Origin of the sequence: Pseudomonas sp. CFII64 (assembly GCF_000416235.1) — a bacterium.
Lineage (GTDB): Bacteria > Pseudomonadota > Gammaproteobacteria > Pseudomonadales > Pseudomonadaceae > Aquipseudomonas.
The window spans coordinates 1-56,141 of the sequence record NZ_ATLO01000017.1; the positions used below are offsets into that span (position 1 = coordinate 1).

At 59.3% G+C, this 56,141-nt stretch carries 54 protein-coding genes, 4 tRNA genes and 1 riboswitch (1 of these 59 running past the window's edge); of the genes, 16 read left to right on the forward strand and 42 right to left on the reverse strand.

Going from position 1 to position 56,141, the window contains the following annotated elements:
* Positions 1–272: 272 nt before the first annotated feature.
* Positions 273–349: transfer RNA gene (locus CFII64_RS09225), tRNA-Arg, on the reverse strand.
* A gap of 226 nt (positions 350–575) precedes the next feature.
* On the opposite strand from CFII64_RS09225, the gene CFII64_RS09230 reads away from it, so the two are divergent.
* From CFII64_RS09230 to CFII64_RS09240, 3 genes are all read left to right on the forward strand, one after another.
* The gene (locus CFII64_RS09230; protein WP_256208051.1) at positions 576–902 is read left to right on the forward strand and encodes a hypothetical protein; all 327 of its coding nucleotides are present in this window, start codon (positions 576–578) and stop codon (positions 900–902) included.
* 24 nt (positions 903–926) lie between these two features.
* Positions 927–1,112, forward strand: a complete 186-nt coding sequence (locus tag CFII64_RS09235) for a PA3371 family protein (RefSeq protein ID WP_020290518.1) — start codon at positions 927–929, stop codon at positions 1,110–1,112.
* A gap of 451 nt (positions 1,113–1,563) precedes the next feature.
* Positions 1,564–1,893, forward strand: a complete 330-nt coding sequence (locus CFII64_RS09240) for an Arc family DNA-binding protein (RefSeq protein WP_020290519.1) — start codon at positions 1,564–1,566, stop codon at positions 1,891–1,893.
* Positions 1,894–2,004: 111 nt separating this feature from the next.
* Here the strand turns inward: CFII64_RS09240 and mgtE are convergent, their stop codons facing one another.
* Positions 2,005–3,447: a magnesium transporter gene (gene mgtE / locus CFII64_RS09245; RefSeq protein WP_020290520.1), complete on the reverse strand. Its 1,443-nt coding sequence runs from the start codon at positions 3,445–3,447 to the stop codon at positions 2,005–2,007.
* 322 nt (positions 3,448–3,769) lie between these two features.
* Here mgtE and bamE point away from each other — a divergent pair, with 322 nt between their 5' ends.
* The gene (gene bamE, locus CFII64_RS09250; RefSeq protein ID WP_020290521.1) at positions 3,770–4,273 is read left to right on the forward strand and encodes an outer membrane protein assembly factor BamE; all 504 of its coding nucleotides are present in this window, start codon (positions 3,770–3,772) and stop codon (positions 4,271–4,273) included.
* A gap of 41 nt (positions 4,274–4,314) precedes the next feature.
* On the opposite strand, the gene CFII64_RS09255 is transcribed toward bamE, so the two are convergent.
* The 7 genes from CFII64_RS09255 to ltaE all read right to left on the reverse strand — a co-directional run bounded on the left by CFII64_RS09255 (position 4,315) and on the right by ltaE (position 10,257).
* Positions 4,315–4,391 (reverse strand) — tRNA-Arg (locus tag CFII64_RS09255).
* A gap of 72 nt (positions 4,392–4,463) precedes the next feature.
* Positions 4,464–4,540: transfer RNA gene (locus tag CFII64_RS09260), tRNA-Arg, on the reverse strand.
* A gap of 106 nt (positions 4,541–4,646) precedes the next feature.
* Positions 4,647–4,737 (reverse strand) — tRNA-Ser (locus CFII64_RS09265).
* A 62-nt stretch (positions 4,738–4,799) separates the two neighbouring features.
* Positions 4,800–4,988 (reverse strand): carbon storage regulator CsrA, encoded by a 189-nt coding sequence (csrA, locus tag CFII64_RS09270; protein ID WP_020290522.1) that lies wholly within the window; start codon positions 4,986–4,988, stop codon positions 4,800–4,802.
* Between the two features lie 169 nt (positions 4,989–5,157).
* Complete coding sequence (locus tag CFII64_RS09275) at positions 5,158–6,390, reverse strand: aspartate kinase (RefSeq protein ID WP_020290523.1); 1,233 nt, start codon at positions 6,388–6,390, stop codon at positions 5,158–5,160.
* Between the two features lie 93 nt (positions 6,391–6,483).
* Positions 6,484–9,108, reverse strand: coding sequence for an alanine--tRNA ligase (gene alaS / locus CFII64_RS09280; RefSeq protein WP_020290524.1), 2,625 nt, complete (start codon positions 9,106–9,108; stop codon positions 6,484–6,486).
* Positions 9,109–9,252: 144 nt separating this feature from the next.
* Positions 9,253–10,257, reverse strand: coding sequence for a low-specificity L-threonine aldolase (ltaE, locus tag CFII64_RS09285; RefSeq protein WP_020290525.1), 1,005 nt, complete (start codon positions 10,255–10,257; stop codon positions 9,253–9,255).
* Between the two features lie 194 nt (positions 10,258–10,451).
* A riboswitch (FMN riboswitch) is annotated at positions 10,452–10,607 on the forward strand.
* A gap of 128 nt (positions 10,608–10,735) precedes the next feature.
* Between ltaE and CFII64_RS09290 the strand changes: the two genes are divergently transcribed.
* Positions 10,736–11,248 carry a 6,7-dimethyl-8-ribityllumazine synthase gene (locus tag CFII64_RS09290; RefSeq protein WP_020290526.1) on the forward strand — a complete coding sequence of 171 codons (513 nt, stop codon included), beginning with the start codon at positions 10,736–10,738 and terminating at the stop codon, positions 11,246–11,248.
* A 130-nt stretch (positions 11,249–11,378) separates the two neighbouring features.
* Here the strand turns inward: CFII64_RS09290 and astE are convergent, their stop codons facing one another.
* From astE to acs, 14 genes are all read right to left on the reverse strand, one after another.
* On the reverse strand, positions 11,379–12,389 hold the full coding sequence (gene astE / locus CFII64_RS09295) for a succinylglutamate desuccinylase (protein ID WP_020290527.1): 1,011 nt from the start codon (positions 12,387–12,389) through the stop codon (positions 11,379–11,381).
* A 12-nt stretch (positions 12,390–12,401) separates the two neighbouring features.
* Positions 12,402–12,692: a hypothetical protein gene (locus CFII64_RS09300; protein WP_020290528.1), complete on the reverse strand. Its 291-nt coding sequence runs from the start codon at positions 12,690–12,692 to the stop codon at positions 12,402–12,404.
* Between the two features lie 65 nt (positions 12,693–12,757).
* Positions 12,758–14,104, reverse strand: a complete 1,347-nt coding sequence (astB, locus tag CFII64_RS09305; RefSeq protein ID WP_020290529.1) for an N-succinylarginine dihydrolase — start codon at positions 14,102–14,104, stop codon at positions 12,758–12,760.
* Between the two features lie 46 nt (positions 14,105–14,150).
* A complete protein-coding gene (astD, locus tag CFII64_RS09310; protein WP_177325408.1) occupies positions 14,151–15,620 on the reverse strand; it encodes a succinylglutamate-semialdehyde dehydrogenase in 1,470 nt (489 codons plus the stop codon).
* Positions 15,617–16,642: an arginine N-succinyltransferase gene (gene astA, locus CFII64_RS09315; protein ID WP_020290531.1), complete on the reverse strand. Its 1,026-nt coding sequence runs from the start codon at positions 16,640–16,642 to the stop codon at positions 15,617–15,619. The genes astD and astA overlap by 4 nt, the downstream gene beginning before the upstream one ends.
* Positions 16,643–16,719: 77 nt before the next feature.
* Positions 16,720–17,751 carry an arginine/ornithine succinyltransferase subunit alpha gene (gene aruF, locus CFII64_RS09320; RefSeq protein ID WP_020290532.1) on the reverse strand — a complete coding sequence of 344 codons (1,032 nt, stop codon included), beginning with the start codon at positions 17,749–17,751 and terminating at the stop codon, positions 16,720–16,722.
* Positions 17,752–17,897: 146 nt separating this feature from the next.
* Positions 17,898–19,118: an aspartate aminotransferase family protein gene (locus CFII64_RS09325; protein WP_020290533.1), complete on the reverse strand. Its 1,221-nt coding sequence runs from the start codon at positions 19,116–19,118 to the stop codon at positions 17,898–17,900.
* Positions 19,119–19,465: 347 nt separating this feature from the next.
* Complete coding sequence (gene argR / locus CFII64_RS09330) at positions 19,466–20,446, reverse strand: transcriptional regulator ArgR (protein ID WP_020290534.1); 981 nt, start codon at positions 20,444–20,446, stop codon at positions 19,466–19,468.
* Between the two features lie 157 nt (positions 20,447–20,603).
* The gene (locus tag CFII64_RS09335; RefSeq protein WP_020290535.1) at positions 20,604–21,368 is read right to left on the reverse strand and encodes an ABC transporter ATP-binding protein; all 765 of its coding nucleotides are present in this window, start codon (positions 21,366–21,368) and stop codon (positions 20,604–20,606) included.
* 22 nt (positions 21,369–21,390) lie between these two features.
* Positions 21,391–22,503, reverse strand: coding sequence for a succinylglutamate desuccinylase/aspartoacylase family protein (locus tag CFII64_RS09340; RefSeq protein WP_020290536.1), 1,113 nt, complete (start codon positions 22,501–22,503; stop codon positions 21,391–21,393).
* 1 nt (position 22,504) lies between these two features.
* Positions 22,505–23,203: an ABC transporter permease gene (locus CFII64_RS09345; protein WP_020290537.1), complete on the reverse strand. Its 699-nt coding sequence runs from the start codon at positions 23,201–23,203 to the stop codon at positions 22,505–22,507.
* Positions 23,200–23,889: an ABC transporter permease gene (locus tag CFII64_RS09350; protein WP_020290538.1), complete on the reverse strand. Its 690-nt coding sequence runs from the start codon at positions 23,887–23,889 to the stop codon at positions 23,200–23,202. The genes CFII64_RS09345 and CFII64_RS09350 overlap by 4 nt, the downstream gene beginning before the upstream one ends.
* Before the next feature lie 84 nt (positions 23,890–23,973).
* Entirely contained in the window at positions 23,974–24,750 is a 777-nt protein-coding gene (locus CFII64_RS09355; protein ID WP_020290539.1) for an ABC transporter substrate-binding protein, read from the reverse strand.
* A 1,072-nt stretch (positions 24,751–25,822) separates the two neighbouring features.
* Positions 25,823–27,778, reverse strand: a complete 1,956-nt coding sequence (acs, locus tag CFII64_RS09360; RefSeq protein ID WP_020290540.1) for an acetate--CoA ligase — start codon at positions 27,776–27,778, stop codon at positions 25,823–25,825.
* A 410-nt stretch (positions 27,779–28,188) separates the two neighbouring features.
* Here acs and CFII64_RS09365 point away from each other — a divergent pair, with 410 nt between their 5' ends.
* Entirely contained in the window at positions 28,189–28,455 is a 267-nt protein-coding gene (locus CFII64_RS09365; protein ID WP_020290541.1) for a DUF2790 domain-containing protein, read from the forward strand.
* A gap of 175 nt (positions 28,456–28,630) precedes the next feature.
* Here CFII64_RS09365 and CFII64_RS09370 read toward each other — a convergent pair whose 3' ends face one another.
* Positions 28,631–30,190 carry a sigma-54-dependent phenylalanine hydroxylase transcriptional regulator PhhR gene (locus CFII64_RS09370; RefSeq protein ID WP_020290542.1) on the reverse strand — a complete coding sequence of 520 codons (1,560 nt, stop codon included), beginning with the start codon at positions 30,188–30,190 and terminating at the stop codon, positions 28,631–28,633.
* Between the two features lie 177 nt (positions 30,191–30,367).
* Between CFII64_RS09370 and phhA the strand changes: the two genes are divergently transcribed.
* From phhA to CFII64_RS09395, 6 genes are all read left to right on the forward strand, one after another.
* The gene (gene phhA, locus CFII64_RS09375) at positions 30,368–31,282 is read left to right on the forward strand and encodes a phenylalanine 4-monooxygenase (RefSeq protein ID WP_371106431.1); all 915 of its coding nucleotides are present in this window, start codon (positions 30,368–30,370) and stop codon (positions 31,280–31,282) included.
* 13 nt (positions 31,283–31,295) lie between these two features.
* On the forward strand, positions 31,296–31,652 hold the full coding sequence (locus tag CFII64_RS09380) for a 4a-hydroxytetrahydrobiopterin dehydratase (RefSeq protein WP_020290544.1): 357 nt from the start codon (positions 31,296–31,298) through the stop codon (positions 31,650–31,652).
* Positions 31,652–32,848 carry an amino acid aminotransferase gene (locus tag CFII64_RS09385; RefSeq protein WP_020290545.1) on the forward strand — a complete coding sequence of 399 codons (1,197 nt, stop codon included), beginning with the start codon at positions 31,652–31,654 and terminating at the stop codon, positions 32,846–32,848. Before CFII64_RS09380 ends, CFII64_RS09385 begins: the two co-directional genes overlap by 1 nt.
* 275 nt (positions 32,849–33,123) lie before the next feature.
* Positions 33,124–33,267: a hypothetical protein gene (locus tag CFII64_RS30035; protein WP_020290546.1), complete on the forward strand. Its 144-nt coding sequence runs from the start codon at positions 33,124–33,126 to the stop codon at positions 33,265–33,267.
* A gap of 84 nt (positions 33,268–33,351) precedes the next feature.
* The gene (locus CFII64_RS09390; protein ID WP_020290547.1) at positions 33,352–33,531 is read left to right on the forward strand and encodes a hypothetical protein; all 180 of its coding nucleotides are present in this window, start codon (positions 33,352–33,354) and stop codon (positions 33,529–33,531) included.
* Positions 33,532–33,768: 237 nt separating this feature from the next.
* The gene (locus tag CFII64_RS09395) at positions 33,769–34,971 is read left to right on the forward strand and encodes an MFS transporter (protein ID WP_044901268.1); all 1,203 of its coding nucleotides are present in this window, start codon (positions 33,769–33,771) and stop codon (positions 34,969–34,971) included.
* Here the strand turns inward: CFII64_RS09395 and arfB are convergent, their stop codons facing one another.
* From arfB to CFII64_RS09420, 5 genes are all read right to left on the reverse strand, one after another.
* Positions 34,972–35,385: an alternative ribosome rescue aminoacyl-tRNA hydrolase ArfB gene (arfB, locus tag CFII64_RS09400; RefSeq protein ID WP_020290549.1), complete on the reverse strand. Its 414-nt coding sequence runs from the start codon at positions 35,383–35,385 to the stop codon at positions 34,972–34,974.
* Positions 35,386–35,481: 96 nt separating this feature from the next.
* The gene (locus CFII64_RS09405) at positions 35,482–36,891 is read right to left on the reverse strand and encodes an amino acid permease (protein WP_020290550.1); all 1,410 of its coding nucleotides are present in this window, start codon (positions 36,889–36,891) and stop codon (positions 35,482–35,484) included.
* 327 nt (positions 36,892–37,218) lie between these two features.
* Positions 37,219–38,010 carry an ABC transporter permease gene (locus tag CFII64_RS09410; protein ID WP_020290551.1) on the reverse strand — a complete coding sequence of 264 codons (792 nt, stop codon included), beginning with the start codon at positions 38,008–38,010 and terminating at the stop codon, positions 37,219–37,221.
* A complete protein-coding gene (locus tag CFII64_RS09415) occupies positions 38,007–38,939 on the reverse strand; it encodes an ABC transporter ATP-binding protein (protein WP_020290552.1) in 933 nt (310 codons plus the stop codon). Before CFII64_RS09415 ends, CFII64_RS09410 begins: the two co-directional genes overlap by 4 nt.
* A gap of 133 nt (positions 38,940–39,072) precedes the next feature.
* Entirely contained in the window at positions 39,073–39,696 is a 624-nt protein-coding gene (locus tag CFII64_RS09420; RefSeq protein WP_020290553.1) for a glutathione S-transferase family protein, read from the reverse strand.
* A gap of 273 nt (positions 39,697–39,969) precedes the next feature.
* On the opposite strand from CFII64_RS09420, the gene CFII64_RS09425 reads away from it, so the two are divergent.
* The 3 genes from CFII64_RS09425 (at position 39,970) to CFII64_RS09435 (ending at position 46,461) form a co-directional block, all read left to right on the forward strand.
* Complete coding sequence (locus CFII64_RS09425; protein WP_020290554.1) at positions 39,970–42,417, forward strand: acyl-CoA dehydrogenase; 2,448 nt, start codon at positions 39,970–39,972, stop codon at positions 42,415–42,417.
* An 85-nt stretch (positions 42,418–42,502) separates the two neighbouring features.
* A complete protein-coding gene (locus CFII64_RS09430; protein ID WP_020290555.1) occupies positions 42,503–42,913 on the forward strand; it encodes a PA2817 family protein in 411 nt (136 codons plus the stop codon).
* Positions 42,914–43,653: 740 nt separating this feature from the next.
* On the forward strand, positions 43,654–46,461 hold the full coding sequence (locus CFII64_RS09435; protein WP_044901275.1) for a winged helix-turn-helix domain-containing protein: 2,808 nt from the start codon (positions 43,654–43,656) through the stop codon (positions 46,459–46,461).
* 360 nt (positions 46,462–46,821) lie between these two features.
* Here the strand turns inward: CFII64_RS09435 and CFII64_RS09440 are convergent, their stop codons facing one another.
* From CFII64_RS09440 to CFII64_RS09500, 13 genes are read right to left on the reverse strand one after another with little or no spacing between them, the layout of a single operon-like run.
* The gene (locus CFII64_RS09440) at positions 46,822–47,868 is read right to left on the reverse strand and encodes an EscU/YscU/HrcU family type III secretion system export apparatus switch protein (protein ID WP_020290557.1); all 1,047 of its coding nucleotides are present in this window, start codon (positions 47,866–47,868) and stop codon (positions 46,822–46,824) included.
* 9 nt (positions 47,869–47,877) lie between these two features.
* Positions 47,878–48,690, reverse strand: a complete 813-nt coding sequence (gene sctT / locus CFII64_RS09445; RefSeq protein ID WP_020290558.1) for a type III secretion system export apparatus subunit SctT — start codon at positions 48,688–48,690, stop codon at positions 47,878–47,880.
* 6 nt (positions 48,691–48,696) lie between these two features.
* Positions 48,697–48,966, reverse strand: coding sequence for a type III secretion system export apparatus subunit SctS (gene sctS, locus CFII64_RS09450; protein ID WP_020290559.1), 270 nt, complete (start codon positions 48,964–48,966; stop codon positions 48,697–48,699).
* A 4-nt stretch (positions 48,967–48,970) separates the two neighbouring features.
* Entirely contained in the window at positions 48,971–49,624 is a 654-nt protein-coding gene (gene sctR / locus CFII64_RS09455) for a type III secretion system export apparatus subunit SctR (RefSeq protein WP_020290560.1), read from the reverse strand.
* Entirely contained in the window at positions 49,621–50,634 is a 1,014-nt protein-coding gene (locus CFII64_RS09460) for a FliM/FliN family flagellar motor switch protein (protein ID WP_020290561.1), read from the reverse strand. Before CFII64_RS09460 ends, sctR begins: the two co-directional genes overlap by 4 nt.
* Positions 50,631–51,104 (reverse strand): hypothetical protein, encoded by a 474-nt coding sequence (locus tag CFII64_RS09465; protein WP_020290562.1) that lies wholly within the window; start codon positions 51,102–51,104, stop codon positions 50,631–50,633. Before CFII64_RS09465 ends, CFII64_RS09460 begins: the two co-directional genes overlap by 4 nt.
* A gap of 16 nt (positions 51,105–51,120) precedes the next feature.
* On the reverse strand, positions 51,121–52,449 hold the full coding sequence (locus tag CFII64_RS09470) for a FliI/YscN family ATPase (RefSeq protein WP_020290563.1): 1,329 nt from the start codon (positions 52,447–52,449) through the stop codon (positions 51,121–51,123).
* On the reverse strand, positions 52,446–53,039 hold the full coding sequence (locus CFII64_RS09475) for a FliH/SctL family protein (protein ID WP_020290564.1): 594 nt from the start codon (positions 53,037–53,039) through the stop codon (positions 52,446–52,448). Before CFII64_RS09475 ends, CFII64_RS09470 begins: the two co-directional genes overlap by 4 nt.
* Positions 53,039–53,680: a hypothetical protein gene (locus CFII64_RS09480; RefSeq protein ID WP_020290565.1), complete on the reverse strand. Its 642-nt coding sequence runs from the start codon at positions 53,678–53,680 to the stop codon at positions 53,039–53,041. The genes CFII64_RS09475 and CFII64_RS09480 overlap by 1 nt, the downstream gene beginning before the upstream one ends.
* Complete coding sequence (gene sctJ, locus CFII64_RS09485; protein WP_020290566.1) at positions 53,677–54,459, reverse strand: type III secretion system inner membrane ring lipoprotein SctJ; 783 nt, start codon at positions 54,457–54,459, stop codon at positions 53,677–53,679. The genes CFII64_RS09480 and sctJ overlap by 4 nt, the downstream gene beginning before the upstream one ends.
* Positions 54,460–54,463: 4 nt before the next feature.
* Positions 54,464–54,928, reverse strand: coding sequence for a hypothetical protein (locus tag CFII64_RS09490; protein ID WP_044901269.1), 465 nt, complete (start codon positions 54,926–54,928; stop codon positions 54,464–54,466).
* 12 nt (positions 54,929–54,940) lie between these two features.
* On the reverse strand, positions 54,941–55,156 hold the full coding sequence (locus CFII64_RS09495) for a hypothetical protein (RefSeq protein ID WP_020290568.1): 216 nt from the start codon (positions 55,154–55,156) through the stop codon (positions 54,941–54,943).
* 32 nt (positions 55,157–55,188) lie between these two features.
* On the reverse strand, positions 55,189–55,782 hold the full coding sequence (locus CFII64_RS09500) for a hypothetical protein (protein WP_020290569.1): 594 nt from the start codon (positions 55,780–55,782) through the stop codon (positions 55,189–55,191).
* A 142-nt stretch (positions 55,783–55,924) separates the two neighbouring features.
* On the opposite strand from CFII64_RS09500, the gene CFII64_RS09505 reads away from it, so the two are divergent.
* Positions 55,925–56,141, forward strand: the 5' end (the start) of a protein-coding gene (locus tag CFII64_RS09505) for a tetratricopeptide repeat protein (RefSeq protein WP_020290570.1). The gene runs 572 nt beyond the window's last position; only the first 217 of its 789 coding nucleotides appear in the window; its start codon is at positions 55,925–55,927; its stop codon lies off the right edge, out of view.

Below are 56,141 nucleotides of genomic sequence, written 5' to 3' on the forward strand. Positions count from 1 at the left end.
GTTGCTCGTTAGCGGGAGGCGAATTCTACAGGATTAATCTGTACCGTCAACCACCCATGCCAGATTATTTCCGCAGCTTCAAAACACGCGGATGGAGCTATCTATAGGCAGTTAAAAGCCGAGCCCAAGAGGATCCAGAGAGACCGTCAATATAGAGCCCCATCCCGGCTCCAAAACACAAAGGCCCCGACTCATGGAGTGCGGGGCCTTTGCTGGACTGAATGCGGTGAGAGCGCCCTCTGATGACGTCGAACCTGATAAAGCTATCTATATGGTGTCCCAGGGCAGGTTCGAACTGCCAACCTTCCCCTTAGGAGGGGGATGCTCTATCCAATTGAGCTACTGAGACACAATCGCCGGTCTAGTTGCAGTGCCAGCGGAACGGCGAGCATGTTAACGGCACAGCCTGAATTTGTCATGTCGTGATTGCCTGCAGACCCTGTAGGAGATACCCCGCATCCATGACCGCGAAATAACCATCATGCATTTTGCACTACCGCAAAAGGCCATCATTGCAAAACGCAATCTAGCTCGATCTAAAAAACTTTATAAGCCACTGATTTTAAAGGATTTTCATGACAAAATTTATTGGCATGCGGAATGCACTATCTAGGATAGTGGAGAACAGCCCCTTAAGAAAGTTCCGTTGGAGGTACACGAAAATGAACATCGCGCTATCAGTGTTGAACGCTGCAGCCCTGGTCGCATTGGTGACTTTTCATTTCCAGGACGACGGCTCGCAGAGCCAGTCAGTGGCCATTCAACCCCAGCCGCATCATCTGCTGCGCCAAGCACCTCAATTGGCAATCATGGCTGAGCCGCGGCACGAATCAGCGATGGTCGCCAACGAAAGCGACACGTCAGCTCAAACGACTCAAAGCAGCCCACGCTGGATTTTCTAAGAACTGCACCCAATGAGATTTACCATGTCAAAACCCGCCGCGCTGTTCATCACCCTAACGCTCATGCTGATCAGCATCGACCTATTGCTCCCGGCCAACAACGACGTCCTCAGCTATGCCGCAAGAATCGCGGGCGGAGTTTCGTTCTGCGCATTTATAGTCGCCTTAATGATGGGCCGACGCTTCAAATTTGATCCAGTGCTGCGCTAGACACTTCTGGGTCCTATATCAGGCGCTGCACCTACCCCGAACCCCTCCAGCCTCCCCCCTCCCCAGCGACACTTATCTCTGACCTACCTGCACTTGCGGAAGATTTCTGTCGTCCGTCGGCCCGCATTAGTATTTACTGCAATTGCCTCTAAGCTGAAGACAGATAGCCATCATGGCAATTGGCAGCCACGGACGACGGATGCCAGACAGATGGGCGGCAGTTTCAGTTTTTGCAGAGCCGCTCGCAATTCTGACAATCGGTGCTGGCAAATCGCCTTTATGTAGGTCAACATTTGTCACAGAATTGACGCCAAGGATCCGGCGGATTGAGGCATGATTGCGACCTCTTAAGACAATCCGGATTGAACATTTTGCCAAATTGACTGTCAGAGAATGACATCTTGCGGCGACTTGCTAGAACCGCTCTCCCCTGAACTAACCGGTTAAATATATGAGCCCTATGAAACAGGCTACTTATTCCAGCCGTACGGCTGACAAGTTCGTTGTACGCCTACCAGACGGCATGCGGAATCGTGTGCAAGAGGTAGCCAAAAATCACCATCGCAGCATGAACTCCGAGATCATTGCTCGTCTCGAACAAAGCTTGATTCAGGAAGGTGCGCTGGGCGATGAGCCAAGCCTGCGCCTTGATAGCCCTGAGCTGTCCCTGCATGAACGCGAATTGCTGCAGCGCTTTCGGCAACTTTCACACCGCCAACAGAATGCCCTTGTTTCCTTGATTGCCCATGACACTGAACTTGCTGCAGATAACGAAGCCTGACAGCAAGATCAACAAAAACCATCCGGCTCAGCGCTAGCTTTATTGTTGTAGTCTTTCTCTTTATTGCCTGTAAGACGTATTTTCAAGACAAAAAAAACCGCCGCGTGCAGATCAAAGCAGGAAGATTGTTGCCAGCCCCAGGAAAATAAAGAAACCGCCGCTATCGGTCATGGCTGTAATCATCACACTGGCCCCCATTGCCGGGTCGCGCCCCAGACGAGCCAGAGTCATGGGGATCGTGACACCCATCAGCGCAGCCAGAAGAAGGTTCAGGGTCATCGCAGCCGTCATGACCACGCCCAATGACCAGCTGCCATATAGCATGTAAGCGACGATACCGATTACACCCCCCCAGACTACGCCGTTGATCAAACCTACGACCAACTCCTTGCGCAGTAGACGCGACGTATTACCGGTACTGACCTGGTCCAGCGCCATCGCCCGCACAATCATGGTGATCGTCTGATTGCCGGAGTTTCCGCCAATCCCCGCAACAATAGGCATCAATGCAGCCAGCGCCACCAGCTTTTCAATCGAACCCTCGAACAAGCCGATTACCCGGGACGCAATGAAAGCAGTTACCAGATTGACTGCCAGCCAGGCCCAGCGGTTACGCAACGACTTCCAGACGGAGGCGAAGATATCTTCCTCCTCGCGCAGACCCGCCATGTTCAGGACTTCGGTTTCGCTTTCTTCACGAATGAGGTCAACCATTTCGTCGATGGTCAAACGGCCGATCAGCTTGCCGTTCTTGTCCACCACCGGCGATGAAATCAAGTCGTATCGCTCAAAGGCCTGCGCAGCCTCGTAGGCATCGCCGTCCGGGTGAAAACTCACCGGATCGTTAGCCATGACCTCGGATACCTGCTTTTCAGGGTCATTGACCAACAGACGCTTGATAGGCAGCACGCCCTTGAGCACACCGTCGTAATCAACCACGAACAGCTTGTCCGTGTGGCCCGGCAGCTCTTTGAGGCGACGCAGATAACGCAACACGACTTCGAGACTGACATCCTCTCGGATGGTCACCATCTCGAAGTCCATCAGGGCGCCGACTTGCTCTTCATCATAGGACAAGGCCGAACGCACGCGCTCACGCTGCTGGCTATCCAGGGCCTCCATAAGCTCATGGACAACATCGCGAGGCAGTTCGGGAGCAAGGTCGGCGAGTTCGTCGGCATCCATTTCCTTGGCCGCAGCCAACAACTCGTGATCGTCCATATCGGCGATCAGCGTTTCCCTGACGGAATCGGAAACTTCGAGGAGGATGTCGCCGTCTCGCTCAGCCTTGACCAGTTGCCAGACCGTCAGACGATCTTCAAGTGGCAGGGCTTCAAGAATATAGGCGACGTCGGCGGAGTGAAGGTCATCGAGCTTGCGTTGCAACTCGACGAGGTTCTGCCGGTGAACGAGATTTTCTACGCGGTCTTGATTCTGACCTTCCTGGCGGTGAGTCAGATCTTCAACGATACGCTGGCGCTGCAAGAGCTCGATGACTTGAGCCAGACGATCCTGCAGACTTTCCTGCGTCTTTTTTACTTCAATTTGGGTCATAGGCGAACTCCACTCCCAGCAGCGGAGCACGCCAGGAGATCAATCAGTTAATGCATGATTGTTGAAAAAAACTGTTGAATAGCTACTGGGTAAGTCCATGGAGGGATTCCACAAGCCCCGGCGGGGCTGACGCGCGCAATCATACACCGCCTGAGCGCGCTGCACGCTACAAAATTCAGCCTGGAACAAGTGCTTGCAACACAAACTTAAACAATGCGCGAGTCAATACAACCGCGACGCAACATCCGGCCAAGAAAACACGCTCGTCACCCGAGCTGCGTTTGGCTAGCCTTGGGGCCAGACTCGTCACGGAGGACGCCGTATGACCATCCAAACCCGCCAGATGCTATGCAGCGCCCTGCTCTGCCTACCGCTATCCCTGCACGCGACCATCGTGCAGCGCTGCGAAGATCCTGCCGGCAACGTCACCTACACATCGCTAGGCTGCCCAAGCGATCACGACATGCAATTACAAAACGCCTTCAACGCTTCGCCGGGAAGCAAGAGCAATACAGCACTACTCCCGCCGCGCGACCCACTATCCCGCCGACAGACCGCCACAGCCCGCCAGGAAAAACAACTGACGGTCGTAGGACAGCGCGACGACGACTGCGACAATCGCTTGAGCGCTGAACAGCGGCGCCGGGCAATTATCAATCAGCAGACTCCAGCGGGAATGACCAGGCGTGACGTCGAAAGCTTGCTGGGCAGGCCAGACAAGGTTGTGAGCCGAAATGGAGAGACTCGCTACGTCTACAACGAAAAGAAGGGCCGCAGCAGCCAGGTCACATTTGATGAGATGGGCTGCGTAAAAGGCAAACGCTAGACGGCAAAAAGCCCGCATCGAGATGCGGGCTTTTTGGTGTTTGGTGCACTCGACAGGATTCGAACCTGTGACCGCTCGGTTCGTAGCCGAGTACTCTATCCAGCTGAGCTACGAGTGCATTGGCGTTTGATAAACCAGACCACCGCTGGCTTGAAGCAAGTTATCTGCATTACTGCAAACAACCTTTAAATGGTGCACTCGACAGGATTCGAACCTGTGACCGCTCGGTTCGTAGCCGAGTACTCTATCCAGCTGAGCTACGAGTGCATTTGTTGCCGCGCATTATAGGCCGTTGAATCTTCTGGTCAAGCACTTTATCTAGTAAATTCAAACACTTACAGATGAAGCCAGAAACAACGTACTACGCAAATAATGGCGGAGAACGGGGGATTCGAACCCCCGACACCCTTTTGAGGTGTACTCCCTTAGCAGGGGAGCGCCTTCGGCCACTCGGCCAGCTCTCCGCAACACGGGGCGTATAATAACCACCCTTTTCCCCGTTTGCAAACCAAAAATTCAATAAAAATTAATGGCTTGGTTCCTGGTCCTTCTCTTTCTTGATACGCAGGTAAATCTCTTCACGGTGAACAGCGACTTCCTTGGGCGCGTTGACACCAATTCGCACCTGATTACCTTTGACGCCGAGCACGGTCACGGTAATTTCGCCATCACCAATGATCAGGCTCTCTGCGCATCGACGAGTCAGAATCAGCATACCTTTCTCCTCACGCATTACATTCAGGGACAACAGTCGTCAGAACCGGCAGGCCGCATCGGCGTTCAAGCTGGTGCAGTCTGAGTATTGACCAGCGCAAAGAAAAGAACAGGCTTTGCGCCATCAATAAAACAAAAGGCGCGGTCAAACCGCGCCTTTTGACCATGCTTCACTCACCCTGTCGGGGCGCATCCAGCTCAAACGCAGTGTGGAGGGCACGTACTGCCAACTCCAGATACTTCTCTTCGATCACGACGGAAACCTTGATTTCCGACGTCGAGATCATCTGGATGTTGATGCTCTCTTTCGCCAACGCTTCGAACATGCGACTGGCGACTCCGGCGTGCGAACGCATACCGACGCCGACAATCGACACCTTGGCAATCTTGGTGTCGCCCGAAACCTCACGCGCGCCAATTTCGCTGGCGGTGGTTTCAAGCACCTGCAGGGCCGCCTGGTAGTCATTGCGGTGAACGGTGAAGGTGAAATCGGTGGTGTTATCGTGCGCCACGTTCTGCACGATCATATCGACTTCGATATTCGCGCCACTGATCGGCCCGAGAATCTTGAAGGCCACGCCTGGCGTGTCTGGCACACCACGGATGGTCAGCTTGGCTTCATCGCGATTGAAAGCGATGCCGGAAATGATCGGCTGTTCCATGGATTCCTCTTCATCAATGGTAATGAGGGTGCCCGGCCCCTCCTTGAAGCTGTGCAATACGCGCAGCGGAACGTTGTACTTGCCGGCAAACTCGACAGCGCGGATTTGCAGCACCTTGGAACCGAGGCTGGCCATTTCCAGCATCTCTTCGAAGGTGATCTTGTCCAGGCGTTGAGCTTGCGACACCACTCGCGGGTCAGTGGTATAGACGCCATCGACGTCGGTATAGATCTGGCACTCATCAGCCTTGAGCGCTGCGGCCAGCGCCACGCCAGTGGTGTCCGAGCCGCCACGACCCAGGGTCGTGATATTGCCGTTCTCATCGACGCCCTGGAAACCGGCGACGACCACCACACGACCGGCCTTCAGGTCAGCGCGAATTTTCTGATCGTCTATCTGCAGGATACGCGCCTTGTTGTGCGCGCTGTCCGTCAGGATACGAACCTGATTACCGGTATAGGAAACCGCTGGCACGCCACGCTTGATCAAGGCCATGGCCAGCAACGCGATGGTGACCTGTTCGCCTGTGGAAACGATCACATCCAGTTCACGAGGAACCGGCTGATCACTGATCTGCCTGGCCAGTTCAATAAGACGATTGGTCTCACCGCTCATGGCCGACAGCACCACGACCAGGTCATCGCCTGCTTCGCGGAATTTTTTGACTTTGTCAGCGACCTGCTCGATGCGCTCAACGGAGCCTACCGAGGTGCCTCCAAATTTTTGTACGATTAAAGCCATCTCAAAGCCGCCTCAGCCCATTAAGGGCGCCCATTAAACGTTCAAACCCAAGCGCCAAGGCCTGCTGCCGAGCAACAGGCCTGGAAGGTCGACTTAAATACCCTGCTCGACAAAAGGAACCGTCAGCGCCAGCGCTGCATCCAGCGCGCTCGCATCGACGCCGCCGCCTTGAGCCATATCAGGACGACCGCCACCTTTACCACCCACGGCAGCGGCCGCTTGCTTCATCAAATCACCGGCTTTGAGTTGGCCAGTCAGGTCCTTGGTCACGCCTGCAACCAGTACGACCTTGTCTTCATGAACACCGCCGAGCAGGATCACTGCGCGGCCGAGCTTGTTCTTCAACTGATCGACAAGCGCCAGCAGCGCCTTGCCATCCTGACCGTCCAGGCGCACGGCCAGTACTTTCACGCCTTTGACGTCCAGTGCGGCAGACGACAGATCGTCACCCGCAGCGCTGGCTGCCTTGGCCTGCAATTGTTCCAGCTGTTTTTCCAGCAGACGATTGCGCTCCAGCACAGCCGCAAGCTTGTCCAGCAGGTTGTCGCGATTGCCCTTGATCAGGGTCGCGGCTTCCTTGAGTTGATCTTCGGCCGAATTAAGGTAGGCCAGGGCCGCAGCGCCGGTTACTGCCTCGATACGCCGTATGCCGGCAGCAACACCGCCTTCGCTGACGATCTTGAACACAGCAATGTCGCCGGTGCGTTCGGCGTGAATGCCACCGCACAGCTCGACGGAGAAATCACCGCCCATGCTCAGAACCCGCACGCTATCGCCGTATTTCTCGCCGAACAGCGCCATGGCGCCTTTCTGTTTGGCGGTTTCGATATCGGTTTCAATCGTCTCCACAGCGGTGTTCTTGCGCACCTGCTCGTTGACGATTTCCTCCAGGGCTTTGAGTTGCTCCGGCTTGATCGCTTCAAAGTGACTGAAGTCGAAGCGCAGACGCTGACTGTTGACCAGGGAACCCTTCTGGGTCACATGCTCGCCGAGCACCTGACGCAATGCAGCGTGCAGCAAGTGCGTCGCCGAGTGGTTCAGCGACGTGGCATGGCGAACGTCGGCCTCCACTTCAGCATTCACCGCTACGCCGACCTTCAGGCTGCCAGCCGCCACCACGCCGTGATGCAGGAACGCGCCACCGGTCTTGGTGGTGTCACGCACGTCGAAACGCACGTCGCCCGCCTGAATGAAACCGCAATCGCCGATCTGACCACCGGATTCGGCATAAAAAGGCGTGGTATCAAGGATCACAACGCCCTCTTCACCTTCGCCCAACTGATCAACCGCCTTGCCGTCCTTATAAAGGGCAACAACGTTGGCATCACTGCGGGTGGCTTTGTAGCCGATGAAGTTAGTCGCGACGTCAACCTTGACCAGACTGTTGTAGTCCATGCCGAACGAACTGGCCGAACGGGCGCGCACGCGCTGGGCATCCATCTCGCGCTCGAAACCTTCCTCATCGAGGGTCAGGTTGCGTTCGCGAGCGATGTCGCCGGTCAGGTCCATCGGAAAACCGTAGGTGTCGTAGAGCTTGAACACCACGTCACCGGGAACCACGGTGCCTTTGAGCTCAGTCAGATCCTGTTCGAGGATTTTCAGGCCCTGTTCGAGGGTCTTGGCGAATTGCTCCTCTTCCGCTTTGAGCACGCGTTCAATGTGCGCCTGCTGCTGGGTCAGTTCCGGGAAGGCAGTACCCATCTCGGCAACCAGCGCGGCAACGATCTGATAGAAGAAGCTGCCCTTGGCGCCCAGCTTGTTGCCGTGACGGCAGGCGCGACGAATGATGCGGCGCAACACGTAGCCGCGACCTTCGCTGGACGGCAGCACGCCATCGGCGATCAGGAAACTGCAGGAACGAATGTGGTCAGCCACGACTTTCAGCGAAGCCTGGTTGTCATTGGTGCAGCCGATGGCCTTGGCCGCAGCGGTCAGCAGGCTCTGGAACAGGTCGATCTCGTAGTTCGAGTTCACGTGCTGCAAAACGGCGCTGACTCGTTCCAGGCCCATGCCGGTATCCACCGACGGCGCTGGCAACGGGTGCAACACGCCATCGGCGGTGCGGTTGAACTGCATGAACACGTTGTTCCAGATTTCGATGTAACGGTCGCCGTCTTCTTCCGGCGAGCCTGGCGGGCCACCCCAGATGTCGGCGCCGTGGTCAAAGAAAATCTCGGTGCATGGGCCGCACGGGCCGGTATCACCCATGGTCCAGAAGTTGTCCGAGGCGTATGGCGCGCCCTTGTTGTCGCCGATACGGACCATGCGCTCGGCAGGCACGCCGATTTCCTTGGTCCAGATATCGTAGGCTTCATCATCGGTGGCATAGACCGTGACCCAGAGTTTTTCCTTGGGCAGGTTCAGCCATTTGTCCGAGGTCAGGAACGTCCAGGCGTAGGTGATGGCGTCACGCTTGAAATAATCGCCAAAACTGAAGTTGCCGAGCATTTCGAAAAAAGTGTGGTGACGCGCGGTATAACCGACGTTGTCCAGGTCGTTGTGCTTACCACCGGCGCGCACGCACTTCTGGCTGCTTACGGCACGGGTATAGGCCCGTTTTTCCTGGCCCAGGAAGCAATCCTTGAACTGGTTCATACCCGCGTTGGTGAACAGCAGGGTTGGGTCATTGCCCGGGATCAAAGAGCTGGAGGCAACACGTGTGTGGCCCTGCTCTTCGAAGAAGCCCAGGAAGGCTTCACGGATTTCTGCGCTTTTCATAGGTTCTTCCACGGAGACTGCGGCCAGAGGCAAGTGCAAAACGTCAATTGACGTAGCGACGGCAAAGGGCCGCATTATATAGGCGTTGCGTCGTCGGTACAGCGTGTTTGTTCGATAGAAACAAGCTACTGGACTATCGGCACCTCAAGTACGAGAAAACTCGGCGAACGTGGCGATGACTTGTTCGATCTGGCTACGGGAAACATTCAGGTGCGTGACCATGCGCAGGCGCGGTGCGGCGCTCAGCCGGATGCCACGCTCGGCGCAGAACGTCTTCAGCGACTCGGACCGATTATCAATCTGCACATAGACCATATTGGTCTGCACCGGCTCCACCTGATACCCCAGATCAGCCAGCCCCCGGGCCAGCAACCCGGCATTGGCATGATCGTCCGCCAGACGCTCGACCTGATTATCCAGCGCATACATCCCTGCCGCTGCGAGCATTCCCGCCTGACGCATGCCGCCACCGACCATCTTGCGCAGGCGCCGCGCCTTGCCGATCAATTCCCGCGAGCCGCACAGCACCGAGCCGACGGGCGCGCCGAGGCCTTTGGACAGACACACCGACACCGAATCGAAATGCTGGGTGATTTCCCGCGCACCAACGCCCAGCTTGACCGCTGCGTTGTAAAGACGCGCGCCATCGAGATGCAGCGCAAGGCCCTGTTCCTGCGTCAGCTTGCGGGCGGCTGCCAGATAAGCCAGCGACAGCACTTTGCCTTGCATGGTGTTTTCCAGAGCCAGCAAACGCGTGCGGGCAAAGTGAAAGTCGTCCGGCTTGATAGTCGCCAGCACCTGCCCCAGATCCAGCGAGCCATCGGCCTGAACTTCAAGCGGCTGAGGCTGGATGGAGCCCAGAACCGCAGCGCCGCCGCCTTCATACTTATAAGTGTGAGCTTGTTGACCCACGATGTACTCGTCGCCACGCTCGCAATGCGCCATCAATCCCAGCAGATTGCTCATGGTGCCGGAAGGCACGAACAAAGCGGCGGCGAAATCCAGCTCTTCGGCAAGCCGCGCTTCCAGAATGTTGACGCTTGGATCTTCGCCATACACATCGTCACCCAACGGTGCTTGCGCCATCGCGGCCAGCATACCGGTGGTTGGCTGAGTAACTGTGTCGCTGCGCAGATCGATGACCGTCACGTGAAGCTCCTTGGGAACGAATTCGGGTTTGAAACAAGGTATTACTAAGGCCATCGAGCGAGATAATCAAGGCGGCGCAGCGCCAATGCATCAATTCGTTATAAGAAAAACGCAGCACTACCCGACTAAAGCGTTTATGCATATTTCAGAAACTGTGATAAAAACTGCCCGCCGACAAATTATTGCTGTCGGCAAAACGTTCTCAGGGCGGGGTGCGATTCCCCACCGGCGGTAATGACGCGCAATGCGTTTAGCCCGCGAGCGCTTGCACTGCCAAAGCGGTGCAAGGTCAGCAGACCCGGTTGGATTCCGGGGCCGACGGTCATAGTCCGGATGAAGAGAGAACGGGATTGGCAGCACAGGACCGTCCGTACAGCAATGCCATGAACTCAATCGTTCTGGCGAAGTGTGTTCGTACCCCTTGAATCCCTTTCGATCCAAAGCGCCCTGTTTTTTTCACAAACAGGAGACAGAACACATGCAACCCACCGCTATCGACAGCAAAAGCAAAAACCATTCGAACGAACGTATCGCGTTTATTCAGGCCTGCTGGCACAAAGATATTGTCGACCAGAGCCGCATTGGCTTTGTCGCTGAAATGGCCACTCATGGCTACACCGAAGCCGATATCGATTTCTTCGAAGTCGGCGGTGCGTTTGAAATTCCTCTGCATGCCAAGGTTCTGGCCAATAGCGGTCGCTATGCGGGCATCGTCGGTGCCGCGCTGGTGGTTGACGGCGGCATCTACCGCCATGACTTCGTCGCTCAATCGGTGGTCAGCGCCTTGATGCAAGTGCAGCTGGAAACCGAAGTACCGGTATTTTCGGTGGTACTGACGCCGCATCACTTCCATGCGGGTGAAGAACATCAGAAGTTCTTCTTCGAGCATTTCCTGCACAAAGGCCAGGAAGCGGCGAAAACCTGCGCGGATACCGTGAACAAACTGCGCGACCTGCGCCGTGGCCTGACCTTGCAGAAGGCCGCAGGCTAAATAGCGGAAACTCCGTAGGACCGGCTTTAGCCGGGAGGGTACCTGACGCCTTCGCGACTAAAGTCGCTCCTACGCCTCGTACAGCCGATTCGCCGGCAAGCCTGACTCCAACGGAGCGCCGACGAAGCGCCTACATGCCCAACCCATCAGCCGTCGTCGGCACGATCAATATGCCCGCCCTCAGGCCGTTCTTGACCTTGGGATTGGGGAAGATGATGCGCGCGCCCTGCTCCTCGACGATCCAGCGTGAATCGGCCAGATCTTCAGCCAGCACATAGCCTTTCTCCAGTTCGGAAAAGTTTTCCACGTCGACCGGCAAGTGCAGCCGGAACGCATCGCTGTGCTTGATGATTTCCCGGGCCACGCTGAACAGCTGCAAACCGTCCAGGCTTTCTTCATCCTCGGTTTCGCTGCCATCGATGATCTGCACCAGCCTTGTGTGCAAAGGCCTGATGTTGACCTGCTGGTTCTGCCCGAATGGCCGGGCTTTGCCCAGTTCCAGCGTGAAAGACTCAGCACCGAGCTTGTCGTAGGTATAAGAGCTGAACACGATGGAAGGCTTGTTCTGCAACAGCACCGCGTCCATGCCCGCTGCGCGCAGCCGCGCCAGCTCACGGCGGGAATGCTGGCGACCTTCTTTCCAGGGGTACAGCGCGAACTGCTCGATCTTCGAGCCTCGGATCGCGGTGTGCAGGTCGTAATGCAGGCGATAGCGGTCCGGCAGGCTGAAAAACGTATCGGCCAGCCGCTCCAGCTCGCAGGCACGCAGCGCTTCCGGGCCACCACTGAGTTCGTGACGGCCGTTGAACAGCCGGTTGACGTCCTGTTCGACGTAACGCTCGCCGCGACGAATCGCTTCGGGGTTGCCAAACAGGAAAAGAATTCGGGCGCGTGGCTTGAGTTCGTTGCGCGCAATGCTGTGGATCAGTTCGTCCAGCAGCTCAATGGGCGCGGTTTCGTTGCCATGGATACCGGCGGATAACAGCAGGTCTGTGCCGTTATCCCGGTCCTGCGGCGGCCGAACTTCCAGCGCCCCTTCGCTCAGCCAGCGCAAACGCACGCCGCCGACAGTCGTTTGAGTCTTTTCCGCTGGTTCACGTCCAGCCAGGGTCAGTTCAAGCAGTTTGCCGAGGGCGAGCATTGGCGGTGTTCCTTAGTGATCGTGATTGCAGTCCGGACCGTGGACGTGCTCTTCGTCGTCGCCAACTTCCGCTGGCTCCATTTCCAGTTGCAGGCTGACCAGATTGGTGGCCAATGGACGCAGCAACAGGTTGGCGTATTCGGCATCGCCTTCTTCGACGTCAACGCCGATCAGCAACTGGCCGCGGCCATCATGCTGGATCCACAATTCCTTGCCCTGCCACATGACAGCGACGCGGGTGCAGGAAGTTTCCAGCTGGGTGCCATCGGTGTCTTCAAGGATCAACTGCAGGGTGTCGCTCATAATCGAATTCTCTATAGAGAGGAAAAATCCGGCGCCCGACGTCTTGCATCAGACGCGCCTCGGGATCAAACACGTTGGAAAGGATAGACCGAGCCCAGTTTAAGGATCTGGGTCAATTCATCCAGTGCCGCACGACATTCAAGCAACAGTTGCGGATCGGCCAGATCGGTTTCGCGCATGCGATCGCGATAATGCTTATCGACCCACTCCGTCAGCGTGGCGTACAGCGGCGCCGTCATGATAACCCCTGGGTTGACCGCCGCCAGCTCGGTTTCGTTGAGCGCAACGCGCAAACGCAGGCATGCCGGACCGCCGCCGTTTTGCATACTTTGCTTGAGATCGAAGACTTTCACTTCAGCCACCGGGTTCGCACCGGCAATCAGGCCCTGCAAATAGCGCCAGACCCGCTCGTTGCCACGACACTCTTCCGGCACGATCAGCAGCATTGAGCCGTCAGCACGGGACAGCAGCTGACTGTTGAACAGGTACGAGCGCACTGCGTCTTCGACCGTCACTTCGGCGCGGGGCACACAAATCGCACGCAGCTGGCCACCGCAAGCGGCCAGTTTTTCCTGCAGTTCGGCGAGCATGCTCTCGGTGTGGATGAACGCATCCTCGTGATAGAACAGCACTTCGCCATTGCCGACCGCGATCACATCGTTGTGGAACACACCTTGATCGATGACCGACGGATTCTGTTGGCCATAGACGACTCCGCTGTCGCTCAGACCATGCAGACGCGCCACGGCTTGCGAGGCTTCCAGTGTTTGTCGGGCCGGATACTTCTGCGGCGCGGGATAGCGGGTATCGAACGCGCTGCGGCCAAACACAAAGAACTCGACCCCGGCTTCACCGTAATCACGGCACAGACGGGTATGGTTGGCTGCGCCTTCATCGCCAAACTGAGCTACCGCAGGCAAGGCGGCGTGATGGGCAAAGTGTTGCTGATTGGCGAACATCGCCCCGAGTACACGACTCGTCGTCGGGTGTTCAATGCTGCGGTGATATTTGCAGTTGAGGTTGGCGGCCGTGAAATGCACGCGACCATCGGCCGTGTCGGCGCTCGGGCTGACCGTTGCAGCGTTGGCGACCCACATGCTCGAAGCGGAGCAGCTGGCGACCAGCAAGGGCATGGCCTGCTTCGCGGCTTGCTCGATCACTTGCGCATCGCTGCCGCTGAAACCCAGCTTGCGCAGGCCGGCAACATCCGGGCGTTCCTGCGGGGCCAGTACGCCTTGGGTAAAACCCATTTCCATCAGCGCTTTCATTTTCGCCAGGCCCTGCAACGCCGCTTCACGCGGGTTCGAGGACTGCTGGCTGTTGCTCTGGGACGCGACGTTGCCGTAGGACAGTCCACCGTAGTTGTGGGTCGGCCCTACCAGGCCGTCAAAATTGACTTCGTACGATTTCATCGGCACGGCTCCGTGGATCTATTTCTATAGGCGTCAGGTCGGCACATCAGGAAAGCCGCACGCCCGGCGTCAGGGTTGCAGGCAAGGTCAGGCTGCTGCTTTCCAGCGAAGCCACCGGATAGGCGCAATAATCGGCCGCGTAATAGGCGCTGGCACGATGATTACCCGAGGCGCCGACGCCGCCGAATGGCGCACTGCTCGCTGCGCCGGTCAATTGTTTGTTCCAGTTGACGATGCCCGCCCGGCTTTGCAGCCAGAACTGCCGGTAACGGCTTTCCGAATCGGACAACAGGCCTGCGGCCAATCCATATTCGGTGTCGTTGGCTTCGGCAATGGCCGCGTCGAAATCAGTGTAGCGACTGACTTGCAGCAGTGGCCCGAACAGCTCTTCATCAAGGCGATCGCTGACTTCAGTGACTTCGAGAATGCCCGGTGTCAGCAAGGCTGCCGAAGTCTGCGGTTGGGTCATTTCCAGCAGCGCTACCGCGCCATTGGCCAGCAGTTGTTCTTGCGCGGCCAACAAGGCCTGGGCGGCATGCAGGGAAATTACCGAACCCATGAACGGCGCAGGCTGTTGGTCGAAGGCACCGACTTCAATCGTGCGCGTGACTTCAACCAGGCGCTCGATGAAGGCATCGCCCCACTTGCCTTGCGGCACCAGCAAACGACGGGCGCAGGTGCAGCGCTGGCCGGCCGAAATGAATGCCGACTGGATAACGGTGTACACCGCTGCTTCGACATCAGCGACCTGATCCACCACCAGCGGGTTATTGCCGCCCATTTCCAGGGCCAGAATCTTGTCCGGGCGTCCGGCGAATTGTTGATGCAGCGCGTTGCCGGTGCGGCTGGAACCGGTGAAGAACAAACCGTCGATGCCGCAGTTGGCTGCCAGCGCGATACCGGTTTCACGGCCGCCTTGCAGCAGATTCAGCACGCCCGCAGGCAAGCCGGCGTCGATCCAGCATTTGACGGTCAGCTCGGCGACTTTCGGCGTCAGTTCGCTGGGTTTGAACAGCACGCTGTTGCCCGCCAGCAAGGCCGGAACGATATGGCCGTTGGGCAGATGCCCAGGAAAATTGTAAGGCCCGAACACCGCGACCACGCCGTGGGGTTTGTGGCGCAGCACGGCCGTGGCGTCGCCCAGCGGGCCGCTCTTCTTACCGGTCCGCTCACGGTAGCTCTGCACGGAAATCGCGATCTTGTTGACCATGCTGGTCACTTCGGTTGCGGATTCCCAAAGCGGCTTGCCGGTTTCTTCGCCAATGCACCGGGCCAGGGCGTCGGCGTTGTTTTTCAGGCTGGCGGCGAACGCTTCCAGCACGCTGATGCGCTCGTCCAGCGAACGGCTGGCCCAGGCTGGAAACGCCTGACGCGCTGCGCGCACTGCGACGTCTACCTGCGCGGCCGACGCGCCTTGTCCGGACCACAAGACTTGCTGGGTCACCGGATTGAGAGATTCGAATGCTTCGCCCTGCCCGGCCTGCCAGGCGCCAGCGATATACAGTGTGCTCATCAGATTGCCTCCCGGGCTGCGGACAACGGCACGGCGCGAACCTGATCACCCGCACTGAGGCGCAGGCGCTTGGCCGTCATCGGGTCGACCACCAATGTGCCAGCAGCCAGACGCGCTGCAGCCGCGGTGATTCGGCAGCCTTCACGTTTGCGGTTGTGGATAAGAAATGGCGTCGCGTCGTCACCCGGCGTGCCGATGGCCAGCACCAGCGCCTGGCTGTCGCGTACGGCGCGGATCTTCGCGGTCTCGCACTCAATGGCGGGACCCGCATCGAAAATATCGACGTAACCCTGATAGCTGAAGCCTTCGCTCTTGAGCATGGCCAGCGCCGGTTCGGTATCGGCGTGGACGCGGCCAATAATGTTGCGCGCGTCTTCAGAGAGAAAGCAGGTGTAAAGCGGGAACTTGGGCATCAATTCGGCGATGAAAGCCTTGTTGCCCACGCCGGTCAGGTAATCGGCCTGGCTGAACTCCATCTTGAAAAAGTGCCGACCCAGGCTCTCCCAGAACGGCGAGTGACCTTCTTCGTCGGACATGCCACGCATTTCGGCAATGATCTTTTTGCCGAACAACTGCGGGAATTCGGCGATGAACAGCATGCGCGCCTTGGCCAGCAAGCGACCATTGAGGCCGGTGCGCGAGTCACTGCGCAGAAACAGCGAACACAGCTCAGAGTTACCGGTGAGGTCATTGGCCAGGAACAAGGTCGGAATTTCCCGATAGATGTTCAGTTCCTGAGAAGCGCTGACAGTAAGGCCGACCCGATAGTTGTACCAGGGCTCGCGCAGGCCGACCGCACCGGCAATCGCCGAAATCCCGACAACTTGCCCGTCGTCATCTTCGAGCACGAACAGGTAATCGGCATCGCCACGCTCGGCTTCGCCACGGAAGGTTTTTTCCGCCCAGCCGACCCGATGCGCCAGGCGTTCTTCGTTGGCAGGCAAAGTCGTCAGGCCAGCGCCTGTGCTACGCGCCAACTCGATCAACGCCGGCAGGTCACTGCTGCTTACGGGACGAACGATCATGCTATCTCCTCAGCGCGGATTCCTCGAAGGAGCCCGCGAAACTCGCTAAACCTGCAATCCAGAATCAATCGGCTGTCTCAGACCGCCACGATGCGCACGCTGGCGCCTTCACCGACGCCTAGGGCATCGGCGGCTTCCAGACTCAACAACACCGGTTTGCCGGGCGCCCAGTCCAGTTCCAGCAAGACGGCGCGGTAATCCTGCAACAGGCCGTTAGCTACCAGATACAACCGGCCGCCAGTGCCCGCGTCGGCGGACTTGCTCTGGTCGACTTTGACCGGAACCAGTCGGCTCTGGGCAATGGAGCGAATCCCCGAGACTCGCGCATGCAGGGTTGGCCCGCCGTCGAAGATGTCGATGTAATGGTCGGTCTCGAAGCCTTCGCGCATCAGGATGTCGAAGGTGATTTGCGCTCGCGGATGCACCTGGCCCATGGCTTCCTGGGCGGCGTCCGGCAGCAGCGGCACGTAGATCGGATAGTGCGGCATCAATTCGGCGAGGAACGTCCGGCTTTTCAGGCCACACAGGCGCTCGGCAGCAGCGTAATTCAGGTCGAAAAAATTACGGCCGATAGCATCCCAGAACGGCGAATCGCCGTTTTCATCGCTGTAACCAACGATCTCGGTGACCACGGAATCGGCAAAGCGCTCCGGATGGCTGGCGACGAACAACAGGCGGCCACGGGAATTGAGCTCCGACCATGCGCTGCCCACCAGTTCCGGGACCACGTAGAAGCTGGTCAGCAGGCTGTTGCCAGTCAGGTCATGGCATTGGGAAAGCACGTGAATCTTGTTGTGGATCTTCAGTTCCCGGGAAGCGTGAACAAAGGTCTCGTTGCGAAAGCTGTAGAAAGGTTCGGAATAGCCCGCCGAGGCGACGATGCCCGAGCAGCCAACCAGACGTCCGGTTTCGCTGTCTTCGAGGACGAAGAAGTAGCTTTCCTCGCCATTGAAGCTGACTTCGGCCGAGAACGACGCTTCTGAAGCGCTGATCTTGTCGCTGAGACGGCCAGCATCGTCGGGCAGGGACGTGACACCGATCGGGCTGTCGGCGGCGAGGCGTTGGACCTCGGCCAGATCAGCCATTTGCGCGGGGCGCATCACGAGCATGGTGCCACTCCTTACCAGAAATAACGGCCGGACACTTCCGGCACAGAAAAAAAGCGCCCTGTGAATCGTAGTCCACACGGCACTGGAAAATGCCCGACGCCCGCTCAATGGCGAGCGTCGAGAGTGTTGCGCTGCAGCAGCCGTTATCAGGCTTGCGTCAGTTTCGCGACGGCACGCTCGAAGCGGTCCAGGCCTTCATCGATGTCGGCATCTTCAATCACCAGGCTTGGCGCGAAACGCATCACATCGGGACCGGCCTGCAGCACCATGACGCCTTCATGCTCGGCGGCATTGAAGAAGTCCTTGGCCTTGCCCTTCCATGCGTCGGTCAACACGCAACCGATCAACAGACCCAGGCCGCGCACTTGACTGAACACGCCGTATTTCTCGCCGATCTGCTCAAGACGCGCCTTGAATTTCTCGTGCCTAGCTTTGACGCCGTCGCGCACTTCCTGAGTATGGACAACATCCATTACCGCGTTGCCGACCGCGCAGGCCAGCGGGTTGCCACCATAGGTCGTGCCGTGGACGCCGACCGAGAGGTGCTTGGCGAGCTTTTCCGTGGTCAGCATGGCCGCCATCGGGAAACCGCCGCCGAGGCTCTTGGCGCTGGAAAGAATGTCCGGGATCACGCCGTAATGCATGTACGCAAACAGGTGACCGCTACGGCCCATGCCGCTCTGCACTTCGTCGAAAACCAGCAGCGCATTGTGCTCGTCGCACAGCTGACGGGCGCCTTGCAGGAATTCCAGGTCAGCCGGCATCACGCCGCCTTCACCCTGGATCGGCTCCAGAACCACTGCGCAGGTCTTGTCGGTAACAGCGGCTTTCAATGCGTCCAGGTCGTTGTACGGAATATGGCTGATGCCAGTGATCTTCGGACCGAAACCATCGGAATACTTGGCCTGACCACCGACACTGACCGTGAACAGCGTACGACCGTGGAAGCTGTTGAGGGCGGCGACGATTTCGTATTTTTCCGGGCCATACAAATCGTGGGAGACCCGACGCGCCAGCTTGAAGGCGGCTTCGTTGGCTTCGGCACCGGAGTTACAGAAGAACACGCGCTCGGCGAAGGTGGCGTCCACCAGTTTTTTCGCCAGGCGTAGTGCCGGCTCGTTGGTGAACACGTTGGAAACGTGCCACAGCTGATTGCCCTGCTCGGTCAAGGCACCGACCAGCGCCGGATGGCAGTGGCCCAATACGTTGACGGCGATCCCGCCGGAGAAATCGACCAGTTCGCGGCCCGATTGATCCCAGACTCGGGAACCTGCGCCGCGCACGGGAATAAAGCCGGCGGGAGCGTAATTGGGGACCATTACCTGGTCAAAGTCGGCGCGGTTCACCGCAGCTTGCTCAACGGACATCGGAGTCTCCTGAAGAGGAACGCCTGCCTGAAACTGGCGAGCGATGGGGGGATTGTAAGGACTGATTTCCATTCGGCCTTGTCGCCAGGCGACAACTTGTTACAGCACAAAACCGAGAAATTCGGTGGCTTTCGGCAATGCGACATATAGGTTCGCAAAGGCGCAGTTTAAACGTTGACCCCGTGTAATTGCAGATACAGATGATTCGATTTCTGCGTCGGGTCTGTAGGACCGGCTGTAGGACCGGCTTCAGCCGGGAGGACGTAGCCACATTCACCGCATGTGTTTCGCAATAAATCGCGCCCTCCCGGCTGAAGCCGGTCCTACAGATTTGAGCCTGCGGCGCTTCAACCGCGCTCGGCAGGCACCGAGGACAATTCGAACGGGCTGCTGCTGCGGCGCTGGTTGCGATCTTCCCGGGGCGTGGCGCCGAAGAAGTTGCGGTAGGCGCTGGAAAAATGCGGCCCGGAGGAAAAACCGCAGGACAGGCCGATCTGGATGATCGACTTGCTGGTCTGCATCAGCATCTGCCGCGCCTTGTTGAGGCGCAGCTCCAGGTAATACTGGCTCGGAACCCGATTCAGGTACTGCTTGAAAATGCGCTCCAGCTGGCGGCGCGAGACGCACACATGCTGGGCGATTTCATCGGTGGTCAGCGGCTCTTCGATATTGGCTTCCATCAGCAGCACGGCCTGGGTCAGCTTGGGATGGCTGGAACCCAGACGATTCTGTAACGGGATGCGCTGGCGCTCGCCGCCTTCACGAATGCGCTCGACCACCAGTTCTTCGGAAACCGCACCGGCCAGCTCGGCACCGTGATCACGGGCCAATACCGCCAGCAGCAAATCAAGCACCGACATGCCGCCACACGCAGTCAGGCGGTCGCGATCCCAGTCGAACAAGTGGCTGGTGGCAATGACTTTGGGAAAGCGCTCGCTGAAATCATCCTGCCAGCGCCAGTGCACCGCAGCGCGATAACCATCCAGCAAACCCAACTGCGCCAGCGGATAAACCCCGGCCGAAAAACCGCCGATGACGCAGCCGGAACGCACCAATTGCTTGACCGCGCTGCTCAGCGCCTGGGGCATCGGCGCCGGCGGCTCGTCGGCCAGCAGAAACAGCTTTTGCAGGCCGTCGAGGCGCCCGACCCAGGGCTCGCCGGGCAATTGCCAGGCGCTTTCGGTCGGTGCTTCCGCTTGCAGGAAGGTCAACTCATAAAGCACTTCGGGATGGACGCGCTGCGCCACACGCAAGGCTTCCTCGGCCAGCGCCAGAGTCAAGGCTTTGGTGCTGGGCCAGATGAGAAAACCGATTCGATGGGCAGTCATGGCGTGCAGTCCGGAACGTATCGCTGTTGAACAAACTGAATGAACAGCCTGCAAGGTTAGAGCACGGGAAACGGCTCACTTTGAATCCTGACGGTCAGTCTGGCGCGCAGCATGACCTGTTCTGTTGCTAAAGGCATCGCGAAAACGATGCCATTGGTTACTTGAGACTACCGGACAGAAATTGCTGCAGGCGCTCGGATTGCGGGTTGACCAGCACTTCCCGTGGATCGCCGCACTCCTCGACCATGCCTTTGTGCAGGAAGATCAATTGATTGGAGACTTCCCGGGCAAAACCCATTTCGTGAGTCACTACCACCATGGTCCGGCCTTCCAGCGCCAGCGCCTGCATGACTTTGAGCACATCGCCGACCAGTTCCGGATCGAGGGCTGAAGTGGGTTCGTCGAACAGCATGACTTCCGGCTCCATGGCCAGCGCCCGGGCAATCGCCACCCGCTGCTGTTCGCCACCGGACATATGCCCCGGATACGCGTCCTTGCGATGCGCGACGCCGACCTTGGCCAGATAATGCTCGGCCTTTTCCAGCGCTTCTTTTTTCGAGAGGCCCAGCACATGGATCGGCGCTTCGATGATGTTTTCCATCGCGGTCATGTGCGACCACAGATTGAAATGCTGGAACACCATGGACAACCGCGAGCGCATGCGCTGCAACTGTTTAGGGTCCGCGGCCTTGAGGCTGCCGTCTTTATTGGCGACCAGTTTCAGCTCTTCATTGTTGAGCAGGATTTTGCCGGCGTGGGGCTGTTCCAGCAGGTTGATGCAGCGCAAGAAGGTGCTTTTGCCAGAACCACTGGAGCCGATGATGCTGATCACATCTCCGGCCTTGGCGGTCAGGGATACACCCTTGAGCACCTCGTGGCTGCCATAGCGTTTATGCAGATCCTGGACTTCCAGTTTGTTCATGCTTTCGGTTCTCACAAAACAGTCAGTCGTTGAGCAGACGGCCATGACGACGCGCCGTGCGCCCCGCCACTTTGGCCAGCCAGAAACCCGGTTGTGCGTAACGCAGCCGTTCGATGGCGAACAACACGCCGGCAGTATTGGTGCAGACCGTGCTGACCTGATCGGACAGCGGATCGATGACTTCGAACAGCGGATCGCCGACTTCAACCCGGTCGCCCGCCGAACGCAGGAACGTCACCACGCCGGGATGCGGCGCAAACAACAATTCGGTGCCTTCGAACGGCATGCCTTCACACGCCTCATGGGCCGGTTGCGGCCATTCGCCGCTGATAAAGCCCTGTTCGGCCAGAAACGCGAGGATGCCTGCGGCATGCGCCTCGGCTTCGGGTTTGCCCGTGTCCGCCTGACCGCCCAATTCGATAGTGGTCGCCAGACACGCCAGGGGAATCTGCGCGTCCGGATAAATCCGCGACAGACGCAACCATGGCAACGAACAGGCCTCATCGAACGAACTGCCGCCCGAATCCTCGGCCAGCAACGCGACCCGAACGTCCAGATGCGCGGTCAGGGAACGCCATTGCGGCCAGTGCTGCGGCAAGGCATAGAGGTGAAGCGCGGCGTCGGCGTCGCAATGCAGATCCAGCACCACATCGGCCGTGCAGGCATGACTGAGCAACAAGCGCTGCAAACCGAGCAATTCGCTCTGCGGCGCAGGCAGGTTTTCCAGGGCGGTGGTCATGGCTTGCCGGATCAACTGCACATTGCTGTGGGGATCGTCGCCCAACTGGCCTTCAAGCAACTCGGCCACCGGTTCGCTCAATTCAGCGAAGTCCCGGTTGAAATTCTTGCCGCTGCCGAACTCAAAACGTCCTTGGTGTGCGCCTTGCAACAATTGGCCGAGGCCGATTGGATTGGCCACCGGCACAAGCTCGATGACGCCCTTGAGCGCGCCCTGCTCTTCCAGTTCCAGCAGGCGTTTTTTCAGCTCCCAGGCAGTGCGCATGCCCGGCAGTTCGTCGGCGTGCAGACTGGCCTGGATGTAGGCCTTGCGCTCGCCGCTGCCGAAACGAAATACGCTCAACTGGCGCTCGGTGCCAAGGGTGCTCCATGGCAATACATGATCGGTTCTTTGCATGTCAGGCCTTCCGTGGCGCGAGATAGCCCAGCCAGCGGTGTTCCGCCAGCTTGAACAGTCGCACCAGAATGAATGTCAGGCACAGGTAGAACACGCCTGCGGTAATGAACGCCTCGAACGGCAAATAATACTGGGCGTTGACCGAGCGGGCCGCGCCGGTAATGTCGAGCAGCGTGACAATGGACGCCAGACTGGTGGTCTGCAGCATCATGATCACTTCATTGCTGTATTGCGGCAGCGCCCGACGCAGCGCCGAGGGCAGCAGAATCCGTCGATACAGCATGGCCTTGGACATGCCCATGGCGCGGGCCGCTTCGATCTCACCGGCGGGCGTGGCTTTCAGGCTGCCGGCGATGATTTCCGCGGTATAGGCGCTGGTATTCACGGCAAATGCCAGACAGGCGCAGAAGGTCGCGCTGGACAGCAGCGGCCAGAGAAAACTTTCCCGCACCACCGCAAATTGCGCCAGCCCGTAATAGATGAGAAACAGCTGCACCAGCATCGGCGTGCCACGAATCACGTAGGTGAACAGCCAGGCCGGCATATTTATCCAGCGGTTTTTCGAGACGCGCATCAAACCCAGCGGCAATGCGGCCAGCAGGCCGAAAAACAGCGAAATCGCCAGCAACTTGAGGGTAATCAGCATGCCGCTGAAATACATCGGCAGGCTATCCCAGACGACGGTGTAGTCGAAGATCATAGGTCAGCCGCCCTTACGCCTACCGAGTAGCGTTTTTCGATGAAGCGCAGAATCAGCAGCGAGACGCTGGTGATCACCAGATACATCGCGGCCACGGCCAGAAAAAAGGTAAACGGCTCGCGAGTCGCATCGGCCGCCTGCTTGGCCTTGAACATCATGTCCTGCAGACCAACCACGGAAATCAGCGCGGTGGCCTTGGTCAGTACCAGCCAGTTATTGGTGAAGCCTGGAATCGCCAGGCGAATCATCTGCGGCACCAATATCCGGAAAAATACGTTGAAGCGGCTCATCCCGTACGCCATGCCGGCTTCGGACTGGCCTTTGGGAATCGCCATGAAGGCGCCGCGAAAGGTCTCCGAGAGGTAGGCGCCGAAGATGAACCCCAGCGTGCCGATCCCCGCAGCCAATGGACTGAGCTCGATGTAGTCGTCATAGCCGACCATCGGCGCCACGGCGTTGAGCACGCTCTGCCCGCCATAGAAAATCAGCAGAATCAGCACCAGATCGGGAATCCCGCGGATTACCGTGGAGTACAGATCACCCAACACTGCAAGTTGTCGCACCGGCGACAGACGCAGCGCCACGCCAATCAGGCCGAGAACAATGGCCAGCGCCATCGACGACAAGGCCAGTTGCAGCGTCAGCCATGCACCTTCGAGGATGACAGCCCCGTAGCCTTTCAACATGATGTGCGGTCCTCACGGTTGGGTGTGAAAATGGCGCAAGAACGACCGTTGCCTGCGCCATTTCAAGGGGTAGCTTCGGACGACTTATTGGCCGTAAACGTCGAAATCGAAGTACTTGTCCTGGATTTTCTTGTACTCGCCATTGGCGCGAATGGCAGTAATGGCAGCGTTGATCTTGTCCAGATTGGCCTTGTCGCCTTTACGTACGGCAATACCGATGCCGTCGCCAAAGTACGCAGCGTCAGTAAACGCCGGGCCAACGAAAGCGTAGCCTTTGCCTGCGTCGGTTTTCAGGAAACCGTCCTGCAGCAGGGTGGCGTCAGCCACGGTGCCATCGAGACGACCGGCCTGGATGTCCAGGTAGATTTCGTTCTGCGAAGCGTAGGATTTGATCTCGGCGCCCAGCGGCTCAAGTTTTTCCTTGGCGAAACGGTCATGGATCGAACCGCGCTGCACGCCAATTTTCTTGCCCTTGAGCTCAGCAAGGCTGTCGCTGACCGTGGTGCCGTCCTTCATCACCAGACGCGCCTGGGTGCTGTAGTAGCGACCGGTGAAATCCACGGATTTCTTGCGGTCTTCGGTGATGGACATCGAGGACAGGATCGCGTCGATCTTGCGCACTTTGAGTGCCGGGATCAGGCCATCGAATTCCTGCTCGACCCAGGTGCACTTGACCTTCATCTCGGCACACAGGGCGTTGCCGATGTCGTAGTCAAAACCAACGATGCTGCCATCCGGAGCCTTGGAGGCAAACGGCGGGTAAGCGGCTTCGATGCCGATTTTCAGCGGTTTTTCGTCAGCAAACGTTGGCTGCGCCAGCACAGACAGCGCCAGTGCACCAAGAAGCATGAGCTTTTTCATTCTTAGGACTCCGTCGGTAAACACGACAAATGGCAGAGTGAGCGAGAGCCCAAAATGCGGAGAGATGATGAAGACTGTGACGCCCGACAGGCGAGGCCGGAATCCGGGCCCGCAAACCTTGGGCGAGTGATCGGCATTTTAACGACAGGCTCGAAGTCGATATTTCTTCAATGCGACAACTAGTTACAGAAGCATCGAAAAAACAGACCGGACTTATTGACAGCTATTGCAGATTATGCAATGCGAAAAGAAGGCTAACCGATCTATACAGCAAGATACGCGCCCATTATTGGCAAAGCCTTGTAATACGGCAAGCGCAGCGTTGATCGCGTTTATTTTTCTGGAGAGTAGCGCACCAATCTCCTACAAAACTGAGGCGCATCGCCCCATAAATGCGCGTCGGGTTACATCCAGCGGCGCGTGGGTAACATATGGATATATATCTGTTGGAGCGAGAGCGAGGCTTGCCCGCGAAGAACGCTAATGCGGTAAGTCTGCCCCCCCGAGGTGCTTGATTCGCGGGCAAGCCACGCTCCAACAGGCGGCGACCAGCCCGGCTTTTGATGTTCGCTTTTACGTGCCACGTTCTGGCAGACGCCGCCAAACGCGCGTCGGGAGGCTGAGCGCAGGTGTCGGGGTGAGGTGCGCTCGGCATGGATGCCGAGCGAGCGCCGTTGGGCCAGGGATGGCCCGTCGGCGCGTCGCCTCACCCCGACGCCGGAGCGAAGGAACCGCCGCGAAGCGGGGGCCGGACGTCAGCGCAGATGGTTTCGTCCTTTTGCCGAAACAAAAGGACTCGACCGCCAGGGCGAAACCTCACTAAGCCGCACCGCAAATGTTGTTGGCGCAACCCGATTCGAAGCGCGGCACCAGAATAAGTAGCGTCTGATCAATGCGCACCGGCAACAGAGACAACTTGCTGGCGAATCAGTCTCTCAGGCACTGAAGCTCTGCCGCATGTACCGGCCCTTCGCGAGCAAGCCCGCTCCCACAAGAATCGTGCAGTGCAATAACCGAGCACATAAAAAACCCCGCCAGGCTTTCACCGGGCGGGGTTTTTGGGCGGCCTTTATCAGGCGGCAGTCATGGTCTTGTGCGTCTGGATCAAATGCTCAACGACGCTCGGATCGGCGAGGGTGGAGATATCGCCCAGCGTGTCATATTCGCCGGTGGCAATCTTGCGCAGAATGCGGCGCATGATTTTCCCGGAGCGGGTTTTCGGCAGACCCGGCGCCCACTGGATGACATCCGGTGAAGCAATCGGGCCGATTTCCTTGCGCACCCAGTTACGCAACTCAAGACGCAGCGCCTCATCCGGCACTTCGCCGCCATTGAGCGTGACGTAAACGTAGATGCCCTGCCCTTTCAAGTCGTGAGGCACGCCGACCACAGCTGCTTCGGCGACTTTCGGGTGGGCAACCATCGCGCTTTCGATTTCGGCAGTGCCCATGCGGTGGCCGGACACGTTGAGCACGTCGTCCACGCGACCGGTGATCCAGTAGTAACCGTCTTCGTCACGACGCGCACCGTCACCGGTGAAGTACATGCCACGGAAGGTCTTGAAGTAGGTGTCGACGAAACGGTCGTGATCGCCGTACAGCGTGCGGGACTGGCCCGGCCAGGAATCGAGGATGACCAGATTGCCTTCGGCCGCGCCTTCGATCAGGTTCCCCAGGTTGTCCACCAGGGCCGGAATCACGCCAAAGAATGGACGCGTCGCCGAGCCGGGCTTCAAGGCGGTAGCGCCTGGCAGCGGGCTGATCAGGATGCCGCCGGTTTCGGTCTGCCACCAGGTGTCGACAATCGGGCAGTTCTTCTTGCCGACAGTGTTGTAGTACCAGTTCCACGCCTCAGGGTTGATTGGCTCACCCACCGAGCCCAACAGACGCAGGCTCGAACCGTCAGCGCCGTCCACGGCCTTGGTGCCTTCGGCCATCATGGCGCGAATGGCGGTCGGGGCGGTATAGAGGATGTTGACCTTGTGCTTGTCGACGATTTTCGACACCCGGGTAATGTCCGGATAGTTCGGAACACCTTCGAACAGCAGCGTGGTCGCGCCGTTGGCCAGCGGGCCGTAGACGATGTAGCTGTGACCGGTCACCCAGCCGACGTCAGCGGTGCACCAGTAAACTTCGCCCGGACGGTAGTCAAACACCCGCTCGTGAGTCAGTGCGGCGTAGACCAGATAGCCAGCAGTGGTGTGCAGCACGCCCTTGGGTTTGCCCGTCGAGCCGGAGGTGTAAAGGATGAACAACGACTCTTCGGCGCCCATTTCTTTCGGTGCGCAGGTGGCCGATGCCACTTCCAGCAACGAGTGGTACCAGATGTCGCGATGGCGGTTCCATTCGATCTCGCCGCCGGTGCGTTTGCAGACAATGACTTTCTGCACGCTGGCGGTTTCAGGGTTGGTCAACGCACGGTCGACGTTGGCTTTCATGGCGGTTTTCTTGCCGCCACGCAGACCTTCGTCGGCGGTGATCACCACTTTGGACTGGCAATCGATGATGCGTCCGGCCAGCGCTTCCGGAGAGAAGCCGCCGAATACCACAGAGTGAATGGCTCCGATCCGGGCGCACGCCAGCATGGCGACTACAGCCTCGGGGATCATCGGCATATAGATAGTCACCACGTCGCCGCGATGCACATCCTGGCCGCGCAGGGCGTTGGCGAACTTGCAGACTTCGGTATGCAGTTCGCGGTAAGTGATGTTGCGGCTCTCGGAAGGATCGTCGCCTTCCCAGATGATGGCGATGGAGTCGCCGCGTTCTTCCAGGTGACGGTCCAGGCAGTTATAGGCAACGTTCAGCGTGCCGTCGGCGAACCATTTGATGTCGACCCGGTGATCGTCGAAGGAGGTCTGCTTGACCGAGGTGAAAGGCTTGATCCAGTCGAGGCGCTTGGCCTGCTCACGCCAGAAGCCATCGGGGTTGACCACTGACTGCTGATACATGGCCTTGTAGGTCGCCTCATCGGTCAGCGTTGTCGCTGCAACTTCTGGGCGGACGGGGTACAGGGAAGCTGCACTCATCTTGGTTACCTCGGTGGATAGTTGTTGTTTTATGTGTCCGTTGTAACCGGCTGTCGGTCCCGGGACCATTCGACGATGGTCTTACCGCCTTGCAACCCTACACCACAATCAGGCTACAAGCCCCGTATCACGGTGCAGATACGCCAAACGAAGCAAGACTAAAGAACGAGCGACGCCGGGGTTCCGGCAGCAGCGAATCGGATTATTACGGATTTGCTCAATAGTGTTTATCAAAACCCTTTGTATATGAACGAGGCACAGAGGCATAGAATCAATCTCGCCAACACGGCAAACCGATTAACAACTGACAGCCCCCACACGGCTTGTTAATCAACGAAACCGACACTCGATTCACACATAACCCCACAAGGGTTATGTGACCCCTTTCGAATTCAATAAGGTAATACGCAATGAAAGCTTCACTGCTGGTTCTGGCCCTTTGTGGTTTCAGTGCAGTTGCAATGGCTGAAGAGTCAGGTGCAAAAGTTGCTGTACAACAAGCCCGCGCCGAGCAATACACCTATGGCAGCCACCCGGACATCGCCAAAGTGGTTTCCGTCAGCAATGTTCCAAACGTCTGCGCCGTAGTGCCGATGCGCATGACCTACCTGGATTCCCAAGGCCAGCAGCACGTCATGGCGTATCAGATAATGGGTAATGGTTGCAGCAACGGTTGATCCAGACCGCTTCGCGCAGGATGCCAACGTCTCCCGGAGAAATCCCTGGAGACGTGGCCTCGTTTCTGTAGAAAGAACACTCCGCGCTGCCTGGCATCGAACATTAAACTTTATTCATACAATTAAAATGCTTGCGTGCTTAATCCTGCGCAACCTATTAAGCCTTAGTGCGAGCTTATTTCTTTTCCGCGCGCAATCCATAATCACGCAACTTGTTGGCGATCGTGGTGTGGGAAACGCCGAGTCGTTTGCCTAGTTGCCGACTGCTGGAATATTCCGGATACAGGCGTTGCAATACCGCCTTTTCAAACCGTCCGACGATCTCGTCCAGCCCGCCTTCCAGGGAAAACTCACGCAACGGTTCCCGCACGCCATATTCTGGCAATCGCACATGTTCAGCCTTGACCGCGCCCCCCTCACATAATGAAACCGCCTGAAACAACACGTTCTCCAACTGTCGGATATTACCGGGCCAGTGGTAATGGGTCAGACGCTCCATCGCGGCCGGGGCCATTCGCGGCAGCGCACAGCCTATCTGCCGGCTGGCCTGATCGAGGAAGTGCTCAACCAACGGGCCCAATCCATCCAGGCATTCGCGCAACGGCGGGATATGCAGCGTCAGCACGTTGAGCCGGTGATAGAGATCCTCGCGAAACTCGCCTCTGGCGCACAGTTCGGACAGATCCTTCTGGGTCGAGCAGATCACCCGCACATCCAGATAAACCTCTTCCTCGCTGCCCACCCGACGAAAGCAGCCGTCTTGCAGGAATCGCAGCAGTTTGGCCTGCATCCGCGCACTCAGTTCGCCGACGCCATCGAGGAACAACGTGCCGCCCGCCGTCAACTCAAGCAGCCCGAGCTTGCCTTCGACGCGCGCGCCGTCGAAGGCGCCCGGCCCGTAGCCGAACAATTCCGTCTCGGCCATGGATTCGGACAAGCCTGCGCAATTCATTGCCATCAACGGCGACTGCCCGCGCGGGCTGGCCAGGTGACAGGCGCGAGCCAGCAGCTCCTTGCCGGTGCCGGTTTCGCCTTCGATCAACAACGGCGCATCCAGCGGCGCCATGCGGCGAGCTTCACGCACCACGGCCGCCATGACTCTGGAACTCTGGAAGATGCTGTCGAAGCCGCGTAATTCCTGCTTGCGCACTTGATAGATGCGCTCGCCCACCAGGTCCGCGCGATGCAAGGTCAACACCGCGCCGGCCATGGCTTCGCTGTCGTCATGCTGGGACTGCAACGGCGCGATATCAGCCAGGAACACGTCGCCGCGCACCTTGACCCGCAGGCCATTGATTCGTGATTTATGGGCGCGCACCAGTTCCGGCAGATCGAAGTCTTCGGCGTAACGAGACAGTGCAATGCCCGGCACTTCATCGACCCGAACACCCAGCAACTGCGCGGCGGCCCGATTGGCGGCGACGATGGAGCCGCCCATGTCGATGGACATCACCGGAAACTCCAGGGCACCCAACAGCGCGTTCAGCTCCATATGCCGACGTTCGCTGGGCATCAGTCCTACGCGCTTTACGCCAAAAACGCCGGGAATCGCTTCGAACTTCGGGCGCAAGGCCTGGAACTGCATGTTGATCAGGTTCGGACAATGCAGGTAGATCGCATCACCCTGCTCGCCGCCCACCTCACCTCGGGCCACATTGACGCCGTAGTTGACCAGCAAATCGAGGATATCGCGGGTCATGCCGATGCGATTGAGGCAATGGACTTTGATGCGCATGGGGGGGTTGTCCTTGGCGGAGACGTTATTTTTATCGTGGGCCGAATTTTATCGGCAAGAATACGTTACAGCGCAAGGGCTGTTTAAGCGATTAGCGCTTGGCTATTTTCGAATACAGTGAAAACTGTAAATAATTCGTTACGGCCTTTACCCAATCGAGGTCCGGGTTGCGCGGTGATGTCCTTACAAAATTCGCAGGAAAAGGTATCTATAGCTTCAGGCGTTCGACACAAATCGAAAAAGAGAACCCAGGAGAGCAGCATGAGCCAGACGCGTTACGTGGCACGCGAGCCCGATGAGAACGGATTCATTGACTATCCGGCCGCCGAGCATGCGGTGTGGAATACCTTGATTACCCGGCAAATGAAAGTCATCGAAGGCCGCGCCTGCCAGGAATACCTGGATGGCATCGAGCAGCTGGCGCTGCCCCACGATCGCATTCCGCAGTTGAGTGAAATCAATGCAGTTCTAGAGGCTACGACCGGCTGGCAAGTCGCCCGCGTTCCAGCCCTGATCCCCTTCCAGACTTTTTTTGAGCTATTGGCCAGCAAGCGCTTTCCCGTCGCCACGTTCATACGCAGCGAAGAGGAACTGGACTACCTGCAAGAGCCCGATATCTTTCACGAAATATTCGGCCACTGCCCGCTGCTGACCAACCCCTGGTTCGCGGAATTTACCCACACCTACGGCAAGCTCGGCCTCAGCGCGAGCAAAGAGCAGCGCGTCTATCTGGCGCGGTTGTACTGGATGACCATCGAGTTCGGCCTGGTGGATACAGCCGAAGGTCGGCGGATCTACGGCGGCGGCATCCTTTCCTCGCCCAGGGAAGCGGTGTATAGCTTGTCGTCCGAGCCGGTGCATAAAGCCTTCGATCCGCTGGACGCAATGCGCACGCCATACCGTATCGATATCCTGCAGCCTTTGTATTTTGTCCTGCCCGATCTCAAGCGGCTGTTTGATCTGGCCCACGAAGACATCATGGGCATGGTTGAGCAAGGCATGCAGCTGGGCTTGCACGCGCCGACCTTTGCACCGAAAAACCCATCCAGTGATTCATCCAGCTCTCTAATCAAAAAGCCTCATGCGGCCTGAACAGGAATTGACCATGACTACCCTTAACCAAGCCCACTGCGAAGCCTGCCGCGCCGACGCGCCACAGGTCAGCGATGCCGAATTGCCCGAACTGATCAAGCAGATCCCGGACTGGAACATCGAGGTTCGCGACAGCGTGATGCAGCTGGAAAAGGTCTTCTTGTTCAAGAATTTCAAATTTGCGCTGGCATTTACCAACGCGGTCGGCGAAATTGCCGAAGCCGAAGGTCACCACCCCGGTTTGCTGACTGAATGGGGCAAGGTGACCGTCACTTGGTGGAGCCACTCGATCAAAGGGCTGCACCGTAACGACTTCATCATGGCTGCCCGCACCGACGAGGTGGCCCGAGGCGCCGAGGGCCGCAAGTAATGCATTTCACCGATATCCAGCGAGTACCGGGCGATCCGATTCTGGGCCTGATTGACGCCTACGCCGCCGACACCAATCCCGACAAGTTCGACCTGGGCGTTGGCGTCTATAAAGACGCGATGGGCTTGACGACGATCCCCCGCGCGGTGAAGCGGGCCGAGCAGCGTCTGGTCGATGCGCAAATGACCAAGACCTACATCGGCGGCCACGGCGAACCCCGCTTCGGCCGCCTGATCAGCGAGCTGGTGCTGGGCGCCGGTTCACCGCTGCTCACCGAAAAACGCGTGAGTGCCACGCAGACGCCGGGCGGCACCGGGGCTTTGCGCCTGGCCGGCGACTTCATCGCCGAATGCCTGCCGGGGCGCGGTATCTGGCTCAGCGCGCCGACCTGGCCGATCCACGAAACCATCTTCGCCAAGGCCGGGTTGAAGGTCAGTCATTACCCTTACGTGGGCAGCGACAATCGCCTGAACGTCGAGGCCATGCTGGAAACGCTGAACAGCGTGCCAACCGGCGACGTGGTGCTGTTGCATGCATGCTGCCACAACCCGACGGGCTTCGACCTCTCTCACGACGATTGGCGCCGGGTGCTGGACATCGTGCGCAGCCGTAACCTGCTGCCGCTGATCGACTTCGCTTATCAGGGCTTCGGCGATGGCCTGGAAGCAGACGCCTGGGGCGTGCGGCTGCTTGCCGCCGAACTGCCGGAGCTGCTGATTACCAGTTCCTGCTCGAAAAACTTCGGCCTGTATCGGGATCGCACCGGTGCCTTGCTGGTCGTGGCCGGCGACGCGGAAAAATCCCAGGACGTGCGCAGCCAGTTGTCGTCGATTGCCCGCAACCTGTGGTCCAGCCCGCCGGATCACGGCGCTGCGGTGGTGGCGGAAATCCTCGGCAATCCCGAGCTGAAAAGCCTGTGGGCCGATGAAGTCGAGGAAATGCGCCAACGTATCGCGCAACTGCGCAGCGGCTTGGTAGAGGCGCTGACGCCGCTGGGCCTGGGCGAACGTTTCGCGCACATCGCGACTCAACGCGGGATGTTTTCCTATACCGGGCTGAACGACGATCAAGTGGCGCGCCTGCGCTACGAGCACAGCGTGTACATGGTCAACGCCGGCCGCGCCAACGTCGCCGGCATCGACGCGGCGCGCCTGGATCAGCTGGCGCTGGCGATTGCGGCGGTGTGCAAGGATTGATCAGCGACAAGCGCGTTCCGAACGACTACGTCATTGCGTAGGACCGGCTTTAGCCGGGAGGACATTCTCCCGGCTAAAGCCGGTCCTACGGATCTCCACAAGCCCCAGCAAATTCCGTGTTGCTCCCGGACACTGAAATCCGCTTTTTGTTTCCGCACATGACCAACGGTATCGATAAAATTCTGTTTGTCATTTGCGGTGCTGTATCCTGCCCAAGCTTTTAGAAGCACGGTTCTGCCCAGCAACCAGAAAAATCTTGCGAAGGAGCGACGACGATGCATGAAATCCCAAACTTCCCCCCGAGCCAGAGTGAACCCGAGCAGTCAACATTGGCGCAGCTGGAACTCGGTCAAGTGGTCGAGATGAAAGCCGCCAGCACGCAGGTTGAAGACTGCCAGCCAGCCTCCAGCGAAGACTGAAGGCGATTTTTTTCAGGCGTATCGAAAACCGGTTTTGCCGAGTTTCCATACGCCTGAAAATGCCGAGACAAGTGGATCCCCTCCATGACTGAATTCACCGAAACCCAGGCCAACGCCCTGATCGGCACCGCCGAGAAGATGATTAACGTCTGGTCGCGCTTGAGCCCTGAAAAGAAACAGGCCCTGCTCGAACGCTTCGGCAGCGAAGAAAAAGCCTTGGCCGCATTGGTGACCACCCAGTTGCTGGCGCCCGCAAAAAACTGACTGCAAACGAACCGGTGGGAGCGAGCTTGCTCGCGAAGAGGCCGGTTCATCCAGATTTCGTTCCCGCGTTTGTTACAGAGCCTTCGCCAGCAAGCTTGCTTCCCCAGGGTTCGCCCCAAATCCCAATCAGTATTTTGCTTCACCCCTCCCGGTAACCCTTCATACGCCGCTATCATGGCGCACTTGATTAGCCTGCTAAGCTTCTGCCCTCCCCGCCGTAACCTGGACCGCTTATTCATGCCAGACACCCATTCTTCACAACGACCCATGGCCGTCACGCTGCAGGTCGTTTCCATCGTCTTATTCACCTTCATCGGCTACCTGAATATCGGCATCCCGCTGGCCGTGCTGCCCGGTTACGTCCACACCGATCTGGGCTTCGGCGCGGTGGTAGCCGGTCTGGTGATCAGCGTGCAATATCTGGCAACCCTGCTGAGTCGCCCGTATTCCAGCCGCCTCATCGATAACCTGGGCAGCAAGAAAGCGGTGCTATTCGGCCTGGCCGGTTGCGGCCTGAGTGGCGTGCTGATGCTCTTGTCGAGCTGGCTACAGGGCTGGCCCGTTGCAAGTCTGGTCTGTCTGTTTATCGGTCGAGTGGTACTGGGCAGCGCGGAAAGTCTGGTGGGCTCGGGGTCGATTGGTTGGGGCATCGGCCGCGTCGGGGCGAAGAACACCGCCAAAGTGATTTCCTGGAACGGCATCGCCAGCTACGGCGCGCTGGCCATCGGTGCGCCGTTGGGTGTGCTGATGGTCGGTGAACTGGGGTTGTGGAGCATGGGCGTGAGCATCATGTTGCTGGCCGGGCTGGGCCTGGCGCTGGCGTGGAAGAAGGAACCCGCGCCCATCGTGCATGGCGAACGCCTGCCTTTCATGCATGTACTGGGTCGAGTCTTTCCCCACGGCATGGGCCTGGCGCTGGGTTCCATTGGTTTCGGCACCATCGCCACCTTTATTACCCTGTATTACGCCAGTCACAGCTGGCCAAACGCCGTGCTGTGCCTGAGCCTGTTCGGCGGCTGCTTTATCGCGGCGCGACTGCTGTTCGGCAACTTGATCAATCGCCTGGGCGGTTTCCGGGTGGCGATTGCCTGCCTATCAGTAGAAAGCCTCGGCTTGCTGTTGTTGTGGCTCGCGCCGTCACCGGAACTGGCCCTGGCGGGCGCGGCGTTGACAGGCTTCGGCTTTTCCCTGGTGTTTCCGGCCTTGGGCGTCGAAGCCGTCAACCTCGTCCCGGCGTCCAGCCGTGGCGCAGCGGTGGGCGCTTATTCGCTGTTCATTGATCTGTCGCTGGGGATTACCGGCCCGGTGGCGGGCGCAATCGCGGGAGGATTCGGCTTCTCGTCGATTTTCCTGTTCGCCGCCATCGCCTCACTCAGCGGTCTGGGCGTAAGCGTGTACCTGTTCAAGCAAGCCAAAGCGATGCGCGAACAGCGGGTCTGATCAGAAATCGACCTTGCCGCGCCCGGCCTTGATCGAACCGCGCTTGGTCTTGCCCTCCAGCCGACGCTTCTTCGAGCCCAGCGTTGGTTTGGTCGGGCGGCGCTTCTTTTCCACTTTGGTGGCGCTGACGATCAGCTCCACCAGACGCTCCAGCGCATCGGCGCGATTCTGTTCCTGAGTGCGATATTGCTGGGCCTTGATGATCAGCACGCCATCGCTGGTGATGCGGCTGTCACGCAGGGCCAGCAGCCGCTCCTTATAGAACGGCGGCAGGGACGAAGCGTTGATGTCGAAGCGCAAGTGCATCGCGCTGGAAACCTTGTTGACGTTCTGCCCGCCCGCACCCTGGGCGCGAATCGCAGTCAATTCGATTTCGGCATCCGGCAGATGCACATTGTTGGAAATCACCAGCATGGGTCAAAACTACAGTGGAACGAGGGCCGTCAGGATAACCGTTGCTCCCATAAAAAACCCGGTCGCATGGACCGGGCTTTCCAACCGCCGCTGTTCTCAACCTGCCTGATGCAGCTCGGCGGCCGCGCTGCGTTTGCTCTTGATGCGGTAGCACACCCACATCAGCAGCAGCCACACCGGAATCGCGTACACCGAAACCTGGATACCCGGAATCATCAGCATGATGCCGAGAATGAACACCACAAACGCCAGGCACACGTAGTTGCCGTACGGATACCACAAGGCCTTGAACAGCGGCACTTGCTGGGTGCGGTTCATGTGCTGGCGAAACTTGAGGTGCGAATAGCTGATCATCGCCCAGTTGATGACCAGCGTGGCCACCACCAGCGACATCAGCAGTTCAAGGGCACTGTGCGGAATCAGGTAGTTGAGCAGCACCGCGACAAACGTCACCAGCGCCGAAACGAAAATCGCCCGCACCGGCACACCACGCTTGTCGACCTGCGCCAGTGAGCGCGGCGCATCGCCCTGCTCGGCCATGCCCAGCAGCATGCGGCTGTTGCAGTAAGTGCCGCTGTTGTAGACCGACAATGCAGCGGTCAGCACCACAAAGTTGAGGATGTGCGCGGCGGTGTCGCTGCCCAGCATCGAAAACACCTGCACGAACGGGCTGCCGCTGTACTCGTCACCCGAGGCATTGAGGCTGGCCAGCAGGCTGTCCCAAGGCGTGAGCGACAGCAGCACCACCAAGGCGCCAATGTAGAAAATCAGGATCCGGTAGATCACCTGATTGATCGCCTTGGGGATCACGGTGCGTGGCTGATCGGCTTCGGCGGCGGTGAAGCCGAGCATTTCCAGGCCACCGAAGGAGAACATGATGATCGCCAGAGCCATCACCAGGCCCATGACCCCATTGGGAAAGAAGCCGCCGTGTTCCCACAGGTTACTGACCGATGCCTGCGGCCCGCCATTACCGCTGACCAGCAGATAACTGCCCAGGGCGATCATGCCCAGAATCGCTACGACCTTGATGATGGCAAACCAGAATTCGGCTTCACCGAAGACTTTGACGTTGGCCAGGTTGACGGCGTTGATCATCAGGAAGAATACCGCCGCCGAGGCCCAGCTCGGAATTTCCGGCCACCAGTAATGGATGTACTTGCCCACGGCGGTCAGTTCGGACATGCCCACCAGGATGTACAGGATCCAGCAGTTCCAGCCGGACAGGAACCCGGCAAAACCGCCCCAGTATTTGTGTGCGAAGTGGCTGAAGGAGCCGGCGACCGGCTCCTCGACGATCATCTCGCCGAGCTGGCGCATGATCATGAAGGCAATGAAGCCGCAGATCGCGTAACCGAGGATCATCGACGGACCCGCCGACTTGAGCACGCCTGCCGAACCCAGGAACAAGCCTGTGCCGATGGCGCCGCCCAGGGCGATCAGTTGGATGTGGCGATTTTTCAGCCCACGTTTCAGCTCGCCGGAGGACGAGAGGTGTTCACTCATTGGATAGTCACCTGGTTGTTTTTGTCTGTGACGGAATCGAACCCGCAGCGCTTATGGCGCCGAGGAATGAAGTGCACAAGGCGGATAGCCCTGAACGAGTTGGATGCGCGAAGACGTCAGCAAGCCACAGAAAAAACGCGGGGAATTGTACACCGTTGGAGGGGGTTGGGGGATGGCGGAAGACTGTCACATTGGGGATTGTTGGAGCGAGGCTTGCCCGCGAAGGCCATTCACCGGTTTCAGAAAACCGGTGGATGTATCGGCCTCATCGCGGGCAAGGTGGATCACCACCCCGGTCGCTCCAACGGAGTCTGCGTTGTGCTGAAACTACTGACGCATCCCACGCCCGCTGACCAGCAACCGCGCGCAGCCCACATACAGGACGATGGTCGCGATGACCATGAACGCCATGGCGATGCTGATGCGGATGTCGGACACGCCGAGGATGCCGTAGCGGAAGGCGTTGACCATGTGCAGGACCGGGTTGGCCATGGACACGGTCTGCCAGAACGGCGGCAACAGATTGATCGAGTAAAACACGCCGCCCAGATAGGTCAGCGGCGTCAGCACGAAGGTCGGAATGATCGAGATGTCATCGAAGTTGCGGGCAAACACCGCATTGATGAAGCCCAGCAGCGAGAAGATCGTTGCCGTCAGCACCACGACGATCACCGTGATACCCAGGTGATGCACCTGCAGGTCGGTGAAGAACATCGACAGCAGGGTCACGATGACGCCGACCATCAAACCGCGCAACACGCCGCCCAGCACATAACCGACGAGAATGGTGTGCGGCGAAACCGGCGAAACCATCAGCTCTTCGACCGAACGCTGGAACTTCGCGCCGAAGAAGCTCGACACCACGTTGCCGTAGGAGTTGGTGATCACCGACATCATGATCAGGCCCGGCACGATGTACTGCATGTACGTGAAGCCGCCCATGTCGCCGATCTGCCGACCGATCAGGTTGCCGAAGATCACGAAGTACAGAACCATGGTGATCGCCGGCGGTAGCAGGGTCTGCGGCCAGATACGCATGAAACGGCGCACTTCGCGATAGACGATGGTGTTCAGGGCAACCAGGTTGGGGCGCAGCTCGGAGGTGGTTTCGTTGCTCATACCGCCACCTTCGCCAGATTTTTTTCCACCAGGGACACGAACAGCTCCTCGAGGCGATTGGTTTTATTGCGCAGGCTCAGCACTTCAATGTGCTGCGCGGCGAGTTGACCGAACAGCGCAGTGATGCCGATATTCTTGTCGACCTGGACTTCCAGGGTATGGCTGTCGAGCAGCTTGCTCGGATAACCAATCAGCTGCGGCGCACTCTGATACGAATCCTTGAGATCCAGCAGGAAGGTTTCGACGGTCATTTTATTGAGCAACTGCTTCATGCCGGTATTTTCGACAATCACGCCGTGGTCAATGATGCCGATGTTGCGACACAGCTGCTCGGCCTCTTCCAGATAGTGCGTGGTGAGGATGATCGTTGTGCCCTGCTCGTTCAGCTCGGTGAGAAAACCCCACATCGAACGCCGCAGCTCGATGTCCACGCCCGCCGTCGGTTCGTCGAGGATCAACAGGCGCGGTTCATGAATCAACGCACGAGCAATCATCAGGCGCCGCTTCATGCCGCCGGACAGCGAACGCGAAGGCACATCGCGCTTGTCCCACAAGCCCAGCTGCGTCAGGTAACGCTCGGCGCGCTCCTTGGCGATTTTCAGCGGGATGCCGTAGTAGCCGGCTTGGGTCACGACGATGTCGAAGGCTTTCTCGAACTGGTTGAAGTTGAATTCCTGGGGCACCACGCCAATACAGCGCTTGAGCGCCGCAGGTTCACGGTCCAGGTCGTGACCAAAGATATTCACTGTTCCGCTGGTCTTGTTGACCAGGGTCGAGATGATGCCGATGGTGGTGGATTTGCCGGCACCGTTGGGGCCGAGCAAGGCGAAGAAGTCACCTTCAGCGACGTCCAGATCGATACCACTCAGGGCCTGGAAACCGTTGCCGTAGGTTTTGGTTAGCTGCCGGATGGACAGAGCGGAACTCATATCGGAAAACGCACCAATGAAGGAAAGGAAAGAATAGATGAGGGCTGATGCCGTTGATTACAACCGCGACACAGCCAGGCAATGGTGCTTGGCTATGCCATTCAAGTACAGCGACATATATTGATAATACTTATCAGGTCAACGCGGTCATGACGGCCGATTGATAAGCCGGCCGCACTTTCAGACGCTCATACCAGGCTTGGAGATGATGCATCGCCGGACGTTCAATCGGCATTTCGAACCAGGCGTAGATAAAGCAGCCCAGTGGGATGTCGCCCATGCCGAACTCGTCGCCGGAGAGCCAAGGCTGGCTCGCCAGCGCCTCGTCCACCACAACCAGCAAACCTTGCACGGTCTTGATCGCGCCATTGATCTGCACCCAGTCCTGCTGCTCGGCCGGAGTGCGCAACACGCCCCAGAACACATGCCGAAACGGTTCGGCCAGGGTCGAAGTGGTCCAGTCCATCCATTTGTCGGCAGCCGCCCGCGCCTGAGGATCGGCTGGATATAACGCTGAATCCGGGGCGTATTGCGCGGCCAGGTAGCGCACGATGGCATTGGACTCCCAGAGCACGAAGTCGCCGTCTTCGATCATCGGCACGCGGCCATTGGGATTTTTTGCCCGGTATTCCTCGCCGTCCACCAGACCGAACGCGCCGCCGGCATCGATCGCTTCGTATGGCAGGCCCAGTTCTTCGGCGATCCACAGCGCCTTGCGCACGTTGGTAGAATTTTTGCGACCCCAGATTTTCAGCATTGGTAAGCCTCTGTAAACCGACGTTAGAGAAGTACTGAGGAGTTTACGCTGTGGGAGCGAGCTTGCTCGCGAAGACGTCGGTACAGCCGAAGATTTATTTGCGCCTCGAACATCGCTTTCGCGAGCAAGCTCACTCCCACCCTGCTCGATCACACACCGAACTCCCCCGCCCGCCAAGGGTCACTATCGATGCTCGCCGTGCTGTTCGCTTGACGGAACAGGACCTGGCTATTGATAGTGGTTCCTTGCCGCTGTCATCACGGAGGATTACTTATGCTGTTGTTGTGGATTGTTGCCCTGGTTGTCGGGATTGCCTGGCTGGCCCACCGGCGTGTAGCACCGATGCCCGCCCTGGGCGCGGTTGCCGTGTTCCTGCTGGCCATGGGGATTTTCAGCCATGCGCCGGGCTGGTTGCTGGCGATTTTCTGGATTCTGTTGCTGGCCGTGGCCCTGCCGCTGGCGCTGCCGGACCTGCGTCGCAAGCATTTCACTGCGCCGATGTTCTCCTGGTTCAAGAAAACCCTGCCGCCGATGTCCCAGACCGAACGCGATGCCATTGATGCGGGCACCGTCTGGTGGGATGGCGAGCTGTTCAGCGGGCGCCCGGACTGGGACCAGTTGCTGGCCTATCCCAAGGTCCAGCTGACCGAGGAAGAGCAAGCGTTCATCGACGGCCCGACTGAAGAGTTGTGCGCCATGGTCACAGACTGGGAAATCGGTCAGGCCATGGACCTGCCGCCGCGTGCCTGGGCGCATATCAAGGAACACGGCTTCTTCGCCCTGATCATCCCCAAGGAGTTCGGCGGCAAAGGTTTCTCGGCTTACGCGCATTCGCAAGTGGCAATGAAACTGGCGACCCGCAGCGGCGACCTGGCTTCCACGGTCATGGTCCCAAACTCCCTGGGCCCTGCCGAACTGCTGCTGCATTACGGCACCGACGAGCAGCGTAATCATTACCTGCCGCGTCTGGCCCGGGGCGATGATATTCCATGTTTCGCCCTCACCGGCCCGCTGGCCGGGTCCGATGCCGGAGCAATGCCCGACACCGGGATTATCTGCAAAGGTCAGTGGCAAGGCGAAGAAGTCATTGGTCTGCGCCTGAACTGGGAAAAACGCTACATCACCCTCGGCCCGGTCGCGACCCTGCTCGGTTTGGCGTTCAAGGCCTTCGACCCCGAGCATTTGCTGGGCGACGAGGAAGACATCGGCATCACCCTGGCGCTCATCCCGACGGACACGCCGGGTGTGGAAATCGGTCGTCGTCACCTGCCATTGGGCGCAGCCTTCATGAATGGCCCGAACTCTGGCAAGGATGTTTTCATCCCGCTGGATTACCTGATCGGCGGCCAGGAAATGCTCGGCAAGGGCTGGATGATGCTGATGAACTGCCTGTCCGTAGGCCGTTCCATCTCGCTGCCCGCCGTGGGCACCGGCGCGGCCAAGTTCACCAGTCTGGTGACCGGGCAATACGCGCAGGTTCGCGAGCAATTCAACGTGCCGCTGTCGGCGTTCGAAGGTATTCAGGAATCCCTGGCACGGATCGGCGGCAATGCCTGGCTGATGGACAGCGCGCGCATGCTCACCGCCAACGCGGTGGATCTGGGCGAGAAACCGTCGGTGCTGTCGGCGATCCTCAAGTATCACCTGACCGAACGCGGCCGCGAATGCATCACCCACGCCATGGACGTACATGGTGGCAAGGGCATCATCATGGGCCCGAACAACTATCTGGGCCGCAACTGGCAAGGTGCGCCGATTTTCATCACGGTGGAAGGCGCGAATATCCTGTCGCGCAACCTGATGATCTTCGGCCAGGGGGCGATTCGCTGCCATCCGTTCGTCCTCAAGGAAATGGCCCTGGCCGGCCGTGAAGACCACGACCAGGCTTTGGCCGAGTTCGACACGCTGCTGCTCAAGCACATCGGTTTCGCGGTGAGCAACGCGGCGAGTACGTTCATTCTCAACCTGGGCTTCGGTCGTTTCGAAGCCGCGCCGGGCGACAGCCTGAGCCAGGGTTACTTCCGGGCGCTGAATCGTCAGGCAGCGGCGTTTGCCATGCTGGCGGACCTGAGCATGATGCTGCTGGGCGGCGAGCTGAAACGTCGGGAACGCCTGTCGGCACGCCTCGGCGACGTGTTGAGCCATTTGTATCTGGCTTCAGCGGCGCTCAAGCGTTATCACGATCTGGATTACCCGCAACACCTGCAACCGCTGTTCCGCTGGGCCATGGAAGAGGCGCTGGGCGAGTCGGAGCGTGCGCTGGACGAGTTGCTCAGCAACTTCCCGAGTCGTGTATTAGGCGCGGTATTGCGCGTGGTGACCTTCCCGTTCGGTCGCCGCCACAAAGGGCCGTCGGACGCACTGGATGCCGAAGTCGCCGCCGTTCTGGGTCGCGGCAAAGGCGATCCAACCCTGGAAGAATTGCTGGCTGGCTGCTATCGCCCGCAAGATCCTGACGATGCAGTCGGCGCCTTGCAACACGCCAGCGACTTGCTGAGCGCCGCTGCGCCGCTGCACAAAAAGCTGCACATCGCGGTCAAAGGTGGTCAGCTGCATCCGGCTGCTGGCGAGCACATCATTGATGCAGCCTTGCATGCTGGCGTGTTGCAGCCGCTGGAGGCCGAGACTCTGCGCGCCGCCGAAGCCGCGCGCCGCAAAGTGATCGACGTGGATGATTTTGCCAAGGAAGAGCTGACCCTGACCGAGGGCAAGATCCGCTAATCGATAGATCTTGTCAGGCCAACCACACAGCGGGCGCGCAGAGCTTTATACTCTCGCGCCCGTTTTTGCTATTGAGGATTGAACCATGGCCGACGCCACTCTCGACCACCAACTGAACCTGCTGGCACACCTGCGCAGCATCCTGGTCGCGCTGGGCGAGGCCGAGCAGGTTCCCGAAGAAAGCCATGCGCTGTTCATGGAGCGCTTCGACGAACTGATGACCCTGCTGCCCCAGGACCCGATCGAAAGCCAATACCTGGGCCAGGACATTCTCTGCCAGGTGATCCAGCGCTATCCGCAGATCGCCCATCTGGTGCCCCGCGACCTGCTGTGGTTTTTCGCCGGTGATTGCCTGCACTTCATGCCGGACGAAGAAATCGCCCTGTATCAATCGCTGGAAGAGCGCCGCTACGAAGCCGAACAGAACGAAGAACCGTTTGACTGGAATCGTGAGAAGCAACTTCTGTCCATGCCGACTCAGGGCAGTAAACATTAAGCTGAGATCTGCCGCGCTATCGCGCTGCTTCAAGTTTGAACTGTGATGGATTTCGCAAAGTTCCCTTGAAGCGGCGCTGCAGCAAAACCGCCCTTTAAATATTCCGCCCGCCTGACATTTAAGAAAAATGTCCTACCTTGGTGTGCGACACTTCGGGCAAGTTTGATTTCATTATGCCAGCACGGCAGAATTGCCAAACTCTAGTATGCATGGCGCTATTCCAACAGACGATACGCGTTCGCCACAGCACATCCATACAAGGCGCACAGGCAGTTCGTCGGCAGATAAACTCAATATGCAAAATACATCCATCGTCGGATTCCCGACTCTATTCAGTGTGATTATTCGGATTCCCGAACAGTCGACGACAAGACTGAGAACCTGTAATTAAGTTCCTGACTTTATTTATGCACTTAACTTCGACTTCGCACATAACTTGGCTGGCACATAATCTGCTTACTGCTTAAAGTCTGGCAACTTCAGGCACTATAAGTATCAATCGCCTGATAGTCGCCCAGTTATGGTGCATTGTTCGTCCTCCGAGTGATGGTTCTGTGAAAAACATGGGTCGACATGTCCCGTTGCGGCGCATGGCCGCTTCGGCTTGTTGGCGGCATTAATCGTCGATAACCCGAAACAGTAACTATTGGGCGCGACAATGCTGCGCAATGAACATGAATAACGAAAAAAAGGCGCATGACCTGATCGCCGATAAGAACCTCATTCATAAAGGTTTACTGATGAATTCCCTGACAGCCAGAAGCTCCGACGCAGCCTCCGACCGAGATACGGATGGGCCCGGCGCGGACGACGCGATCTGCTTCGGTCCGTTCGCGCTCTACGCCCAGCAGCACTTGCTGCTCAAGAACGGCGAACCGGTGTCACTGGGCAGCCGGGCCTTGCTGTTGCTGATCGCCATGGTCAGCCGCGCCGGAGAACTGCTGGAGAAAGCCGAACTGATGGCGCTGGTCTGGCCCCGAGTCGTCGTCGAAGAATGCAACCTGCGCGCGCAAGTCGTTACCCTGCGGCGCGCCTTGGGCGGCGATGGGGAGTTTGGCTACATCGTCACCGTCCCCGGCCGCGGCTATCGCTTCATGGCACCCGTTACGTTGCAGCCGGTTTCCCGACAAATCGCCGCAGAACCAGAGACGTCTTCGGATTTGCCGGCAATGATGAGCGAAGTCATTGGCCGGGGCGCATTGCTCGACGCGCTTGACGAGCAACTGGAGTTGCGTCGCTTCGTAACCATTACCGGTCCTGGCGGAATCGGCAAAACCACGCTGGCACTGGCCTTGGCCAACCGCATGGTGCCGCGCTTTCCCCAAGGCGTCAGGCTGATCGACCTGGCTTCGGTGACGGCCGGGCAACTGGTGCATGTGGTCATCGCCTCGGCGCTGGGCCTCAATTGCGCTCCGGAAGGCGCATTGCTGGCCATCGCTCAGCGTTTGGCTGAGGGCAAAACCCTGCTGGTGCTGGACAATTGCGAGCAGGTGCTTGAGGAAACCGCTCGCGCGGTGGAAAACATTCTGCGCAACGCCGCGCAATGTTGCGTACTGATCACCAGCCGCGAACCGCTGCACGCCGAGGGCGAGTTCGTCCATGATCTGGCGGCGCTCGAAGTGCCCAGCGCCAACGCCAACCTCAGCGCTGTCCAGGCCATGGATTATTCGGCTATCCGACTGTTCGTCGAGCGTGTCGCCGCCCACGACCTGAATTACCAGTTGAGTGATCCTGACGTTGCGGCCGCCATCGCCATTTGCCGCAAGCTCGACGGCAACGCGCTGGCCATAGAAATCGCCGCCGCCCGGGTCCGCGCTTTTGGCATCGTGCCGCTGGTGGAATTGCTCGATGGCAGCTTCCGTCTCCAGATGACTGGCCGCCGTACGGCCCTGCCGCGCCATCGAACCCTGAGCGCGGCGCTGGATTGGACCTACGCGATTCTGGCTGCCGACGAACAGGCGATGTTGCGCCAGCTTTCGGTGTTCAGCGGCTCGTTCAGCCTGAATGCCGTAAAGGCCGTGGTCGAAATCGGTACCGAACAGGCGCAGGATTCGGCGCAGCTGTTGGAAAACCTGATGGACAAGTCGCTGCTGATTGCCACTGAGGACGGCCCGGGCAAACGCTATCGGCTGCTGGAAACCACGCGCTTGTACGCCAGTGAAAAACTGACCCGGAACGACGAAAGCAATGTGACCTCCCGCCGCCATGCCAACTTCGTTCTGGATCAGCTGCGTGGCGCGGTGCAGGACTTGCTCAGCACCGAACCTCAAGACTGGCTGGCGCTTTACGGCCCGGAAATCGACAGCGTTCGCTCGGCGCTGGATTGGGCTTACTGCGCCGATGGCGATCCGGTGCTGGGGGTCGAACTGACCTTGGTGAGCATCCCGCTGTGGCTGCGCCTGTCACTGATCGGCGAAGGTCAAGACTGGGTCAACCGGGGTTTGCAGGCCGGAGCGGACGGCATGCCGATCCTGCCTCGACAACGCATGCAACTGCTGACCCTTTCCGCCAGCGTCATGGTGCTGGCCTACGGCGGCGGCGCGCACGTGCGCCAGGCGTGGCTGCAGATCAGCGCCGATGCCGACTTGCTGGAGGATGCCGAACACCAGCTTCGCGCGTTGTGGGGGCTGTGGAATGACTGTTGCTGTCGCAATCAACACAGCGAGGCGCTGGAACTCGCCAACCGCTATATCCAGCTGAACAACGTTGCGGGCAGCAGCGACCGGCAATTGCTCGGCAACCGCATGCGCGCCACAAGTCAGTTCTACATGGCTGACCTGGAAGGCGCTCGCCGGTCGATCACCGAAGCGCTGTGCTCGCCGCGCTCGGCCAACGCGCACATCATCGACATGCATTTCGACCAGCCGGTCGCTGCGCGCTCGCTCAAGGCGCAGATCCAGCTGCTGCAAGGCAATGTCGGCCCGGCGCTGCTTACCATCGACGAAAATGTTGGCCAGGCGATCAGCCTCAACCACCCCGCTACCCTGTGGTACTCGCTGTGCATGAGCGCGCTGCCGTCCACCTTGCTGGTCGGCCATCTGCAGAAATTCGGCTATTACCTGGGCTTGCTGCAAGACAGCATGGCCGGGCACGACCTGCCTCTCTGGCAACAATTCAGCATTTGCTTCGAGAGCATTCTGTTGATTCGCCAGGGCGCGCCGGAAGAAGCCGTGCCGCGCCTGGGCGAAGTCTTGCAGCGCCTGCAAGATCACGGCGACAGCCCGCTGCACTGCTTGATTCGCAGCGAATACGCGCAAGGTCTGGCGATGCTCGGCCTGGAGCAATTGGGTCTTGAGGTGATCAGCGACACGCTGCATACCGCCCAGAGCCGCAATGAACGCTGGTTCCTGCCGGAGCTGTTGCGGATCAAGGCGCAGTTGCTGCTCGGGCAAGGCTTGCCGTCACTGCTGCCGCTGGTGCGTAGCACCTTGTCCGAGGCTCATGGCGAAGCCCGGAAACAAGGCGCCAGTTTCTGGACCTCGCGCATCGCCGCCGACCTGGCCAGGCTGCAAGAGCCGGAGCTGGTGTGCATTAGCCGCTCGTTGTAGACACCGTCCTGATCCTCACCACACACAGACCCCTTAGGACCGGCTTTAGCCGGGAGCAGGCAGGTGCATTCGCAGCAGTTGCGTCGCCAGACCTTCCGCCCCGGCTAAAGCCGGTCCTACGGATCCTGTCTGCTGGCCGACATTACCGTGTAAGCGACACGTTGGAGGCTTGTATGTTTAGACTTGAATGGGTGGGTGGGCGCGTTTTTCGGGGACAAGTCCCCTCCTACCGGTTTGTATCTGCCCGGTAGGACCGGACTTGTCCGGGAAGAACGATAACGCGGTGGATCTTGCCCACCGAGGTGCCCGGTTCGCGGGCAAGCCACGCTCCAACAGAGCGGTGCTGGGCTGTGCTCTGCATCAAATCAACCGCGCGGCCACCAACAAGTCGGCCACGGCCTGGAAGGTGGTGTCCGGGACCGGGTCGCCGGGGACGGCGCGGCGGGCGATGGTGGCGGCGAGTTTTGCGTCCATGGCGTGAGCGATGCCTAATGCGGCGGCTTCGGCAAGCATGCGCGGTGCTTCCTGAGGATCGGCGCGGCACACCACAATCGGCACCGGCGTCTCGCCGCGCACATAGCGCACGCCCACCACCCAGCCGTTGGCAGTGCCGATCATCAGCGACGCGCGGCCCAGCCCCAGCTTGGTCGCCAGAGCCTGCATTTCCCGACGCTGCCGCTGGCGTTCGTTCTTGATCATCGGGTCACCGTCGACATCCTTGCGTTCGCGCTTCTGCTCGCTGCGGGTCATTTTCATGTCGCGGCCGAACAACCAGCGCTGCATCAATACATCCACGGCGCCCACCAGCAGGAATGCCGCCAGCACGGTAAACATCAGCGGTTTGAGCACCAGGTAAAACGTCGATTCGATACAGCCCGCCCCGCAACGGGAAGACTCCATCAACGCCTGCAACGCATTGCGGCCCACCACGTAAAATGCCAGCGCCAACAAATGCACCTTGACCAGTCCCTTGAGGAATTCAATGAAACTGCGCATCGAAAAGATGCGTTTGAAACCTTCCGCCGGATTGATCCGTTTGAAGTCAGGTTTGACCGGCTCGACCGCCAGCACTACGCCGCGCATGGTGATGATATTGGTCAGGATCACCACCCCGACGGTCACTCCAACCACCGGCAAGGTAATCCCAAGCACTAACTGCTCGGCGGTGTCCAGAATCCGCGGCCACACCGAATTGAACGGTTCGATGTAGATCAGCGCCACCAAGTCGATCAGCGCTGTTACCTGCGCTTCGGCCCTTGGGACCATGATCGAGATGCACAAGGTGCAGAACAGAATGACCATGCCCGACACCAGGTCCTGGCTTTTCGCAACCTGGCCTTTCTCCCGCGCGTCGCGGAGTTTCTTGTCCGTGGCCGGCTGGGATTTTTCTTCGCTGGTGTCACCCATCAATGCGCCTCATTGGGTGGTGACCAAGGTCTTGAGAAAATCGACGGTGCCGCGAAACTCCGCCAGCTGGTCAAGCATCACCGGGATCAGGAAGCCGATGTAGATCACCATCAGGATGGTGAAAAACAGGTTTTTCACCGGCAGCGACAGGTCGAAGATGTGCAAGCTCGGCGCCATGCGCGACAGGTAAGCCAGCATCAAATCAGTGACCAGCAGGCAAATGATCAACGGTGAAACCATCAGCACGCCGATGCGCATCACCTGATCCAGAATTGCCAGCACCGCCATCAGCGCCGAGCTGGCGAACAGTGGCGTGAAAGCCGTCACGGGCCAGAGTTGGTAGCTGTGGTAATAGCCATCGACCATCAGGATGAAACCGCCGGACATGAAAAACAGGGTGATCAGCATCACGGTGAGCAAGGTCGCCATGACGCTGGACTCTCCCGACGACAGCGGGTCCACCAACTGCGCCATGGTCGAGCCGCGCTGCAGGTCGATCAATTCCCCCGCCACTTCAGCGGCCCAGAACGGAATACCGAACAACAGGCCGATGATCAGGCCAATGAGCATTTCCTTGATCATCAGCCCGGCAAGGAAAAAACTGCCGTGTTCGGGCATTGCAGTGAAGGATCCATAGACCGGCAGGAACATCGGAATGGCGATAGCCACCGCGACGCAGCCACGAATCATCCCGGTCAGGCCCAGGCGATTGAACGCTGGCGTGATGACCACTACGCCCATGGCGCGACTCGCCGATAACGCAGCAGAACTGATCACCGGGTAGGCGACTTCGAGGAATTGGTTGGCGAGGCCCGGATCCATACCGGGTCAGCGCGTCCACAAGGGGAAGTTATCGAGCACCTGATTGCCCAGTTCCAGCACCTGGCTGGCCAGCAACGGCCCGACGAACACGATCACCAGCAGCACCGCCACCAGCTTGACCACCTGCGGCAAGGTCTGGTCCTGAATCTGGGTCAAGGCCTGCAACAACCCGACACTCAGGCCGACGACGATTGCCACACCCAGCGCTGGCGCCGACAGCAACAACACGGTCATCAGCGCCTGATTCATCAACGAAAGAAATACGTCCTGGCCCATGGCTTCACCCGTAACTCAGAATCAGGCCGTGCATCAAGCGCGACCAGCCGCTCAGCGCGACGAAAAGAAAGATCTTCAGCGGTATCGAGATCAGCGTCGGCGAAACCATGGACATACCCATGGCCATCAACACGTTGGCGACCAACAGATCCACCACCAGAAACGGGATGTACAACAGAAAGCCAATTTCGAAGGCGCGGGTCAGTTCCGAGCTGACGAATGCCGGGATCAGCACCACCAGATCGTCGTCGCGCAGGTCAGCGCGGGCTTCCGGGGACCAGATGGTTTCCGTGGCCTGCACGAAAAATCCTCGCTCGCTTTCATTGGCGAAACGCGACAGATGCGCCTGTAACGGCGGCCGTAGCGCTTCGCCGAACTCCTTGAGCTGTTCGACGTTCTCCATGTTCAGATTGCGCCCTTCCACCTGCCGGTACATGTCACCCATCAGCGGCGTGGTCACGTACACCGAGAGGATCAGCGCGATGCCGTACAGCACCAGATTCGGCGGCGTCTGCTGCACGCCCAGGGCATTGCGAATCAGGAACAGCACCACGGAAATTTTCATGAAACCGGTCATGGTCACCACGGCCAGCGGGATCAGGCCGATGGTGGCGACAACCAGAATGATTTCAATCAGGTTTGGCTGATAGCCATTCATACAGTGGCGAAGCTCAGCAGACGCACGCCCAGCCCGTCGCCGATTTTCACCAGTTGCCCCTGGCCGATGCGCCGACCATTGACCATCAGGTCCACGCCGTCATGCAACTGCGGCGTCAACTGCACCAGGCTGCCCGCGCCCAACTCGCGCAACTGCGCCAGCGACATCTCGACACTGCCGACCTGACACACCAGTTTCAGTGGTAGCTCGTCCAGGGTCGAATCCAGGCCTTGCCCTTCAGCGGTTGCAGTCATGGGATGTTCCTTCATTGAGTTCATGGCAATGGGTTGTTCCAGCAGCTTCAGGGTGTTGCCATCCAGTTCAGCCCGGGCTTGCAGATGCGCGTCAAGAACCAGCCGCAGCTGGCCTTCCGGCCACTGTTCCAGCATGACCACATCGCCCGGATTCAGGCTGCGCAGCTCGCTGATGTTCAGCCAGGCCTCGCCGCGCTCAACCGCCAGCGGCAGATGCAACAGCGGCGGTTCTGCACTCGCCGGGGTGGCATGTCGGTCGAGCAAATCGGCGACCAGTTCCGCGCTTGCCTGACTCATGTGCAGCGACAATCCCACTGGCTGTGCCTGGCCGATCTGTACGGCCAGGGTCGTGTTCAGCGTCAACGGCTGAGTGATGAAGCCAGCGGGTTCGATCACCGAGACCGGCAACTCTGCCAGCTGCTCGACACGCTCGATCAAGGGCAACAATGCCCACTCCAGCAGCATCGAACAGGCCAGGCTTTGCGGGTCGATCATTACGCAATCCGGCAGACTCAGTGCTTGCCAGACTTGCACCGGCAAATTCAATCGCAGCCTGTTTTCGCCCACTTGCAGGGCAATCTCGATGCCGGTTTCCAGCGGCTGCACAGCGCTCGCCCATTGCACGCCAAATGCATGCCCGGCGCATTCCAGCTGCGACGTTTCGCGTCGACGCTGCAGGCGGTTATGCAGCGCCAGCAGGTGCGGATCGTGCCACTCCAGCCAGGCCAGCTCCGGCTCGTTCTCGCGACAGGTCATGGCGCACCTGCGGGCGATGCTCGGGGGATCTCATCGGCCTCTTCGCGATGTTCACCGGCGCGGCGTTCATCCTGCACGCGCACCTCCAGCAACGACTGGCAAGCCTCGGACTGACGCTGCCGAGCCATGCGCGCCACGCGGAACACTTCCCGCTCGCGCTCCTGCTCATCGAGCGTTTGAGCCACCTGTTCGACGCTACCTTCCAGTTGCTGCTGACCGTCCGCCCATTCATCAAGCTGCGCCTGCGCGGCATGCCAGGCATTGATCGACAAACCTTCGCTAAACAAGCCGTAGACCTTCTCTGCTTCACGGGCGACGGCTGCGCGGTGCAAACGTAATTTTTCCTTGGCGTCGTCCAACGCATCGCTGGTTTCGCGACAGCGTTGCTGCTGGGCGGCCAACTGGCTGGAAGCACGTTGCTCGCGCAATTGCCGCAGGACTTGCAGGCTGCGTAAATCATTGGTTTTCATTGCGCCTCCAGAGTTTTCATGCCAGCACCTTGCGCATGTGTTTCAAGGTTTCAGCGGGGCTGCTTGGCTCACTGGCGCCCTGGCGCATGAACGCCTCGATGGCGTCATGCCGGGCGATGGCTTCGTCCGCCAACGGATCGCTGCCGGGCGCATATTCACCGACGCGGATGAGCATTTCGATTTCATTACGCCGGGCCATCAACTCGCGAATACGCATGGCCAGGCGCCGTTGCTCTTCGCTGGAGACCTGATCCATCAAGCGGCTGCGACTGCGCAACACATCGACGGCCGGGAAATAGTTGCGTTGGGCAAGTTCGGCGCTGAGCACGATATGACCGTCAAGAATCGATCGCGCCTCTTCGGCCACCGGGTCCATGGACGCGTCGCCTTCGGTCAGCACGGTGTACAGCGCGGTGATGCTGCCGGTGGGGCCGGGACCGGCGCGCTCCAGCAGGCGCGGCAAGGCGGAAAAAAACGAAGGCGGATAACCGCGCCGGGTCGGCGGTTCTCCCACCGCCAGGCCAATTTCCCGTTGGGCACGGGCAAAGCGGGTAAGGCTGTCCATCAGCAACAACACGTTGCGGCCCTGATCGCGATGATATTCAGCCAGTGCCGTGGCAACGAACGCCGCGCGCACCCGTTCGGCGGCGGGCCGATCCGAGGTTGCGACCACCGCGACGGTCCGCGCCCGCGCTGCGGCGTCGAGTTGCACGTCGAGCAATTCGCGCACTTCCCGGCCGCGCTCGCCGATCAGGCCAATGACGATCACGTCGGCATCGGTGTTGCGCACGATGCTCGCCAACAATGAGGATTTGCCGACACCCGGCTCGCCAAAAATGCCCATGCGCTGCCCTTGGGCAAGGGTCAGCAGGCCGTCGATGGAACGCACGCCGAGGGCCATGGGATTGACGATCAACTGGCGGCTGAATGGGGCTGGCGGCTCGGCATGCAGGGGATACCGTTGCAACACGCCAATCGGCGGCACGCCATCGCCGTCCAGGTAATCGCCCATGGGGCTGATGACCCGCCCCAGTTGCGCATCGCCGACGCTGACGCCGAGGGTTTCGCCTGTTGCAGTGATTTCCGTGCGGGTCGACAAGCCTTCCATGGAACCGATAGGTGACAGGATCGCTTCGTCTTCATCGAAACCGATGACTTCAGCGGCAAGGCTGCGACCGCTGCTCGGGTCGCGCAGTTGGCACAGTTCACCAATCCGCACTCCGGCAACACTGGCGCGCAGCAGCACGCCACGAATGCTGCGGATGGTGCCTTTCATCGGCCGCAAGCGCGCCTGACTGAAGCGCTCGGCCAGACGCGGCATGATGTCGTCGAGGACGATGCTCATGGCAGCGCCTCATCGGCAAACGGCAGCAGGCTGCGGCGCAAGGTTTGCAGCTGAACATCGAGTCCCAGCTCCACCGAACCCACGGGACTGCTCAACCGCGCTTGCCCCGGCAGCAATTGATCATCGGTTTCCACCGCGATGCCCGACAGGTTATCGCCCTCGACTTTCAAGCGTCGCCGCAGCGCATCGGCTTCCAGACGCGGCACAAATAAGGTCAGCGCCTGATCCTGACGAAACGCGGTCAGTGCCTTGCGCGTGCAGCGCAGCACACGTTCGGCATCGTCCATGTCATCAAGCACTTCGCGCACGATGCCCAGCGCCAGATCGGCCAGCGAAGTTTCCAGCCCCGCCAGCCAGGCATCGACGCGCTGTGAGGTATCGCTGAGCAATACGCTGACCTCTTCGGCACCTTGCTGACGGGCGCTTGCAAAGCCTTCGGCACGGGCCTGTTCGAGCCACTGAGCACTTTCGGTCTTGATCGCTTGCGCCTGATCCCGTGCCGCCTGCAGGAAGGCGTAACCGTCGATCCATTGTTCGGCGTGTGCGGCGCGCAAAATCCGCGCGGCGGGACGGCTTGGGAGGTCGCTCATCAGGCAAGCTCCTCGACAGGTTCAGCAAGGGTGGCGGCCGCCCTGCGGATAATTTTCACATCCAGCGATCCGTTGCCATCCTGGCCGTCCTGCATAGCCGGGTCGTCGAAGCGCAAGCGCAACCAGCCGCGCAGCGCTGGCGATTGGGCGTGCAACCAGGCCGAGATGCAGGCTGCGCCGTCGCGGTCGATGGCTTGCAGCAACTCGGCGGGCTGGCGCAGCAAATCCGCAGCACCGGCCAGCGGGCGATTGGCGAGAGCAAGGCTGAACACATCGTTGCCCAGCAACTGGCGCACCTGGCTGACCACATCGCTGCGAATCTCGCGGCTGAGGGTCGCGCCATGCCAGATTGCGCCGCACAGGCGCGGCAAGCGTCTGAAGCTGTCGGGCGTCAGCAGCAACACGGGCAAATCCGGTGCATCCGGAGCTGGTGCGGCAGCCAGCGGTTGCAAATTGAAGCGGCTCATCAATAGCCGCAACGAGCGCTCCTGAAAACGTGGCGCATCACGAAAAGCCACCAGTTGCCCGGCGCTCAAAGCCTCGGGAAAACACCCGGCCAGATGCTCGGCGCGAACAAACTTCAGCGGCTGCTCCAGCAACTCGCGCCACTGTTCCTGCTGCCTGGTAGCGACGTCACTCATGCAACATCCTCCACCACATACAGGGCTTGCGAGCGACGACGTTGCCAGTGTTGCCAGCCGAGAACGCCGGCCAGCGCCAGGCCGATCAGCAGCAGAGCACCGAACATCAAGCGCGCGCGGGGCACGTTGTCTTCGAGCATCCACAGGCCCATGAAACTGGCCAGGCGCGGCTGGGCATTGACGCCGTTGCGGGCGACGGCGGCCTTGATCGCGGTGACGGAAACGCCCTCGTAGCTCAAGCCGGAAATGCCGTTGGCCACCAGGGTCTTGATTTGCGGGATCAATTGATTGATGTCGGTGCCGGGGTCATAGCGCACCAGCACCGACGCCGAAGACGGGGAAATAACCCGCTTGAGCAAGTCGTTGTCCGGCAACACCACATGCACCCGCGCGGCGATGATGCCGTCGATCTGCGAGACGCTGTTGGACAGTTCTTCGCTCAAGGCATAGACCATTTGCGCGCGCTCCTGCACCGGCGACGACACCAGACCGTTACCCTTGAAGACCGCGCCCATATTGGAGAACGATTGTCCCGGCAATCCGGCATCGTCAAGCCGTGCCATGGCTTCGGCGAAACGTTTTTCGTCCACCACCACCGTGAGCTGGCCGTTGTCCTGCACCTTGCGCGAAGCCGGAATCCCGTCGCGCAGCAGGACCGCAACCATGGCGTTGGCCTCGCGCTCGCCGAGGTTGGTGTACAGATCGATATCACAGGCCTGCAACAGTCCGGCGAAGGCAACGACGATCATCAGGCGCACGGCACGACAGCGGCTGGACATAGGTTTATTGACCTTTGAGTAACGTGTTGGCGGAGCCGGATATCTGCGTCGCGCCGCGTACCACCATCTGGGTTTCGATGGAGTAGTCGAACATCTTGCCCAGCGAGTGGACGATCTGATCGACCTGTTGCTCGCCGACTTTCTTCGGCGGCTGGCCGGAGCTGGTGCCGTTCGCTGAGGCGGCCTGCGGTGCGGCGGGAGGTTGCGCGCTGGCCGCAGGCGGCGCAGCGCCCGGTGTCGGTCCGTTGGTCAGCACATCGGCGCGCTCGGAAAAACTCCGAGAACGGTCAATGAAGCCGTTGAGCCGCTCCATCAGGCCGTCGCCAATCTGATGGGGACTGGCGCCTTCCGGCATGCCCTTGGCATTGCCGGCCATGTGTTCGAAGAGGTTCTGGGAAGCCTGTACGCCTCCCGGTCCTCCTGACGGCGGCAATGCCGCCGTGGCTGTCGCTGCGAGACTTGCAGTCATGGCGTGAACCTTTTATTCGTCGTCTTCGGACGACTGGGCTTCGTTCAGCATTTCCTGGGCGCGAGGCATGATGATGAACTGCCCGCCGATGGTGACGGCCTGGGTCACCAAGGCTTCGGTGAGTTCGTCATCGCTGAGCTCGCTCTTGGAGTTATCCACAGCAGCATTGAACTGCGCTTCCGGATTGGCGCTGGCGCTGGTGGTGCTATCAATTGGGCTGACTGACATGGGTAGTTCTCCAGGGGTTGAGTAATGTGTGGTTAGTTACTGACTTCGGTGACGACACCGCCACGAAACACCCGCACGCCGCGCTCACGTACTGCTTGCGCGGCGACCGGTGGCTGTTGGTGATCCACATGTTGCGCGACCATCGCCAGATAGGCCGGCGGGCCGGAGACAAACAGTTCCTCGCCATCCGGACCGGGACGCACCGACATCTGCTTGCCGTAGACGTCGAGGCTGGCCAGGTAATCCTGCAATTGTTCGAGGTTCTGGCCCTTGGCCTTGAACAGCCGGGTGCCGGTTTCCGCATCGGTGGTGAGATACAGAATGTTGCCGTCGAAGTACCAGCTCAGGCCGTTGGAATCGCAGAGCAGGGTGAGGAAATCGCCTGCGGATTCGCCGCGCACGTTGCTCCGAGACTGGCCACGCACCTTGTCCGAGAGCACCACGATCAGGCCCAGGTTATGGCCGAACTCTTCCAGCGCGGCACGCACGTCCTGCTCGACCAATACGTAGGCATAGGGAGTGGCGAACCAGCTCGGATTTTCGCCGTCATCTTCGGTCTGGGCCTGCAAAGATGAGGACAGCAGAACGCCAATCAACACCATCACAATCAGGCTTGGCTTACGCATAGTCGCGAGCTCCCTGCGCCTGCATCGGGACAATGACCGGCCGGGCAGCTTTACGCACATAACGGTCGCTATTGACGGTCAAGTCGATAAAATGACGTTCCCGTCGGGCAGCCCTGCCGTCCTCGCCCAGAGAGCCTTGTTTATGCCCAAGCGTTTTGCCTCTACGTTGTTGTTGCTGGCCAGCGTCGCGCTGGCGTCCTGCACGACTCAACCGAAAACCGATGGCAGCTACGACCGCTTCATGCGGCTGGCCAGCGACCTGGAAAAACGCGGCGACACCACCACTGCCGCAGCGCTCTACGAAAAAGCCACTCAGCAACCCGACGCGCAACTCGCGGCCTGGCTGAAACTGGGTGAAA

Excerpts from the sequence above, each read along its gene's own strand:
- CFII64_RS09230 (WP_256208051.1), top strand. The coding sequence starts at position 576 with ATGACAAAATTTATTGGCATGCGGAATGCACTATCTAGGATAGTGGAG.
- CFII64_RS09235 (WP_020290518.1), top strand. The coding sequence starts at position 927 with ATGTCAAAACCCGCCGCGCTGTTCATCACCCTAACGCTCATGCTGATC.
- CFII64_RS09240 (WP_020290519.1), top strand. The coding sequence starts at position 1,564 with ATGAGCCCTATGAAACAGGCTACTTATTCCAGCCGTACGGCTGACAAG.
- mgtE (WP_020290520.1), bottom strand. The coding sequence starts at position 3,447 with ATGACCCAAATTGAAGTAAAAAAGACGCAGGAAAGTCTGCAGGATCGT.
- bamE (WP_020290521.1), top strand. The coding sequence starts at position 3,770 with ATGACCATCCAAACCCGCCAGATGCTATGCAGCGCCCTGCTCTGCCTA.
- csrA (WP_020290522.1), bottom strand. The coding sequence starts at position 4,988 with ATGCTGATTCTGACTCGTCGATGCGCAGAGAGCCTGATCATTGGTGAT.
- CFII64_RS09275 (WP_020290523.1), bottom strand. The coding sequence starts at position 6,390 with ATGGCTTTAATCGTACAAAAATTTGGAGGCACCTCGGTAGGCTCCGTT.
- alaS (WP_020290524.1), bottom strand. The coding sequence starts at position 9,108 with ATGAAAAGCGCAGAAATCCGTGAAGCCTTCCTGGGCTTCTTCGAAGAG.
- CFII64_RS09290 (WP_020290526.1), top strand. The coding sequence starts at position 10,736 with ATGCAACCCACCGCTATCGACAGCAAAAGCAAAAACCATTCGAACGAA.
- astE (WP_020290527.1), bottom strand. The coding sequence starts at position 12,389 with ATGCTCGCCCTCGGCAAACTGCTTGAACTGACCCTGGCTGGACGTGAA.
- CFII64_RS09300 (WP_020290528.1), bottom strand. The coding sequence starts at position 12,692 with ATGAGCGACACCCTGCAGTTGATCCTTGAAGACACCGATGGCACCCAG.
- astB (WP_020290529.1), bottom strand. The coding sequence starts at position 14,104 with ATGAAATCGTACGAAGTCAATTTTGACGGCCTGGTAGGGCCGACCCAC.
- astA (WP_020290531.1), bottom strand. The coding sequence starts at position 16,642 with ATGATCGTTCGTCCCGTAAGCAGCAGTGACCTGCCGGCGTTGATCGAG.
- aruF (WP_020290532.1), bottom strand. The coding sequence starts at position 17,751 with ATGCTCGTGATGCGCCCCGCGCAAATGGCTGATCTGGCCGAGGTCCAA.
- CFII64_RS09325 (WP_020290533.1), bottom strand. The coding sequence starts at position 19,118 with ATGTCCGTTGAGCAAGCTGCGGTGAACCGCGCCGACTTTGACCAGGTA.
- argR (WP_020290534.1), bottom strand. The coding sequence starts at position 20,446 with ATGACTGCCCATCGAATCGGTTTTCTCATCTGGCCCAGCACCAAAGCC.
- CFII64_RS09335 (WP_020290535.1), bottom strand. The coding sequence starts at position 21,368 with ATGAACAAACTGGAAGTCCAGGATCTGCATAAACGCTATGGCAGCCAC.
- CFII64_RS09340 (WP_020290536.1), bottom strand. The coding sequence starts at position 22,503 with ATGCAAAGAACCGATCATGTATTGCCATGGAGCACCCTTGGCACCGAG.
- CFII64_RS09345 (WP_020290537.1), bottom strand. The coding sequence starts at position 23,203 with ATGATCTTCGACTACACCGTCGTCTGGGATAGCCTGCCGATGTATTTC.
- CFII64_RS09350 (WP_020290538.1), bottom strand. The coding sequence starts at position 23,889 with ATGTTGAAAGGCTACGGGGCTGTCATCCTCGAAGGTGCATGGCTGACG.
- CFII64_RS09355 (WP_020290539.1), bottom strand. The coding sequence starts at position 24,750 with ATGAAAAAGCTCATGCTTCTTGGTGCACTGGCGCTGTCTGTGCTGGCG.
- acs (WP_020290540.1), bottom strand. The coding sequence starts at position 27,778 with ATGAGTGCAGCTTCCCTGTACCCCGTCCGCCCAGAAGTTGCAGCGACA.
- CFII64_RS09365 (WP_020290541.1), top strand. The coding sequence starts at position 28,189 with ATGAAAGCTTCACTGCTGGTTCTGGCCCTTTGTGGTTTCAGTGCAGTT.
- CFII64_RS09370 (WP_020290542.1), bottom strand. The coding sequence starts at position 30,190 with ATGCGCATCAAAGTCCATTGCCTCAATCGCATCGGCATGACCCGCGAT.
- phhA (WP_371106431.1), top strand. The coding sequence starts at position 30,368 with ATGTCCTTACAAAATTCGCAGGAAAAGGTATCTATAGCTTCAGGCGTT.
- CFII64_RS09380 (WP_020290544.1), top strand. The coding sequence starts at position 31,296 with ATGACTACCCTTAACCAAGCCCACTGCGAAGCCTGCCGCGCCGACGCG.
- CFII64_RS09385 (WP_020290545.1), top strand. The coding sequence starts at position 31,652 with ATGCATTTCACCGATATCCAGCGAGTACCGGGCGATCCGATTCTGGGC.
- CFII64_RS30035 (WP_020290546.1), top strand. The coding sequence starts at position 33,124 with ATGCATGAAATCCCAAACTTCCCCCCGAGCCAGAGTGAACCCGAGCAG.
- CFII64_RS09390 (WP_020290547.1), top strand. The coding sequence starts at position 33,352 with ATGACTGAATTCACCGAAACCCAGGCCAACGCCCTGATCGGCACCGCC.
- CFII64_RS09395 (WP_044901268.1), top strand. The coding sequence starts at position 33,769 with ATGCCAGACACCCATTCTTCACAACGACCCATGGCCGTCACGCTGCAG.
- arfB (WP_020290549.1), bottom strand. The coding sequence starts at position 35,385 with ATGCTGGTGATTTCCAACAATGTGCATCTGCCGGATGCCGAAATCGAA.
- CFII64_RS09405 (WP_020290550.1), bottom strand. The coding sequence starts at position 36,891 with ATGAGTGAACACCTCTCGTCCTCCGGCGAGCTGAAACGTGGGCTGAAA.
- CFII64_RS09410 (WP_020290551.1), bottom strand. The coding sequence starts at position 38,010 with ATGAGCAACGAAACCACCTCCGAGCTGCGCCCCAACCTGGTTGCCCTG.
- CFII64_RS09415 (WP_020290552.1), bottom strand. The coding sequence starts at position 38,939 with ATGAGTTCCGCTCTGTCCATCCGGCAGCTAACCAAAACCTACGGCAAC.
- CFII64_RS09420 (WP_020290553.1), bottom strand. The coding sequence starts at position 39,696 with ATGCTGAAAATCTGGGGTCGCAAAAATTCTACCAACGTGCGCAAGGCG.
- CFII64_RS09425 (WP_020290554.1), top strand. The coding sequence starts at position 39,970 with ATGCTGTTGTTGTGGATTGTTGCCCTGGTTGTCGGGATTGCCTGGCTG.
- CFII64_RS09430 (WP_020290555.1), top strand. The coding sequence starts at position 42,503 with ATGGCCGACGCCACTCTCGACCACCAACTGAACCTGCTGGCACACCTG.
- CFII64_RS09435 (WP_044901275.1), top strand. The coding sequence starts at position 43,654 with ATGAATTCCCTGACAGCCAGAAGCTCCGACGCAGCCTCCGACCGAGAT.
- CFII64_RS09440 (WP_020290557.1), bottom strand. The coding sequence starts at position 47,868 with ATGGGTGACACCAGCGAAGAAAAATCCCAGCCGGCCACGGACAAGAAA.
- sctT (WP_020290558.1), bottom strand. The coding sequence starts at position 48,690 with ATGGATCCGGGCCTCGCCAACCAATTCCTCGAAGTCGCCTACCCGGTG.
- sctS (WP_020290559.1), bottom strand. The coding sequence starts at position 48,966 with ATGGGCCAGGACGTATTTCTTTCGTTGATGAATCAGGCGCTGATGACC.
- sctR (WP_020290560.1), bottom strand. The coding sequence starts at position 49,624 with ATGAATGGCTATCAGCCAAACCTGATTGAAATCATTCTGGTTGTCGCC.
- CFII64_RS09460 (WP_020290561.1), bottom strand. The coding sequence starts at position 50,634 with ATGACCTGTCGCGAGAACGAGCCGGAGCTGGCCTGGCTGGAGTGGCAC.
- CFII64_RS09465 (WP_020290562.1), bottom strand. The coding sequence starts at position 51,104 with ATGAAAACCAATGATTTACGCAGCCTGCAAGTCCTGCGGCAATTGCGC.
- CFII64_RS09470 (WP_020290563.1), bottom strand. The coding sequence starts at position 52,449 with ATGAGCATCGTCCTCGACGACATCATGCCGCGTCTGGCCGAGCGCTTC.
- CFII64_RS09475 (WP_020290564.1), bottom strand. The coding sequence starts at position 53,039 with ATGAGCGACCTCCCAAGCCGTCCCGCCGCGCGGATTTTGCGCGCCGCA.
- CFII64_RS09480 (WP_020290565.1), bottom strand. The coding sequence starts at position 53,680 with ATGAGTGACGTCGCTACCAGGCAGCAGGAACAGTGGCGCGAGTTGCTG.
- sctJ (WP_020290566.1), bottom strand. The coding sequence starts at position 54,459 with ATGTCCAGCCGCTGTCGTGCCGTGCGCCTGATGATCGTCGTTGCCTTC.
- CFII64_RS09490 (WP_044901269.1), bottom strand. The coding sequence starts at position 54,928 with ATGACTGCAAGTCTCGCAGCGACAGCCACGGCGGCATTGCCGCCGTCA.
- CFII64_RS09495 (WP_020290568.1), bottom strand. The coding sequence starts at position 55,156 with ATGTCAGTCAGCCCAATTGATAGCACCACCAGCGCCAGCGCCAATCCG.
- CFII64_RS09500 (WP_020290569.1), bottom strand. The coding sequence starts at position 55,782 with ATGCGTAAGCCAAGCCTGATTGTGATGGTGTTGATTGGCGTTCTGCTG.